The sequence below is a fragment of the Micromonospora sp. WMMD975 genome, from assembly GCF_029581215.1.
In the GTDB taxonomy this organism is placed as follows: domain Bacteria; phylum Actinomycetota; class Actinomycetes; order Mycobacteriales; family Micromonosporaceae; genus Micromonospora.
Map to the genome: position 1 here is coordinate 6,236,226 of NZ_CP120739.1, position 54,426 is coordinate 6,290,651.

56 protein-coding genes, 2 tRNA genes and 1 pseudogene (1 of these 59 cut by a window edge) are annotated in these 54,426 nt (G+C 72.7%); 33 read left to right on the plus strand and 26 right to left on the minus strand.

Annotated elements, in window-relative coordinates; all coding sequences use genetic code 11:
- The 5 genes from O7613_RS28010 to O7613_RS28030 all read left to right on the plus strand — a co-directional run.
- Positions 1-1,851, plus strand: partial view of a sodium-translocating pyrophosphatase gene (locus O7613_RS28010; protein ID WP_282290880.1) — the 3' portion only. 501 nt of this gene lie to the left of the window's left edge; the window shows 1,851 of its 2,352 coding nt (coding positions 502-2,352); its start codon lies off the left edge, out of view; its stop codon occupies positions 1,849-1,851.
- A 96-nt stretch (positions 1,852-1,947) separates the two neighbouring features.
- Entirely contained in the window at positions 1,948-2,487 is a 540-nt protein-coding gene (locus tag O7613_RS28015) for a hypothetical protein (protein ID WP_281585397.1), read from the plus strand.
- Entirely contained in the window at positions 2,478-3,086 is a 609-nt protein-coding gene (locus O7613_RS28020) for a hypothetical protein (RefSeq protein WP_282290882.1), read from the plus strand. The genes O7613_RS28015 and O7613_RS28020 overlap by 10 nt, the downstream gene beginning before the upstream one ends.
- 298 nt (positions 3,087-3,384) lie before the next feature.
- Positions 3,385-6,219 (plus strand): type I DNA topoisomerase, encoded by a 2,835-nt coding sequence (gene topA / locus O7613_RS28025; protein WP_282290883.1) that lies wholly within the window; start codon positions 3,385-3,387, stop codon positions 6,217-6,219.
- 103 nt (positions 6,220-6,322) lie between these two features.
- Positions 6,323-7,276 carry a DUF559 domain-containing protein gene (locus O7613_RS28030; RefSeq protein ID WP_282290884.1) on the plus strand — a complete coding sequence of 318 codons (954 nt, stop codon included), beginning with the start codon at positions 6,323-6,325 and terminating at the stop codon, positions 7,274-7,276.
- Positions 7,277-7,342: 66 nt separating this feature from the next.
- Here O7613_RS28030 and O7613_RS28035 read toward each other — a convergent pair whose 3' ends face one another.
- Positions 7,343-8,650, minus strand: a complete 1,308-nt coding sequence (locus O7613_RS28035) for a D-arabinono-1,4-lactone oxidase (RefSeq protein ID WP_281585393.1) — start codon at positions 8,648-8,650, stop codon at positions 7,343-7,345.
- 228 nt (positions 8,651-8,878) lie between these two features.
- On the opposite strand from O7613_RS28035, the gene O7613_RS28040 reads away from it, so the two are divergent.
- Positions 8,879-9,454 (plus strand): TetR/AcrR family transcriptional regulator, encoded by a 576-nt coding sequence (locus tag O7613_RS28040; protein WP_281590551.1) that lies wholly within the window; start codon positions 8,879-8,881, stop codon positions 9,452-9,454.
- A 53-nt stretch (positions 9,455-9,507) separates the two neighbouring features.
- Here the strand turns inward: O7613_RS28040 and O7613_RS28045 are convergent, their stop codons facing one another.
- A complete protein-coding gene (locus O7613_RS28045; protein WP_281585392.1) occupies positions 9,508-10,716 on the minus strand; it encodes an amino acid deaminase/aldolase in 1,209 nt (402 codons plus the stop codon).
- Positions 10,717-10,862: 146 nt separating this feature from the next.
- Here O7613_RS28045 and tmk point away from each other — a divergent pair, with 146 nt between their 5' ends.
- The 6 genes from tmk (at position 10,863) to ricT (ending at position 16,902) form a co-directional block, all read left to right on the plus strand.
- The gene (tmk, locus tag O7613_RS28050; protein ID WP_282290885.1) at positions 10,863-13,088 is read left to right on the plus strand and encodes a dTMP kinase; all 2,226 of its coding nucleotides are present in this window, start codon (positions 10,863-10,865) and stop codon (positions 13,086-13,088) included.
- A complete protein-coding gene (locus tag O7613_RS28055) occupies positions 13,085-14,317 on the plus strand; it encodes a DNA polymerase III subunit delta' (RefSeq protein ID WP_282290887.1) in 1,233 nt (410 codons plus the stop codon). Before tmk ends, O7613_RS28055 begins: the two co-directional genes overlap by 4 nt.
- A gap of 151 nt (positions 14,318-14,468) precedes the next feature.
- The gene (locus tag O7613_RS28060; protein WP_281585390.1) at positions 14,469-14,798 is read left to right on the plus strand and encodes a YbaB/EbfC family nucleoid-associated protein; all 330 of its coding nucleotides are present in this window, start codon (positions 14,469-14,471) and stop codon (positions 14,796-14,798) included.
- Between the two features lie 2 nt (positions 14,799-14,800).
- A complete protein-coding gene (locus O7613_RS28065) occupies positions 14,801-15,106 on the plus strand; it encodes a hypothetical protein (RefSeq protein WP_281585389.1) in 306 nt (101 codons plus the stop codon).
- A complete protein-coding gene (locus O7613_RS28070) occupies positions 15,106-15,777 on the plus strand; it encodes a hypothetical protein (RefSeq protein WP_282290889.1) in 672 nt (223 codons plus the stop codon). Before O7613_RS28065 ends, O7613_RS28070 begins: the two co-directional genes overlap by 1 nt.
- A gap of 261 nt (positions 15,778-16,038) precedes the next feature.
- The gene (gene ricT / locus O7613_RS28075) at positions 16,039-16,902 is read left to right on the plus strand and encodes a regulatory iron-sulfur-containing complex subunit RicT (RefSeq protein WP_281585387.1); all 864 of its coding nucleotides are present in this window, start codon (positions 16,039-16,041) and stop codon (positions 16,900-16,902) included.
- A 77-nt stretch (positions 16,903-16,979) separates the two neighbouring features.
- Here ricT and O7613_RS28080 read toward each other — a convergent pair whose 3' ends face one another.
- Complete coding sequence (locus O7613_RS28080; RefSeq protein ID WP_281585386.1) at positions 16,980-18,722, minus strand: metallophosphoesterase; 1,743 nt, start codon at positions 18,720-18,722, stop codon at positions 16,980-16,982.
- 132 nt (positions 18,723-18,854) lie between these two features.
- Here O7613_RS28080 and O7613_RS28085 point away from each other — a divergent pair.
- Positions 18,855-18,931, plus strand: a tRNA-Thr gene (locus tag O7613_RS28085).
- Positions 18,932-19,257: 326 nt separating this feature from the next.
- Here O7613_RS28085 and O7613_RS28090 read toward each other — a convergent pair.
- The 6 genes and pseudogenes from O7613_RS28090 to O7613_RS28115 form a co-directional block, all read right to left on the minus strand.
- Positions 19,258-19,324: transfer RNA gene (locus O7613_RS28090), tRNA-Phe, on the minus strand.
- Positions 19,325-19,364: 40 nt separating this feature from the next.
- Positions 19,365-20,393: a hypothetical protein gene (locus O7613_RS28095; RefSeq protein ID WP_282290891.1), complete on the minus strand. Its 1,029-nt coding sequence runs from the start codon at positions 20,391-20,393 to the stop codon at positions 19,365-19,367.
- A gap of 209 nt (positions 20,394-20,602) precedes the next feature.
- The gene (locus O7613_RS28100) at positions 20,603-21,073 is read right to left on the minus strand and encodes a hypothetical protein (RefSeq protein ID WP_282290893.1); all 471 of its coding nucleotides are present in this window, start codon (positions 21,071-21,073) and stop codon (positions 20,603-20,605) included.
- Positions 21,070-21,657, minus strand: a complete 588-nt coding sequence (locus O7613_RS28105; RefSeq protein ID WP_348775390.1) for a sigma-70 family RNA polymerase sigma factor — start codon at positions 21,655-21,657, stop codon at positions 21,070-21,072. Before O7613_RS28105 ends, O7613_RS28100 begins: the two co-directional genes overlap by 4 nt.
- Positions 21,658-22,250: 593 nt before the next feature.
- Positions 22,251-22,697, minus strand: a pseudogene (locus tag O7613_RS28110) (SRPBCC family protein); the annotation flags it as partial.
- Positions 22,698-22,769: 72 nt separating this feature from the next.
- Positions 22,770-23,390, minus strand: a complete 621-nt coding sequence (locus tag O7613_RS28115; protein ID WP_282290896.1) for a pyridoxamine 5'-phosphate oxidase family protein — start codon at positions 23,388-23,390, stop codon at positions 22,770-22,772.
- A gap of 151 nt (positions 23,391-23,541) precedes the next feature.
- On the opposite strand from O7613_RS28115, the gene O7613_RS28120 reads away from it, so the two are divergent.
- Genes O7613_RS28120 through O7613_RS28130 form a run of 3 tightly spaced genes read left to right on the plus strand, consistent with a single transcriptional unit; the run spans position 23,542 to position 25,736 of the window.
- Entirely contained in the window at positions 23,542-24,042 is a 501-nt protein-coding gene (locus O7613_RS28120) for a DUF2231 domain-containing protein (RefSeq protein ID WP_282294635.1), read from the plus strand.
- Positions 24,039-24,566: an Hsp20/alpha crystallin family protein gene (locus tag O7613_RS28125; protein WP_281585324.1), complete on the plus strand. Its 528-nt coding sequence runs from the start codon at positions 24,039-24,041 to the stop codon at positions 24,564-24,566. Before O7613_RS28120 ends, O7613_RS28125 begins: the two co-directional genes overlap by 4 nt.
- Positions 24,567-24,572: 6 nt before the next feature.
- Positions 24,573-25,736: a glycosyltransferase family 9 protein gene (locus O7613_RS28130; RefSeq protein ID WP_282290899.1), complete on the plus strand. Its 1,164-nt coding sequence runs from the start codon at positions 24,573-24,575 to the stop codon at positions 25,734-25,736.
- Here the strand turns inward: O7613_RS28130 and O7613_RS28135 are convergent.
- Both O7613_RS28135 and rfaE2 read right to left on the minus strand, forming a co-directional pair.
- Entirely contained in the window at positions 25,711-26,583 is an 873-nt protein-coding gene (locus tag O7613_RS28135; protein WP_282290900.1) for a glycosyltransferase family A protein, read from the minus strand. The two genes, O7613_RS28130 and O7613_RS28135, sit on opposite strands and share 26 nt — an antisense overlap.
- Entirely contained in the window at positions 26,580-28,358 is a 1,779-nt protein-coding gene (gene rfaE2, locus O7613_RS28140; RefSeq protein WP_282290902.1) for a D-glycero-beta-D-manno-heptose 1-phosphate adenylyltransferase, read from the minus strand. Before rfaE2 ends, O7613_RS28135 begins: the two co-directional genes overlap by 4 nt.
- Before the next feature lie 140 nt (positions 28,359-28,498).
- Between rfaE2 and O7613_RS28145 the strand changes: the two genes are divergently transcribed.
- The gene (locus O7613_RS28145; RefSeq protein ID WP_281585320.1) at positions 28,499-29,056 is read left to right on the plus strand and encodes a type 1 glutamine amidotransferase domain-containing protein; all 558 of its coding nucleotides are present in this window, start codon (positions 28,499-28,501) and stop codon (positions 29,054-29,056) included.
- A gap of 55 nt (positions 29,057-29,111) precedes the next feature.
- Complete coding sequence (locus O7613_RS28150) at positions 29,112-30,785, plus strand: MDR family MFS transporter (protein ID WP_282290905.1); 1,674 nt, start codon at positions 29,112-29,114, stop codon at positions 30,783-30,785.
- 7 nt (positions 30,786-30,792) lie between these two features.
- On the opposite strand, the gene O7613_RS28155 is transcribed toward O7613_RS28150, so the two are convergent.
- Positions 30,793-31,284 carry an NUDIX domain-containing protein gene (locus tag O7613_RS28155; protein WP_281585318.1) on the minus strand — a complete coding sequence of 164 codons (492 nt, stop codon included), beginning with the start codon at positions 31,282-31,284 and terminating at the stop codon, positions 30,793-30,795.
- A gap of 85 nt (positions 31,285-31,369) precedes the next feature.
- Here O7613_RS28155 and O7613_RS28160 point away from each other — a divergent pair, with 85 nt between their 5' ends.
- Positions 31,370-33,019, plus strand: coding sequence for a fatty acid--CoA ligase (locus O7613_RS28160; RefSeq protein WP_282290907.1), 1,650 nt, complete (start codon positions 31,370-31,372; stop codon positions 33,017-33,019).
- Positions 33,020-33,208: 189 nt separating this feature from the next.
- Here the strand turns inward: O7613_RS28160 and O7613_RS28165 are convergent, their stop codons facing one another.
- Positions 33,209-34,222: an NADPH:quinone reductase gene (locus O7613_RS28165; protein WP_281585316.1), complete on the minus strand. Its 1,014-nt coding sequence runs from the start codon at positions 34,220-34,222 to the stop codon at positions 33,209-33,211.
- 190 nt (positions 34,223-34,412) lie between these two features.
- On the opposite strand from O7613_RS28165, the gene O7613_RS28170 reads away from it, so the two are divergent.
- Positions 34,413-35,138, plus strand: coding sequence for a DUF981 domain-containing protein (locus tag O7613_RS28170; protein WP_281585315.1), 726 nt, complete (start codon positions 34,413-34,415; stop codon positions 35,136-35,138).
- A 10-nt stretch (positions 35,139-35,148) separates the two neighbouring features.
- Here the strand turns inward: O7613_RS28170 and O7613_RS28175 are convergent, their stop codons facing one another.
- The 4 genes from O7613_RS28175 to O7613_RS28190 form a co-directional block, all read right to left on the minus strand.
- On the minus strand, positions 35,149-35,805 hold the full coding sequence (locus O7613_RS28175; protein WP_282294636.1) for an HAD family phosphatase: 657 nt from the start codon (positions 35,803-35,805) through the stop codon (positions 35,149-35,151).
- Positions 35,806-35,837: 32 nt separating this feature from the next.
- Entirely contained in the window at positions 35,838-36,686 is an 849-nt protein-coding gene (locus O7613_RS28180; RefSeq protein ID WP_282294637.1) for a hypothetical protein, read from the minus strand.
- A 137-nt stretch (positions 36,687-36,823) separates the two neighbouring features.
- Positions 36,824-37,492 (minus strand): FKBP-type peptidyl-prolyl cis-trans isomerase, encoded by a 669-nt coding sequence (locus O7613_RS28185; protein WP_281585314.1) that lies wholly within the window; start codon positions 37,490-37,492, stop codon positions 36,824-36,826.
- A gap of 338 nt (positions 37,493-37,830) precedes the next feature.
- A complete protein-coding gene (locus O7613_RS28190; RefSeq protein ID WP_282290910.1) occupies positions 37,831-38,844 on the minus strand; it encodes a Ku protein in 1,014 nt (337 codons plus the stop codon).
- Between the two features lie 87 nt (positions 38,845-38,931).
- Between O7613_RS28190 and ligD (O7613_RS28195) the strand changes: the two genes are divergently transcribed.
- Both ligD (O7613_RS28195) and ligD (O7613_RS28200) read left to right on the plus strand, forming a co-directional pair.
- Entirely contained in the window at positions 38,932-39,870 is a 939-nt protein-coding gene (gene ligD / locus O7613_RS28195) for a non-homologous end-joining DNA ligase (protein WP_282290912.1), read from the plus strand.
- The gene (ligD, locus tag O7613_RS28200) at positions 39,860-40,774 is read left to right on the plus strand and encodes a non-homologous end-joining DNA ligase (RefSeq protein WP_282290914.1); all 915 of its coding nucleotides are present in this window, start codon (positions 39,860-39,862) and stop codon (positions 40,772-40,774) included. Before ligD (O7613_RS28195) ends, ligD (O7613_RS28200) begins: the two co-directional genes overlap by 11 nt.
- On the opposite strand, the gene O7613_RS28205 is transcribed toward ligD (O7613_RS28200), so the two are convergent.
- From O7613_RS28205 to O7613_RS28215, 3 genes are all read right to left on the minus strand, one after another.
- Positions 40,701-41,264 carry a hypothetical protein gene (locus tag O7613_RS28205; protein ID WP_282290916.1) on the minus strand — a complete coding sequence of 188 codons (564 nt, stop codon included), beginning with the start codon at positions 41,262-41,264 and terminating at the stop codon, positions 40,701-40,703. The two genes, ligD (O7613_RS28200) and O7613_RS28205, sit on opposite strands and share 74 nt — an antisense overlap.
- Positions 41,228-41,392, minus strand: a complete 165-nt coding sequence (locus O7613_RS28210) for a hypothetical protein (protein ID WP_281585308.1) — start codon at positions 41,390-41,392, stop codon at positions 41,228-41,230. The genes O7613_RS28205 and O7613_RS28210 overlap by 37 nt, the downstream gene beginning before the upstream one ends.
- Before the next feature lie 129 nt (positions 41,393-41,521).
- A complete protein-coding gene (locus tag O7613_RS28215) occupies positions 41,522-41,896 on the minus strand; it encodes a DUF4267 domain-containing protein (RefSeq protein WP_282290918.1) in 375 nt (124 codons plus the stop codon).
- 88 nt (positions 41,897-41,984) lie between these two features.
- Between O7613_RS28215 and O7613_RS28220 the strand changes: the two genes are divergently transcribed.
- Together O7613_RS28220 and O7613_RS28225 are read left to right on the plus strand one after the other, a co-directional pair.
- On the plus strand, positions 41,985-42,563 hold the full coding sequence (locus O7613_RS28220) for a TetR/AcrR family transcriptional regulator (protein WP_281585306.1): 579 nt from the start codon (positions 41,985-41,987) through the stop codon (positions 42,561-42,563).
- Positions 42,564-42,592: 29 nt separating this feature from the next.
- Complete coding sequence (locus O7613_RS28225; RefSeq protein ID WP_282290920.1) at positions 42,593-43,309, plus strand: TIGR03089 family protein; 717 nt, start codon at positions 42,593-42,595, stop codon at positions 43,307-43,309.
- 261 nt (positions 43,310-43,570) lie between these two features.
- Here the strand turns inward: O7613_RS28225 and O7613_RS28230 are convergent, their stop codons facing one another.
- Together O7613_RS28230 and O7613_RS28235 are read right to left on the minus strand one after the other, a co-directional pair.
- The gene (locus O7613_RS28230) at positions 43,571-43,840 is read right to left on the minus strand and encodes a hypothetical protein (protein WP_282290922.1); all 270 of its coding nucleotides are present in this window, start codon (positions 43,838-43,840) and stop codon (positions 43,571-43,573) included.
- On the minus strand, positions 43,837-44,112 hold the full coding sequence (locus O7613_RS28235) for a DivIVA domain-containing protein (protein ID WP_282290924.1): 276 nt from the start codon (positions 44,110-44,112) through the stop codon (positions 43,837-43,839). The genes O7613_RS28230 and O7613_RS28235 overlap by 4 nt, the downstream gene beginning before the upstream one ends.
- Positions 44,113-44,378: 266 nt before the next feature.
- Between O7613_RS28235 and O7613_RS28240 the strand changes: the two genes are divergently transcribed.
- From O7613_RS28240 to O7613_RS28260, 5 genes are all read left to right on the plus strand, one after another.
- Positions 44,379-44,588 carry a winged helix-turn-helix domain-containing protein gene (locus O7613_RS28240; protein ID WP_282290926.1) on the plus strand — a complete coding sequence of 70 codons (210 nt, stop codon included), beginning with the start codon at positions 44,379-44,381 and terminating at the stop codon, positions 44,586-44,588.
- Between the two features lie 72 nt (positions 44,589-44,660).
- Entirely contained in the window at positions 44,661-44,876 is a 216-nt protein-coding gene (locus O7613_RS28245) for a toxin HicA (protein WP_282290928.1), read from the plus strand.
- On the plus strand, positions 44,876-45,217 hold the full coding sequence (locus tag O7613_RS28250; RefSeq protein WP_282290930.1) for a type II toxin-antitoxin system HicB family antitoxin: 342 nt from the start codon (positions 44,876-44,878) through the stop codon (positions 45,215-45,217). The genes O7613_RS28245 and O7613_RS28250 overlap by 1 nt, the downstream gene beginning before the upstream one ends.
- 121 nt (positions 45,218-45,338) lie before the next feature.
- Positions 45,339-45,611: a hypothetical protein gene (locus O7613_RS28255; protein WP_282290932.1), complete on the plus strand. Its 273-nt coding sequence runs from the start codon at positions 45,339-45,341 to the stop codon at positions 45,609-45,611.
- Positions 45,608-46,279: a zinc metalloprotease gene (locus O7613_RS28260; protein WP_282290934.1), complete on the plus strand. Its 672-nt coding sequence runs from the start codon at positions 45,608-45,610 to the stop codon at positions 46,277-46,279. The genes O7613_RS28255 and O7613_RS28260 overlap by 4 nt, the downstream gene beginning before the upstream one ends.
- A gap of 58 nt (positions 46,280-46,337) precedes the next feature.
- Here O7613_RS28260 and O7613_RS28265 read toward each other — a convergent pair whose 3' ends face one another.
- Positions 46,338-46,631, minus strand: coding sequence for a hypothetical protein (locus O7613_RS28265; RefSeq protein WP_281585300.1), 294 nt, complete (start codon positions 46,629-46,631; stop codon positions 46,338-46,340).
- Between the two features lie 78 nt (positions 46,632-46,709).
- Positions 46,710-48,389 (minus strand): DNA repair helicase XPB, encoded by a 1,680-nt coding sequence (locus O7613_RS28270; RefSeq protein ID WP_282290935.1) that lies wholly within the window; start codon positions 48,387-48,389, stop codon positions 46,710-46,712.
- 172 nt (positions 48,390-48,561) lie between these two features.
- Here O7613_RS28270 and O7613_RS28275 point away from each other — a divergent pair, with 172 nt between their 5' ends.
- A complete protein-coding gene (locus tag O7613_RS28275) occupies positions 48,562-49,437 on the plus strand; it encodes a L,D-transpeptidase family protein (RefSeq protein ID WP_282290936.1) in 876 nt (291 codons plus the stop codon).
- Between the two features lie 136 nt (positions 49,438-49,573).
- On the plus strand, positions 49,574-49,807 hold the full coding sequence (locus tag O7613_RS28280; protein ID WP_281585297.1) for a hypothetical protein: 234 nt from the start codon (positions 49,574-49,576) through the stop codon (positions 49,805-49,807).
- A 3-nt stretch (positions 49,808-49,810) separates the two neighbouring features.
- Here the strand turns inward: O7613_RS28280 and O7613_RS28285 are convergent, their stop codons facing one another.
- Entirely contained in the window at positions 49,811-52,273 is a 2,463-nt protein-coding gene (locus O7613_RS28285; RefSeq protein WP_282290938.1) for a helicase-associated domain-containing protein, read from the minus strand.
- A 37-nt stretch (positions 52,274-52,310) separates the two neighbouring features.
- Here O7613_RS28285 and O7613_RS28290 point away from each other — a divergent pair, with 37 nt between their 5' ends.
- Positions 52,311-52,934, plus strand: a complete 624-nt coding sequence (locus tag O7613_RS28290) for an HAD hydrolase-like protein (protein ID WP_281585295.1) — start codon at positions 52,311-52,313, stop codon at positions 52,932-52,934.
- Between the two features lie 28 nt (positions 52,935-52,962).
- Positions 52,963-53,349, plus strand: a complete 387-nt coding sequence (locus O7613_RS28295; RefSeq protein ID WP_073826071.1) for a cold shock domain-containing protein — start codon at positions 52,963-52,965, stop codon at positions 53,347-53,349.
- Here O7613_RS28295 and O7613_RS28300 read toward each other — a convergent pair.
- On the minus strand, positions 53,310-54,140 hold the full coding sequence (locus O7613_RS28300; protein ID WP_282290940.1) for a 1,4-dihydroxy-6-naphthoate synthase: 831 nt from the start codon (positions 54,138-54,140) through the stop codon (positions 53,310-53,312). The two genes, O7613_RS28295 and O7613_RS28300, sit on opposite strands and share 40 nt — an antisense overlap.
- Positions 54,141-54,426: the final 286 nt, after the last annotated feature.

Below are 54,426 nucleotides of genomic sequence, written 5' to 3' on the forward strand. Positions count from 1 at the left end.
CTGTTCGGCGCGGCGCTCGTCGTCATTTTGTTCCGGGGTGACGCGCCGACCGTGCTGGAGGGCTTCGGCTTCGGCGCCGCGCTGCTCGCCATGTTCATGCGGGTCGGCGGCGGCATCTTCACCAAGGCCGCCGACGTCGGCGCCGACCTGGTCGGCAAGGTCGAGCAGGGCATCCCGGAGGACGACCCGCGCAACGCCGCCACCATCGCCGACAACGTGGGCGACAACGTCGGCGACTGCGCCGGCATGGCCGCCGACCTCTTCGAGTCGTACGCGGTCACGCTCGTCGCGGCGCTGATCCTGGGCCGGGCCGCGTTCGGCGAGGACGGCCTGGTCTTCCCGCTGATCATCTCCACCATCGGCGTGCTCGTCGCGATCGTCGGTGTCTTCATCACCCGGCTGCGCACCAGCGACCGCAACGGCCTCACCGCGATCAACCGGGCCTTCTACCTCTCCGCGGTGATCGCCGCGGTGCTCGTGGCGGTCGCGGCGTTCGCGTACCTGCCGGCGACGTTCAGCGAGCTGGAGGGCGGGCTGACCGACGTCGACCGCAACCCGCGGCTGGTGGCCATCGGCGCGGTCGTGATCGGCATCGTGCTGGCCGCCGCGATCCAGGCGCTCACCGGCTACTTCACCGAGACCAACAGGCGCCCGGTGCAGGACATCGGCAAGAGCTCGCAGACCGGCGCCGCCACCGTCATCCTCGCCGGCATCAGCATCGGCCTGGAGTCGGCGGTCTACTCGGCGCTGCTGATCGGCGCCGGCGTCTTCGGCGCGTTCCTGCTCGGCGGCAGCTCGATCACGCTGTCGCTGTTCGCGGTCGCGCTCGCCGGCACCGGCCTGCTCACCACCGTCGGCGTCATCGTCGCGATGGACACGTTCGGCCCGATCTCCGACAACGCGCAGGGCGTGGCCGAGATGTCCGGCGACATCGACGAGCACGGCGCGCGGACGCTCACCGAGCTGGACGCGGTCGGCAACACCACCAAGGCGATCACCAAGGGCATCGCGATCGCCACCGCGGTGCTGGCCGCCACCGCGCTGTTCGGCTCGTACACCGACACGCTGCGGACCTCGTACTCCGACGCGGGTGTGGGCGACGTCGGCACCGAGATCCTCAACTCGCTGAACGTGGCCAACCCGCGCAACCTGGTCGGCCTGATCATCGGCGCGGCGGTGGTCTTCCTCTTCTCCGGCCTGGCCATCAACGCGGTCTCCCGCTCGGCCGGCGCCGTGGTGATGGAGGTACGCCGGCAGTTCCGCGAGCTGCCAGGCATCATGGACCGCACCCAGCGGCCCGAGTACGGCAAGGTCGTGGACATCTGCACCCGGGACGCGCAGCGCGAGCTGATGACCCCCGGCCTGCTGGCCATCCTGGCCCCGATCGCGGTCGGCTTCGGCCTCGGCCCGGGCGCGCTGGCCGCGTACCTGGCCGGTGCGATCGGCGCGGGCACGCTGATGGCGGTCTTCCTGGCCAACTCCGGCGGCGCCTGGGACAACGGCAAGAAGCTGGTGGAGGACGGCGCGTACGGCGGCAAGGGCTCCGACGCGCACTCCGCCACCGTCATCGGCGACACCGTCGGTGACCCGTTCAAGGACACCGCCGGCCCGGCGATCAACCCGCTGATCAAGGTGATGAACCTGGTCTCGCTGCTGATCGCGCCGGCCGTGGTGGCCTGGAGCGTGGGCGACGACAAGAACACCCCGCTGCGCATCACGATCGCCGTGGTGGCCGCGCTCGTCATCGCCGCCGCGGTGGTGTTCAGCAAGCGCAAGGGCGTGGCCATGTCCGACTCGGACGACACCGGCGCGGGCACCCCGGACCAGCACCCGGAGACGGTGAGCGCCTGATCGACGTGACGGTTCCCGGCCGGCCCGCAGGTCGGCCGGGAACCGCACGAAACCTGACCGGTGGCGGTTCCACCCGGAGGTCGTACGCTGCAACGCATGCGTACGTGCCGGGCGGCAACCGCCGGAAAGCTCACGGTGGTCCTGGCCACGCTGGTCCTCGTCGTCGCCGGGTGCGGCGGCCCCAGCCCGCGGGCCTGGGCCGCCTCGGTCTGCCAGGCGCTCACGCCGTGGCGCGCGGAGATCTCCAAGCTGACCAGCAGCACCCAGCAGCAGATGACCGCGCAGACCACCCCGGCGCAGGCCAAGGAGAACCTGGTGCGGCTCTTCTCCGGCGCCGAGCAGGCGAGCGAGACGGCCCGGCGCAAGGTCGAGGAGGCGGGCGTGCCCGAGGTGGAGCGCGGCAGCGACGTGTCCGCCGGGTTCCAGGGTTCGCTCGGCAAGATGCGCGACGCCTACGGGCGGGCCCGGACCACCATCGACGGGCTGGACACCGCCCAGGCCGGCCCCTTCTACGACGGCGTGCGCGCCGCCGTGGACACGCTGAACAAGGAGTACGACGCGAGCGCGCTGGACACCAGCAAGCTCAACTCACCCGAACTCAAAGAGGCCTTCGACGAGGTCCCGGAGTGTCGCTGACCCCTCCCACACCGAACCCGGCCCGCCAGCCCTCGCTGTTCTCCACCGAGGCGGCCGATCCCTCGCTGGCGGACCTCGCCGGCCTGCTCGCCGGGCCGGGGGAGGTGGTGCGGATGGGCGGCACGGCCCGGCTCTCCGTGGTGGTGGACGCCGCCTGGCGGGTGCACGTGCTGGTGGCCGAGATGGCCGCCCGGGGCGTGCCGGCGAGCTGGGAGCCGACCGCGGACGGCCGGCACCGGGTGCGCACCGCGTACGCGACCACGCTGGCCCCGCTGGCCCGGGCCTGGCTGCGCGGCACGGCGAAGCGGCCACCGGCCCGGTTCCACCTCGACGGGCGGCGGCTGCGGCTCTGGGTCGCCGCCGCCGGTGCCGCCGAGCCGGCCGGGTTCCGGCTCCGGCTCGGCCCGGCCGACGAGCAGTGCTGGCCGGCGGTGCGCGCCGCGCTGGCCGCGGTGGGGCTGCCGGCCGCGTTCGTCGAGCCCGAGGACGGCGGGCCCGCGTACCGGATCGGTGGCCGGCGGATGACCCGGCTCGCCGAGTTGGTCGGGGAGCGGCCCCCGGCCGCGCCGGCCGCGATTTGGCCGGGCCCGCACGGTTGACCACCGACTGTCCGATCGCGGACCGGCCGGGCGGCGATTTGCGCAGGAAAACGACGGGCGTCACCTCCGCCGGGGGTCCGTGATCGTCACAGTGACACGCCTGGCGCCCTACCCACGGTGTACGGTGGCGCCGTCCGGCAGGGTTCGGCCGACTGTCGCCCGGAAGGCGGCCCGTCTGCCGCCCACGAAACCCGGAACGCGGGCGGCGCGTTACGTTGGACGTCCGGGCCATCGGCGGTCCGGACGGTGCAGCACGGCCCGAAGCGGGCATGGCGTAGGAGTGAGGTCGGGGAGAGACGTGCCGAGCAACGCTGGAACCACCCGTCTGGTCATCGTCGAGTCACCGGCGAAGGCCAAGACGATCTCGGGCTACCTCGGCCCGGGGTACGTCGTGGAGGCCAGCTTCGGCCACGTCCGGGACCTGCCCCGTAACGCCGCCGACGTGCCGGCGAAGTACAAGGGCGAGCCGTGGGCGCGGCTCGGCGTCGACGTCGACAACGGCTTCCACGCCCTCTACGTGGTCTCCGCCGACCGCCGCCAGCAGATCAACAAGCTGGTGAAGCTGGCCAAGGAGGTCGATGAGATCTTCCTGGCCACGGACGAGGACCGCGAGGGCGAGGCGATCGCCTGGCACCTGGTGGAGACGCTCAAGCCCAAGGTGCCGGTCAAGCGGATGGTCTTCCACGAGATCACCAAGCCGGCCATCCAGGCCGCGGTCGCCAACCCGCGGGAGATCGACCGTGACCTGGTCGACGCCCAGGAGGCCCGGCGCATCCTGGACCGGCTCTACGGCTACGAGGTCTCCCCGGTGCTGTGGAAGAAGGTCATGCCGAAGCTCTCGGCGGGCCGGGTGCAGTCCGTGGCGACCCGGATCGTGGTCGAGCGGGAACGCCAGCGGATGGCGTTCCGCACCGCCGAATACTGGGACATCCTGGCCACCCTGGCGGTGGCGAAGCCGGGCGAGGGCCCGCGCACGTTCAACGCCACGCTCGTCGCGCTGAACGGCGACCGGATCGCCACCGGCAAGGACTTCGAGCCGACCACGGGTCGGGTCAGGGCCGGCGCGGGTGTGGTGCACCTCGACGAGGGCGGGGCCCGGGGGCTGGCGGCCCGCCTGGCGGACCGGCCGTTCACCGTCACCCGGGTCGAGGAGAAGCCCTACCGCCGCCGCCCGTACGCGCCGTTCATCACCTCCACGCTCCAGCAGGAGGCGGCCCGCAAGCTGCGGTTCTCGTCCCAGCAGACGATGCGCACCGCGCAGCGGCTCTACGAGAACGGCTACATCACCTACATGCGTACCGACTCGGTGAACCTGTCGGAGACCGCCATCGCCGCGGCTCGCCGGCAGATCGTCGAGCTGTACGGCGAGCGCAGCGTGCCGCCGGAGCCGCGCCGCTACACCGGCAAGGTGAAGAACGCGCAGGAGGCGCACGAGGCGATCCGTCCGGCCGGCGACAACTTCCGCACCCCCGGCGACGTGGCCCGGGAGCTGTCCGGCGACGAGTTCAAGCTCTACGAGCTGATCTGGCGGCGCACCATCGCCTCGCAGATGACCGACGCGGTCGGCTCCAGCGTGTCCGTGCGCATCCGCGCGGTCTCGTCGGCGCAGGAGGAGGCCGACTTCGGCGCCACCGGCAAGACCATCACCGACCCGGGCTTCCTGCGCGCGTACGTCGAGTCGAGCGACGACGAGAATGCCGAGGCGGAGGACGCCGAGCGGCGGCTGCCCACGCTGGTCAAGGACCAGCCGCTGACCGCCGACGAGCTGGCCGCGCAGGGCCACCACACCCAGCCGCCGTCGCGCTACACCGAGGCGTCGCTGGTCAAGGCGCTTGAGGAGCTGGGCATCGGCCGCCCGTCCACGTACGCCTCGATCATGCAGACCATCCAGGACCGCGGGTACGTCAACAAGCGCGGCCAGGCGATGATCCCCACGTTCCTCGCGTTCGCCGTGATCGGGCTGATGGAACGGCACTACCCGCGCCTGATCGACTACGACTTCACCGCGAGCATGGAGAACGAGCTGGACGAGATCGCCGGCGGTGACCACGCCGCGGTCGACTTCCTCACCTCCTTCTACTTCGGCAGCGCCAACGGTGCCGGCGACCAGGCCATCGCGCACGCCGGCGGGCTGAAGAAGCTGGTCACCGAGAACCTCAGCGAGATCGACGCGCGCAGCGTCAACTCGATCCCGCTGCACACCGACGACGAGGGGCGCGAGGTCGTCGTCCGGGTCGGCCGGTACGGGCCCTACCTGCAACGGGCGTTGCCCGGCTCGGCGTCGGGCTCGGGCTCGGCGTCGGCGTCCGGCTCGGCCTCCGGGGAGGGCGAGGGTGAGGAGGGCGGCTCGCAGGGCGACCGGGCGCCGATCCCGGAGGGCCTGGCCCCCGACGAGCTGACCCCGGAGAAGGTGCACGAGCTGTTCCTCGGTGGCGGGGGCGAGCGCAAGCTCGGCGACGACCCGTCGACCGGCGAGCCGATCCTGCTCAAGTCCGGCCGCTTCGGCCCGTACGTGGCGAGCGGCGAGCGGAAGTCGTCGTTGCTGCGCTCGCAGTCGCCGGACAGCCTCACCCTGGAACAGGCGCTGCGGCTGCTCAGCCTGCCCCGGCTGGTGGGCGTGGCCCCGGACGGCGTCGAGGTCTTCGCCAACAACGGCCGCTACGGCCCGTACGTCAAGCGCGGTGACGAGTTCCGCTCGCTGGACTCGGAAGACAAGATGTTCACCGTCACGCTCGACGAGGCGCTGGCGCTGCTGGCCGCCCCGAAGACCCGCCAGCGCCGGGCCGCCGCCCCGCCGCTGCGGGAGATGGGCGCCGACCCGCTCACCGAGAAGCCGCTGGTGATCAAGGATGGGCGCTTCGGACCGTACGTGACGGACGGGGAGTTCAACGCGTCGCTGCGGCGCGGGCAGACGCCGGAGGAGCTGACGCTGGCGGAGGCGTCCGAGATGCTCGCCGAGAAGCGCGCGAAGGGCCCCGCCCCCAAGAAGAAGGCCACCAAGAAGGCCGCCCCCGCCAAGAAGACCACCGCCGCGAAGAAGACCACGGCGGCCAAGGCCACGAAGGCGACGGCGAAGAAGGCCCCCGCCAAGAAGGCGCCTCCGAAGAAGGCGACCTCAACCCCGAAGGAGTGAATCTTGGAAGTTACCGGCCCTCAGAGGGGCCGGTAACTTCCAAGATCTCGCGGTTGTCCACAGGGGCGGCGCAGCCGGCACCCGAGCGGGCAGGGTTGGACGGGTGGGGGATTCGTGGGCGGGCATGCGTCGGAGGCTTCCGGCGGATGACGCGGACGAGTTGACCTGGCTGCTGTTCCGGCAGGACGACGTGCTGAGCCTCGGTCAGGCGCTGGCGCACCTCACCCGCAAGGCGATCCGCCACCGGGTTGCCACCGGTCGTTGGCGCCAAGCCCACCGTGCCGTTCTCGTCGCACACAACGGTCCGGTCGGTTCCGCTCAGCTCCGCTGGATCGCGGTGCTGGCCGCCGGGCCGACCGCGTTGCTCGGCGGGATCACCGCCGCCCAGGCGGGTGGTCTACGCGGGTTCCCGGATCGCGTCGTCCACCTGCTCCTGCCGGCCACCTGCCGGCGCGCCCCGCTGCCGGCCGGGGTGCGAGCACACCGGACGACTCACCTGCTCGACGAGGACGTGGTGTACGTCGGCCAGCCGCCCCGCACTGCGGCTGCGCGGTCGGTGGTCGACGCGGCCCAGTGGGCGCCTTCGGACGGCCAGGCCCGGGCCATCGTAGCGGCGGCGTTCCAGCAGCGGCTGGTGGGCGGTGACGACCTGCATGAGGTGCTCGACCGGATGCCGCGGGTCCGCCGGCGTCGGCTGATTCTGTCCACCGCCACCGATGCGACCGGCGGTGCGCACTCTCTGGGCGAGCTTGACCTGCTCCGTCTGGTGCGCAGTGCCGGTCTGCCCGAACCGACCCGCCAGTTGGTCCGGCGGGACGCCGCGGGCCGGCGACGCTACCTCGACGCCTACTTCGAGGAGTGGCGGGTGCACGTCGAGGTGGACGGCGGGCAGCATCTCGACCCGGCGCACGCGTGGGCGGATATGCGCCGGCAGAACGAGCTCTGGGTCGAGGGCGACCGCATCCTCCGGTTCCCCTCCTGGGCCCTTCGCACGGAACCGGAGGCGGTCATCGCCCAGATCCGTGCCGCTCTTCGGGCCGCCGGCTGGCGAGGATGACGACCAGGGCCGAGATCTTGGAAGCAAACGGCCCCCGGAGGGGCCCTCATCTTCCAAGATCTCGGGTCAGGTTCCCAGCACCTGCTGCAGATACGGGTTTTTGAAGAGGTTTTCGGGGTCCAAGCGGGTGCGGACGGTCTGGAAATCGGCGAACTTCGGGTAGGCGGTGGCCAGCGAGTCCGCGTCGCGCCAGTGCAGCTTGCCCCAGTGCGGCCGGCCGCCCAGCTCGGTCGCCACCTGCTCGAACGCGCGGAAGTACGGCTCGTACGGCATCCCGACGTACTGGTGGACCGCGATGTAGGCGGAGTCCCGCCCGTAGGAGTGGGACAGCCAGATGTCGTCGGCGGCGGTGAACCGCACCTCGACCGGGAAGAGCACCTTGAACGGCAGCCGGTCGACGATCCGGCGCAGCTCCGCAAGCGCGGTGGGCAGCGCGTCGCGCGGCAGCCCGTACTCCATTTCCACGAAGCGGACCCGGCGCGGGGTGCAGAACACCAGGTCGGAGCGGCCGGTGTAGATGCGTTCGGTGAGCGCCCGGGCGGAGACGGCGCTGATTCTGGGGGCGAGGGCGGGCACGGCGCGACCCAGCCGGCAGGCCCCGGCGAAGACGGTGTTGGACAGGAAGTCGTCGTCCAGCCAGCCGCGCCAGCGGGGCAGCGGACGGTCGTCGGCGGGCACCCGGTCGTTGGCCTTGACCTGCACCCGGTCGGTGTAGGGAAACCAGTAGAACTCGGCGTGGTCGTGCCGCTCGTAGAGGCCGGGCAGGTCGTCGAGCACCTCGGCGAGCGCGGCCGGCCGCTCGTGCGCGCGAAGCATGAAGGCGTCGACGCAGCGCAGGGTGACCTCGACGACCACGCCGACCGCGCCGAGACCGACCCGGGCGGCGGCGAACACGTCGGGGTGCTCGTCGGCGGAGCAGCGCAGCACCTCGCCGGTGCCGGTGACGAGCGTCAGCCCGGCCACGAAGGTGGAGAGGCAGCCGAGTTTCGCGCCGGTGCCGTGGGTGCCGGTGGAGAGCGCGCCGGCGATGGTCTGCGCGTCGATGTCGCCGAGGTTGGGCATCGCCAGCCCGTACCCGACGAGCAGCGCGTTGAGCGTGTTCAGGGTCATCCCGGCCGGTACGGTGACCAGGCGACGTGCCACGTCGACGGTGACGTCGGTGGCCAGGTCGGCGAGGTCGAGCCGGTGCCCGTCGGCGACGGCGGTGGCGGTGAAGGAGTGGCCGCTGCCGACCGCCCGGATCGTCCGGCCGGCGGCGCCCGCCTGCCGGACCGCGTCGGCGACCTCGGAGACGGTACGCGGGCGCACGGTGGCAAGCGCCGTGCTGTGCTGGTTGCCGGCCCAGTTGGACCAGGCGGCGGGGGGACCGGCCATGGTGAAACTCCTCGACATGAATATGAACTGAATTCATATCAGGAACGTTGTGCCTGGTAAATACCGTAATCGAGCCCGGCTCGTTGTACCGGTAGTCACAGACTCGTGACGTGCAGATATGTTTCATCCGTCGAAGGGGGGTGGCGCCGAGTGTCCACACCAGCCGCCACGACCGGGCCGCTGCGTCGGGTACCGGTGCAGGGTCGAAGTGTGGCGCGGGTCCAGCGGATGCTGGACGCCTGCGCCGAGCTCGTCGACGAGGTGGGGTACGAGGGCTTGACCACGACCCTGCTCGCCGAGCGCGCCGAGGTGGCGATCGGGTCGGTCTACCAGTTCTTTCCGGACAAGCGGGCGATCGTGCAGGCGCTGACCCTGCGCACCATGGAGTCCTACCTCCAGCGACTCGACGAACGGTTCGCCTCGGACGATCTGACCCACTGGTGGGACGGGGTCGACGCGGCGATCGACGAGTACATCTCGATGCACCGCACCGTCCCCGGTTTCCGTACCCTGCACTTCGGCGACGTGGTCGACCTGCACCTGCTTGACGACGCGCGGGACAACAACGGCGTCATCGCGGAGCAGCTCGCCCGCGTACTCACCGAGCGTTTCGGCCTGGCCGGCGTGCCTGACCTGCGGTTCCACCTGGAGGTCGCGGTGGAGGCCGCGGACGCCCTGATCAAGCTGGCGTTCCGCCGCCGTGCCGACGGCGACGAGCGGGTGCTTGTCGAGGCGAAGGCGCTCATCCGGGAATACCTGCACCGGCAGGTCGACGCCCCGACCGAGGCCGTCCAGCAGGGCTGAGCGGCACACGAGCGGCGGGTTCGGAGCGTGCGCCCGGGCCCGCCGTCGTCACGTCAGAGGAACGCCTGGCCCTCGCCCCGGTAGGTGGGCACGGTCCCGACCACGGTGTCGCCCTCGACCAGGTGCACCTCGTTGACGTGCTCGCACACCTCGCCCGCCTTGGCGTGACGGAACCACACCCGGTCACCGACCCGCAGCCCGTCCGCGGCCTCGCCGGCGAGCGGGGTCTGCACCTCGCCCGCCCCCTCCGCGCCGAGGAGCTTCAGCCCGGCCGGCAGCCACGGCCGGGGCAGCCGGCTCTCCGCCGCCGGGCCGGAGGCGATCCAGCCGCCGCCGAGCACGGTGGCCAGCCCGGCCGCCGGCCGGCGGACCACCGCGCAGGCGTAGAACGCCGCCGGGGTCGGCCGCCAGGCACGGTACGCGTCGAACAGCGTGGGCCCGAAGAGCCCGGAGCCGGCGGTGACCTCGGTGACCGCCGGGTCGGCGCTGGTGGCGGCCACGCTGCCGGTGCCGCCGCCGTTGACGAACTCCAGGTCGGCGTGCTCGCGGACGGCGGCGACCGCGGCGGACCGGCGGGCCAGCAGTTCCCGGTACGACCGGCGCTGGGCGACCCGGATCGCGGAGCCGACCAGCGCCTGCCCGGGCGGTGCGTCGCCGAGGCCGGCGATCTGTGCCTCGTACGACATCAGGCCGACCAGCCGGAAGCCCGGCCGGCCGGCGACGGTGGCGGCGAGCGCGCCGGCCGCCCGGGCGCTGTGCACGGGCGAGCGGCGCACCCCGACGTGCACCCGACCCCGCAGCGGTCGCCACGAGGCGTCCAGGTCGAGGCAGACCCGCAGCGCGGGCCGCCCCCCGGGCGGGCACACCCGGTCGATCAGGTCGAGCTGCCCGGCGTCGTCGATCATCAGGGTGACCGCGTCGGCGAGCGCCGGGTCGGCGGCCAGCTCGGTGAGCGCCCCCCGGTGCGCGGTCGGGTACGCGACCAGCACGTCGTCGGCGACGCCGCCCCGGGCCAGCCAGAGCGCCTCGGGCAGGGTGAAGGCCATCACGCCGTGCCAGCCGGGCCGCTTGAGCGCGCGGGTGAGCAGCTCGCGGACCCGCACGGACTTGCTCGCCACCCGCAGCGGCTTGCCGCCGGCCCGCCCGGCCAGGGCGTCGGCGTTGGCGTCGAACGCGGAGAGGTCGACCACCGCGTACGGCGGGTCGAGGTGGGCGGTCGCCCGGTCGAGACGATCGCGAAGTTCGGCACGGTCGATGGCCACGTCTGCACGCTAACTGTCGGAACGGCAATGCGAAATACCCTCGCGTCTGTCCGGCTGCGGGCGGTGGTCCCGGCGGCCTAGGCTCGACGATCAGGCGATGTCACCGGAGGAGACCCCCTCCGCGCGGCTAGAGTGTTCCACCGGGGATGCCCAGACCTGGGCCGGCACGTGGAGGTACGGCCATCGAAAGCCAGAAGAACGGCGAGTCGTCCGGCGTGTCGTCGCCCGGCACACAGGCCGACCGGTCGGGCCTCGCCGCCATCCGCTCGGTGCTGCGCATCCGGCCGTTCCGCAGGCTGTGGATCGTGCTCAGCGCGGCCTCCTTCGGCGACTGGCTCGGCCTGCTCGCCACCGCGCTCTTCGCCGCCTCCCAGGTGTCCGGCAGCACCGCCCAGGGCGCGGCCTTCGGTGGCGTGACCGCGATCCGGCTGCTGCCGGCGCTGGTGCTCGGCCCGGTGGCGGGCGTCTTCGCCGACCGGTTCGACCGCCGGTGGACGATGGTCATCTGCGACCTGCTGCGCTTCGTGCTCTTCGCCTCCATCCCGCTCTACGCGCTGACCGGCGCGGCGGGCGGCCTGGTGGTCGGCTGGGCCCTGATCGCCACCTTCCTGATCGAGTCGATCACCCTGATGTGGATCCCGGCCAAGGAGGCGGCGGTCCCCAACCTGATCCCGCGCACCCGGCTGGAGACGGCCAACCAGCTCACCCTGATCACCACGTACGGCCTGACCCCGGTGGCCGCCGCCATCGCCCTGGCCGTGCTGGACCGGGGCGTACGCGGCGCGATCGGCGGCGACCTGCCGAGCTGGGCCGAGCCGGCCCAGCTCGCGCTCTGGTTCAACGCCTTCTCCCGGCTGGCCACCGCGCTCGTGGTGGCCTTCGGGATCAAGGAGATCAGCGAGGCCCAGCGCGGTGAGGGGGAACGCACCGAGCAGAGCATGTTCCGCCAGTTCGCCGACGGCTGGAAGTTCATCGGGCAGACGCCGCTCGTGCGCGGCCTGGTGCTGGGCATCTTCGGCGCGTTCGCCGGCGGCGGCATCGTGGTCGGCACGGCCAAGTTCTTCGCCAACTCGCTCGGCGCCGGTGACGCCGCGTTCTCGCTGCTCTTCGGTGCGATCTTCGTCGGCCTGGCGCTCGGCATCGGGCTCGGCCCGATCCTCGTGCGGGACCTGTCCCGGCGTCGCTGGTTCGGCATGAGCATCGTGCTCGCAAGCGCCTCCGTGCTGGTGCTGGCGTTCGCCATCCACCTGTCCATGGCCATCCTCGGCGCGATTCTGGTCGGCGCCGGCGCCGGCATGGCGTTCCTGGCCGGCACCACGCTGCTCGGCGGCGAGGTGGCCGACGAGGTGCGCGGCCGGGTCTTCGCGGTGGTGCAGATCGGCACCCGACTGGTGCTGATCCTGGCCATCGCGCTGAGCAGCCTCCTGGTCGGCGTCGGCGGCTCCCGCCAGCTCACCATCGCCGACCTGGGCATCTCCATCTCCTCGACCCGACTGCTGCTGCTCGCCGCCGGCGCGGCCGGCATCTTCGCCGGGATCAGCGCGTTCGGCCAGATGGACGACAAGAAGGGCGTGCCGGTCCTGGCCGACCTCTGGGGCTCGATCCGGGGTCGCCCGCTGATGCCGGCCGAGCCGTTCGTCTCCGCCGGCCTGTTCGTGGTCTTCGAGGGCGGCGAGGGCGCCGGCAAGTCCACCCAGCTCGCCGCGCTGGCCGAGCGGCTGCGCGGCGGAGGGCGGGACGTGGTGGTCACCCGTGAGCCGGGCGCCACCGGGGTCGGCGCGCGGATCCGCTCGCTGGTGCTCGACACCGCGACCGACGACGCGCCGTCGCCGCGCGCCGAGGCGCTGCTCTACGCCGCCGACCGGGCCCACCATGTGGCGACCGTGGTGCGCCCGGCGCTCACCCGCGGCGCGGTGGTGATCAGCGACAGGTACGTCGACTCGTCCCTGGCCTACCAGGGCGCCGGCCGGACGCTGCCGGTCGACGAGGTCTCCTGGCTCTCCTCCTGGGCCACCGGCGGGCTCAAGCCCGACCTGGTGGTCCTGCTCGACGTCGAGCCGCACACCGGGTTGAGGCGGGTGGAGGCCCGCAGCGAGGGCGCCGACCGGCTGGAGGCCGAGTCGCTGGCGTTCCACGAGCGGGTCCGGTACGCCTTCCTCGACCTGGCCTCCGGCGACCCGAAGCGCTACCTGGTGCTCGACGCTTCCCGCCCGGTGAAGGAGATCGCCGACGCGGTCGCCCGCCGGGTGGACGAGTTCCTCGTCAACCCGGCCGGGATCGTGCACCCACGCCCGGCGCAGGGCCCGGACACCTCGGTCCAGCCCGAGTTATCCGAATCGGAGCTGGTGACGATGGAGCAACGCCGACGATGACGGACGTCTTCGGCGATCTGGTCGGGCAGGACGAGGCGGTGGTCACGCTGCGGCGGGCCGCCTCCGCCGCCGCGCTGCTGCGGGCCGGCGAGGCCGCGCCGGCCGGCGACGCGGGCGGGGCCGGGCCGACCGACGTCGATCCCGGTGCCGGGATGACACATGCGTGGATCTTCACCGGCCCGCCCGGTTCCGGCCGGTCGGTGGCCGCCCGCGCCTTCGCCGCCGCGCTCCAGTGCGTGCACGGCGCCGGGTGCGGGCACTGCCCCGGCTGCCACACCACGCTCGCCGGCACCCACGCCGATGTGCGGCTCGTGGTGCCGGACGGGCTCTCCATCGGCGTCGGGGAGATGCGCGCGCTGGTGCTGCGGGCGGCGAGCACGCCCTCCGGCGGCCGTTGGCAGGTCGTCATCATCGAGGACGCCGACCGGCTCACCGAGGCCGCCGGCAACGCGCTGCTCAAGGCCGTCGAGGAGCCGCCACCGCGTACCATCTTCCTGCTCTGCGCCCCGTCCACCCACCCGGACGACGTGTCGGTGACCATCCGGTCGCGGTGCCGGGTCGTACCGCTGCGCCAGCCGCCGGCCGGCGCGGTGGCCGAGGTGCTGGTCCGCCGGGACGGCATCGACCCGGACGTGGCGCAGTGGGCCGCCGCGGCGGCGCAGGGGCACGTCGGCCGGGGCCGGCGGCTGGCCCGCGACCCGGAGGCCCGGCAGCGGCGGGACGCCGTGCTGGCCGTACCGCGCCGGCTCACCGGCGTGGGCGCGGCGTTCGACGCCGCCTCGGCGCTGATCGAGGCGGCCGAGGCGGAGGCCGCCGCCTCGGTCGCGGAGGCCGACGAGGCGGAACGGTCGGCGTTGCAGACCGCGCTCGGCGCGGGCGGCACCGGCCGGGGCGCGGCCGGCGCCATGCGGGGCGCCGCCGGCCAGCTCAAGGAGCTGGAGAAGCGGCAGAAGTCGCGGGCCACCCGGGCCCAGCGGGACGCGCTCGACCGGGCGCTCGTCGACCTGGCCGGCTTCTACCGGGACGCGCTCACCATGGCGTTGCGGGCACCTGTCGCGCCGGTGCACACCGACACCGCGACGCTGGCCGGGGCCGGCGCGCAGAAGTGGGACGCGGAGGGCTCGTTGCGCCGCCTGGAGGCCGTGCTCGAGTGCCGGGCGGCGATCGGGGCGAACGTCAAACCGCGGATCGCGGTCGAGGCGATGATGCTCTCCCTCTGGCGGGGTTGAGGCGCTCGTCCCGCGCTGTCCACAGGGCATCGACACGCGCGATTGACGTGCGGTACGGTCCGGTGATGCCGTGGTGACGAGGGCGGCACGCTCAGTGAGGATGGCGTCGGGGTGGGGCCGGCGGCGCCGACCAGCCGGGAGGAGTGCGCCGATGGCGCGGGGGGAGATCGACGAGGCCTGGATCGAGGAGGCGGTGCGGCGCTATCGCCGCATCGAGGCCCTGCAGGCCGAGTTCGACCAGGCGATCGCCACGGTGGAGGTCACCGTCCGCTCACCCGACGGGCTGGTCGAGGTGGTGGTCACGGCCGGCGGGCGGATCACCGACGTGCGCTTCCTCGGTCCACTGCACCAGCGCAGCCCGCGCGACGTGGCCGGCTCGGTGCAGGCCGCGGTGACCGCCGCCGCCGACGCCGCGCAGTGGGCCCGGGAGAAGCTGCACAACGAGACCTTCGCGGCATACCGGCCGCTGGCGGGAGCCTGACAATGGAATCGCTGCGCACCCTGGCCGCCCGCCTCGACGAGGCCGGCGCGACCCTCGCCACGCTGGCCCGCACCGTGACCGCCGCCGACCCGCCGCATCCCGCGTTCGGCGCCCACGCCGCCGGCCGGCCCGGCGAGGTGGGGCGCGCCCTGCACCGGCAGTGGACCACCGCCACCAACGACCGGGCGCGCGAGGCGCAGGCCGCCGCCAACCGGCTGGCCGCCGCCGCGGCGGCGTTGCGCAGCGCCGCCGACCGCTACGCGGCAGCCGACGACGCGGTCGCGGGCCGGCTGGCCCGGGAGGCCTGATGGACGCGTTGGACCGCCTCGCCGAGCCGGGTCTCGACCTGCTCACCCGGGTCGACACGCTGCTCGCCGCCGGCGCGCCCGAGGGGCACCGCCTCTGGCCGCTGCTGCGCCGGATGCAGGTCCTCCCCGGCGTGGCGGTGCGCGAATTCCTCGAACTGCACCCCGCGCCGCTGACCGGCGCCGGCCACGCCGTGCGCCGGCTCGTCCGGGGGTACGACGACACCTGCGCCGTCCTCGCCGACCCGGTCGCCTGGTCCGGGTCGGCCGCCGGGGCCTACGACGAGGCGCGTGGCGCCCTGCTCCGCCACCTCGACGAGGGGCCGGAGAGCCTGGTCGGGCGGCTGGAGTCGACCGCCGGCTACGCGGACGCGCTCGCCGCCTGGGTGGAGAGCAGCCGGGCCGCGCTGGCGCGGGCACTCGCCGAGGTGCTCGGCTCGACCGAGGCGGTCACCGTGCACGCCGCCGTCCGGCCGGGAGTCGAGGCCGGCCCGGCCGGCGCGTCGGCGGCGGCGGCGGAGATCGCCACCCGGGTGCTGGGCGTGCTCGGGGTGGCCTACGACGGGGCCGAGACGTTGCTGCGTCAGTGGGGGCCGAGCCTGGCCGAGACGACCTGGCGGGACCGCGCCGGCACCGCGCCGCGCTACGGCGGCACCACCCGGATCGGCTCCTGACGACTCACGGCGTCGCACGTCGATCCGGCCGTGGCCGGGCATCGGCGTGCGACGCCGTGGTCTTCCCCTGCACCCCCCGCAGGTATGCCTTCACTCAACGCGAACGGCTGGCGTTTGTCCCGGGACCGGCCCAGGTTTCAACCGTCCGGGCGACGCATGGGGGCCGCTTGGTCGGTTCGACCGGGATGGATCGCTGCGCGGTGTGACCGGACGGCGACCGGCGAGCCGTCCGGTCGAGCGGAGCCGCGTAGGGTAGGGCGCATGGGCATGCTCTGCGCGGTCAGCTTCAACCGGTACGGGCGTCTCTACTACCTCGACCCGGGTGAGCTGCGCCCGCAGGTCGGCGACCGGGTGCTGGTGCCCACCGACGACGGTCCCGAGGTGGCCGAGTGCGTCTGGGCCGCGCAGTGGGTCGACGAGGAGACCGCGGGTTTCCCGAAGTTGGCCGGGCCGGCCGACGACGACGACCTGCGCCGGGACGAGGCGCTACGCCGGCGCAAGGCCGACGCGAAGGTGGCCGCCAAGCGGCTCATCCGCGAGCACGGCCTGCCGATGAAGGTGGTCGCCGTCGACCACGTCCTCGGCACGCCGGAGACCGGCAGCGACCGCACCACCATCTATTTCACCGCGCCGCACCGGGTGGACTTCCGTTCCCTGGTCCGTGACCTGGGCGCGACGCTGCACTGCCGGGTCGAGCTGCGGCAGCTCTCCGCCCGCGACTCGGCGCGGGTGCAGGGCGGCATCGGCTCCTGCGGGCGTGACCTGTGCTGCGCCACGTTCCTCACCGACTTCGAGCCGGTGACGATCCGGATGGCGAAGGACCAGGACCTGCCGCTCAACCCGCTGCGCATCTCCGGCGCGTGCGGACGCCTGATGTGCTGCCTGAAATACGAGCATCCGCTGTACCAGAAATTCCAGGAGTCCGCCCCGGCGGTCGGCACCCGCGTCGACACCCCCCAGGGCGAGGGCAAGGTGGTCGGTCACAGCGTCCCGCGCGACGCGGTGACGGTCCGCCTGGACGCCGACGGCTCCCGCTGCCAGTGCAGCCGCGCCTCGGTCTGCGCCCCCCGCCAGTCCCACGACCAGCACTACAACCCCACCCGCCCTCCCGCCTCCCCGCGGTGATCATGAAGTTGACGGCGAAGTTGATCTCTTCCGGTGTCGTCAACTTCATGATCACCGCGATGGTGCGGGCGGGTGGGTCAGCGGAGGGTTATGGGGGGTTCGGCCAGGCGGGGGGTCAAGGGGGTCTTCGGGGTCAGCCAGGGGGCTGTTGGGGAATCGTCCGGGTTTAGGCTCCAGGCGTGGGAGACCCTGTCCAGGGCGATGGGATAGATCGTCAGCGTGCCGTCGGGGTCAAAGCGGAACCGGAGGAACGCCTTCGAGTCCTCGATGCCCTGGCCGGCGAAAAGCTCGTTCAGGTTCACCCCGAACGCGCCCGCCACCAGCAGATAGAGCGCCACGAGCTGACTGCCGACCAGCCCACTCGCCGGGCCGTAGAGCACCACCGCCGCGACCGCCGGCAACGGCCACGGCCAGTCGTAGAACGGCAGGTGCAGCCACAGCCAGGTCCCGCCGGCGGCAAGCGCCACATGGGCCGCCCCGTGCGCCACCCCGAGGATCCAGTGCCGGGCGTGCCGCTTGCCGTCCGCGCTCGGCGGCTTGGCGAAGAACACCGCGCCCAGCAGCGTCACCACGAGCATCGCCACCAACGGGACGCTGAACAGCCGCTGCGCGGTCGAGTCGGCCCGCTGCGCCGCCACCCCGGCCATGGCCAGCATCAGCAGCGTGTGCAGGGTGCCGAGCAGCGTGGCGAAACCCGGATTGCGGTACGGCAGCCGGCCGAAGATGCCCCAGCCGTACCGGCGGGAACGGGCCTTGTCCGGATAACGGGCGGTCAGCTCGTACTCGCGGGTGCGGCTGGCCCGCCGGGTCAACGTGTCCCGCGGCGGCACCTCCAGCCGCTCCGGCAACCGGTGGGTGGGGTAGAGGTAGGCGCCGCCGCCACCGCAGGTGATGAGCTGCCGTTCCGGGCCGGCGTACCGGGCGTAGTGGTGCAGGTCGCCGGAGACCAGCACCCGGACCTGCGCCCCGGTGGGCGCGACGATGGTACGGATGAAGTAGTCGATCGAGTCGTACGCGTTGGGGTGGTCGGCGGCCTTGACCCACGTCGGCGCCGGCACCGCCAGGATCACCTTGGATTGCGGGGTGAGCTTGCGGGCGACCTCGTCGAAGTAGGTGAGCTGCGGATCGTCCAGGTAGGACCCGGACTGGTCGTCGAGGCCCAGCAGCCACCAGCCGGCCGGCAGCTCGACCGCGAAGTACGAGCGGGACTGGCCGGTGCCCCAGCCGGCGAAGTGCCGGTCCCGGGACCTGACGAACAGTCGCAGGAACGCGGTCAACCCGTCGTACCAGTCGTGGTTCCCGGGCACCGCGAAGAGCGTCGGCCGCTCCGGCGGGGCGACCGGCAGCGCCGCCTGGTACGGCCCCTTGCAGCGGTCCTCGTACGCCTCGTAGCCGGCCGACGGATACACCTGGTCGCCGCCCATCACCAGCGTCTGCGCCCGGGGCAGGCGGTGGCCGTCCACGGTCAGCTCCGGCTGGGCGAGCAGGTACGCCACCGAGTACGTGGCGTCGAAGCCGTCGCCCAGGTCGGCCACGTAGTCCAGCCAGAGCCCGCCGTCCGGCCCGACCTGCCGGAACGTGTCGTCGCCGAAGGCGTTCTGTAACTCGCGCTTGTCCAGGTACGCCCCGAACAGCATGGCCAGCAGCGTCCGCAGGCCGGTGGTGATCAGCAGCAGCGGCGCGAGCCAGGGCACCGGCCGGCGCGGGGTGAAGCCCAGCTCCAGCGGGTCGATGCGGTGGGGTCGACGGCTGGCCCGCTCACCCGGGCGCGCCTCGGGGTCCGGCTGCTGCTGCGGCGGCGGTACGTGATCGTCGTTCACCCGCCGCAGGGTAGTCCGCGCCGGCCGGGAAGTCTCTCCCGCGCGGGGCTGCCCGTGCCCCGCTGTCCGGTTCCGGACCCGGGGGATCCGGTTCGGCTGTCGGCCGGGGGTGCCGTACACTTGAGCACCGTTGCCGCCTTAGCTCAGTCGGCTAGAGCGACGCACTCGTAATGCGTAGGTCGACGGTTCGATTCCGTCAGGCGGCTCCACTCGGGGACAGGCCCCGTGACCAGGACCAACGTCCGGCCACGGGGCCTTCTTCATGTCCAGCGGAGATCACCCGTCACGGTCCAGGGTTGCGTCCTTCGGTTGCAGTAGCGCAGGCCATCTCGTCAGACCCGGTGCTGAGGTTCGCTCCCGACGAAGCCGGGCAGTGGACCATCCGCGGACGCGACGGTAGCCGCGTCCGGCGGCAACAGCGGCCAAGAAGGGGCAGCCACGGGCAACGCCGCTACGTACCCGATGAGGGCACAAAGCAAGATCCCCACCGACGTTTCCGCTGGTGGGGACCTCTGTAGCACGGCGAAAGGCTATGTGGCCAGGGGCGGGGTCGAACCGCCGACCTTCCGATTTTCAGTCGGCGGGGCTCGATCGGCTGGCCGGACTGGGGCGGGCTGCCGGGTGGCGGCGCGCCCTAGGAGGTCAGGCAAGCCGGTGGGCGTGGGTGGCGGTGACCGTCGCGGTGCCACTGTTGGACAGGCAGGAGATTAGGTACGCGCGGTAGGTGCCATTCGGCAGGACCGTCCACAGGTCCGGGGTGCCGTCGGTGTTGATGTCGGCGGCCCAGAGGGTGCTGATCGCGACGCCGGTGTTCCAGTTCGCGGCGACCTGGTACTGGGTGTGGGTCAGCGTGCCGGTGCCGTCGCCGTTGTCGGCCATGGTGACCCCGGTCCACAGGTACAGGTCACCGGTCGTGGCGTTACGCAGGAAGAGCGCGACCCCGGAGGCGGTCTCTGTGGTGGCGATGCTCCAGTTCTGCCAGTCGCCCCCGCCGGTCGGGGTGGAGTTGGTCAGCGTGGTGGTGCCGTAGTAGGCGCCGGGCACGCCCCAGCTTGCGTGGTAGCCGAGGCGGTAGCCGTTGGTGGCGTCGCCGGAGATGCCGAGCAGGTCCGGGATGCCGTTGTCGATGCCGTCGGCCTGGAACGCGTTCGCTAGCCCCAGCGGGATGTTGCCGTTGGCGTCCGACAGGCTGTCGGAGAGGATCGAGGACTGGTTGCCGCTGAGGTTCGGGTTGAGCATGGTCCCGTCCCCGGCACCGACGATGATGCCGCCGTTTCCGGCGGAGACACCGGTCGGGTTGTAGTATACGAAGTCCTGGCGGTCGTAGCCGGTGAAGCGCCCGGTGATGACCTGGGCGCCGTCGAAGTCGGTCGGCGAATTGTTGCCGGTGACTCCGTTGCCGCGCAGGCCGATGTTAATGGCCGGAGTCTGTACCTGGCCGGTGCCGACGCCGGTTCTGCGGGACTTGAGGCCGAGCGCGGACCAGACGCCGGAGTTGAGGCCAGTGCCCGGGCCGCCCATGGTGACCAGGTCGGGGACGCCGTCACCGTTGAGGTCCTTGTCGACCGGGCCGGCGGTGACGATGGGCGTGGGCTTCGCCGCGGCCTGGGCTGGCAGGGCCGGGGCAAGCGCGGTCAGCGCGAGCGCCACGGGCGCGGTCCAGGCGAGCATTCGACGGCAACTGAAGGAATTCGTCAAGTGTTCCCCCGTGCTGTGAGTAGTTTGCCGCTCGGACGGTACTGGACGGAGGCAACTGCCACGACCCCGTGTCGTCCGGGCTTCGGGGATCCATGTAGGGAGTTGGCTGTACAGCCACCGGTACAGTCAAGCCGACCGACTGGCCCGGGCATAGGCAGACGCGGGACGACGGAGCGAGCAGGTCAACCGTTCCGGCGTTCGAGTTCGTGCCGGCGGGTGAGCAGCGCCCTGCGGTAGGCCCGGGCTCGGACGAGCAGCATGCTTGCCACGACGGTCAGGCTCACGCCGAGACCGCCGACGGTGAGGACGCCTGCGGGGCCGGCGCGCACGACGGCGATCGTCACCATGCCGACCGTCAACAGGGCGCTGAAGGTGACCGCGAGCCAGGCGGCGATCACCCGGTCGGCAGCGAACAGCGGGCGGCGGGCCAACGCCCAGCCCGCGAACCCGGCCCACGCCATCCCGATCCCGATCATCGCGACGAACGCGATCCTGGTCCGTAGCGGCAACTCGCCGGGTTCGGTGGCCAGCAGCAGGCCGATGGTCACGGCTGCCGCCAGGCCACCGAGTCCAGCCACGAGGAGGCCGACGCGCCGCGGCAGCGACAGCCCGCGCATGAGGTCGTCCGGGCCGTACGACGGTCCCTCGGTCATCCTGAATATCCCTTCTCGATCATGTGGTCGCGCAGCATCCGGCGCGCACGGAACAACCGGGACTTCACCGTCCCCACCGGGATTGCCAGCACCTGCGCACACTCCTCCAATGCCAGGTCGTAGAGATAGAACAAGATCAGCACCTCTCGTTCGCAGACCGGCAACCCGGCCAGGCTCTCAGTGACCTGCGCCTGGTCCAACACCGCGGCGACGTCGTCGTCCCCCGCCGGCTCGCCGTCCAGCGGATCGGCCTGGCGGTACTTGTCCCGCAGGTGATCCAGCACCGACCGCCGAGCGATCGTGAACAGCCATGGCGCGAACCGTTCCGGCTCCTTGAGGGCCGGCAGTGCCTTCAGCGCACCGGCCCACACCTCCTGGCTCACATCGTCGGCCAAGCCGGCCCGGTCGAGCATGCGCCGCACGTAGCGCCACACCGGCTCGTGCCAGTACCCGACCAGCTCGGCCAGCGACCGTCGGTCTCCCAACTGGGCCCGAACAACCAGTAGCGCGTCGCGTCTGACCCGATTCACATCGTCTCCCGCCCGTATCGCCTGCCATACCCTTACAGTCGCCCGGCAGGCCACCGAGGTTCATGGCGTCGGCATGACCACAGGCTCTCCGGGAAGGCGACGTTCACATCGGCGCACGTCGACCTAACATCGACGCAGAGGAAGCGCCTGCGGGTGGTGGTGGGCCTGGCCGTGGCGGGCGTGCTCGCCGTGCCGGTCGCCGTTCTCGGCGTCCATGTCACCCATCCTCGGGACGAGGACGGATACCTGGCCCACCTCAGGCAGTACGGCAACCGGCAGAGCGACGGGCCGCTGCGGCGACGCGCTGCCGGACCGGGGGTCGGTGACCGGGGGCGCCTGGCACCACCTCTGCCCGACGGACCGGGAGCTACGACAGCCCCGCTGGCATCCCTTCGCCCCCAAGTCGGATTGACCACGCGCACGGTGGACCGGAGCGGAAGGGAGCCCGGTGGACGCGGCCACGTCGGCCGGTCCACCGGGCTCACTCCGGCAGGGCGGTGGAAGGTCTATCGGGGTGGAAGGATGCCCGCCGGCCGGGCCGGGGCGTACTCCGGTTCGGTCTCCGGTGGCGGCGGCTCCTCGTCGGAGTCCGCGCGGTGCCGGGCCACCGGATCCTGCGGAGACGGGTCGGGGAGGCCGCCGGGGGCGATGGTCCCGCGCCAGCCGCCCGACTCCACCTGCCGGCCCTCGATGTAGTCCTTGAACCGCTCCAGGTCGGACTCGGCCTGCCGGTCCACCAGGTGCAGCCGGTCGCCGGCCTGCTCGACCAGGCCCTCCGGCTCGTACTCCAGCAGGAGCTGGACCTGGGTGCGGCCGGCGTCGAGCGGCGCGAACCGGACCATGCCCGCGTTGGGCGTGCCGCCGGTCGCCGCCCACGCCACCGACCGGTCCGGCACCTGCTCGACGATGGTGGCGTCCCACTCGCGTTGCACGCCGGCGATCTCGGCCACCCAGTGCATCCGCTTGTCGTCGAGCTGGCGCACCTCCCGCACGCCACCCATGAACCGGGGGAAGTCCTCGAACTGGGTCCACTGGTTGTACGCGGTGGTGACCGGCACGTCGACGTCGATGGACCTCTCGACCTTCCTGGTCATGACCACTCCTTGTCGTCCCGTCGTCTGCACCGGAATCGGTACCCCGGCGGCCCCGGCCTAATCGACCGTCGGTCAGACGTAGAGCTTCTTCGCGTAGTCCGGGCCGTAGTGCCGTTCCAGGTCGGCCAGGCTCTCCGCCGGCGCCTCCACCTCCTTGATGAGCCGGGGGCGGGACGGCAGCACGTCCGGCTGCCAGGTCTCCGGCGCCCACAGCTCGGAGCGGAGGAACGCCTTCGCGCAGTGGTAGAAGATCTGCTCGACGGCCACCTCGACGGCGAGCACCGGCCGGTGGCCCTTGACCTCCATGTCGGCGAACCAGGGCGCGTCGCGGAGCAGCCGCGCCCGGCCGTTGATCCGCAGCGTGTCGGTGCGCCCGGGGATCAGGAAGAGCAGGCCCACGTGCGGGTTCTCCAGGATGTTGCGGTAGCCGTCGGCGCGCCGGTTGCCGGGGCGTTCCGGGATGGCCACGGTGGTGTCGTCGAGCACCAGCGCGAAGCCGGGCGGGTCACCCTTCGGGGAGACGTCGCAACTGCCGTCCGCCCCGGCGGTGGCGACCAGGCAGAACGGCGAGGCGGCAAGCCATTCCCGGTCTCGTTGGTGCAGCGTGCGGCGCTCCTTCGCGACCGCCCGCGGCATCGGTGCGCCGAGCAGCTCGCGTAGTTCCTCCGCGTTGGTGATCTCCTGCGTCGTCACGTCTTCCTCCCCCGTCCGTTGACCTCGACGACGGTTCCGGCCCGGAGCGGGTCGGGATCCGCCATCGTGAGTGTAGGAGCCTGTCGGCCGTCGGGTTTGTCCCGGACGGCGGCGGTTACGGACCGAAACGCAGCAACGGATGGAGACCGAGATGGAGAGCCGGCTGAAGGTACTCGGCCATCCCGTGCACCCGATGCTCGTGATGTTCCCGCTGGGCCTGCTGGTCACCGCGGTGATCTTCGACCTGGTCGACACCGTGGGCGGGCCGGACTTCCTCGGCGAGGTCGCGTACTGGAACATCACGGTGGGCCTGATCGGCGGCCTGCTGGCCGCCGCGGCCGGGGCCTTCGACCTGCTCGCCCTGCCGGCCGGCACCCGCGCCAAGCGGGTCGGGCTCACCCACGCCGGCGCCAACGTGGCGGTGATCCTGCTCTTCGCCGCGGTCTGGGTGGTCCGGCTCAACGCCGACTCGCGCGCGGCCGGGGGCGCCCTGATCGCCATCGAGGTGGTCGCCGTGGCGATCCTCGGGATCAGCGCCTGGCTCGGCGGTGAGCTGGTGGACCGGCTGGGCGTCGGCGTCGACCCGGAGCACGACCTCGACGCCCTCAGCTCGTTGCGACCCGGCCCGCAGCGGATCGGCGACGCACGATGACGGACCCGAAGGGCTGGCGGGGTCGCCAGCAGGGCTGGGACCCGATGGGCGAGTTGCAGTCGCTGCGCGCCGAGCTGAGCCGGCTGGTCAGCGGTCGGGCCGGCACCCCCGACGTGGAGATGGCCGAGGTGGCCGACGGCTGGGAGGTGGTGGTCCGGCTGCCCGGCGTGGCGCCGGAGGAGGTGGCCGTCGAGCTGGACGACCGGGAGCTGTGCGTACGGGCCCGGTCGGAGGCCGAGGTCAACGCCGACCAGGGCATCCCGGGCGGGTTCACCACCCGCGGCTTCGAATACCGGGTGGACCTGCCGGCCCGCGTCGACCCGGAGCGGATCGACGCGGTCATGGACCACGGCCTGCTGCGGGTGCGACTGCCCCGGGCGGCCCGGCCCGCGACGCGCACCATCACCGTCGGCCGCACCGGCCCGCGCGCCACCGTTGACCGTACGCCGACCTGGGCCGACCCGGCCGCGGACCGGGAGCTGCACCACCCGGACACCGCGCTCGACGAGACCGACCGGCCGTAGGTCCGGGTGACCACCCCGTCCGACGGCTCCAGCTCGGCGCGCTGCGGCCGGGAGCCGTCGTCGGCGCTCGGCCCGACCGGCCAGCGCATACCGGACGTCGAACGGATCGCCGTGCTGCGGGCCAACGCGCTCGGCGACTTCATCTTCCTGCTCCCCGCGCTTGACGCGCTGCGGATGGCGTACCCGTCGGCGGAGATCGTGCTGCTCGGCGCGCCGTGGCACGCGGCGTTCTGGCGCGACCGGCCCGGCCCGGTGGACCGGGTGCTGGTGGTGCCGCCGACGCCGGGCATCCGCGAGCCCGGGCCGGACGAGTCGCCGGTCGAGCCGGCGGACTTCCTGGCCGCCGCCCGCGCCGAACGGTTCGACCTGGCGTTGCAGGTGCACGGCGGTGGCGCCAACTCCAACCCGTTCGTGGCGCGGCTCGGCGCCCGGGTCACCGCCGGCCTGCGAGCCGAGGACGCGCCGCCGCTCGACCGCTGGCTGCGCTACGTCTACTACCAGCACGAGGTGGTCCGCTACCTGGAGGTGGTGGCCCTGGTCGGGGCGCCGGCCATCACGATCACCCCGGTGCTGGCGGTGACCGACGCCGACCGGGCCGAGGCGTCCGTGGTGCTCGGCGCGCCGACCCGACCCCGGGTGGCGCTACACCCGGGGGCCACCGACACCCGGCGGCGCTGGCCGCCGGAGAGCTTCGCCGAGGTCGCCCGGGCGCTGGCCGGGGACGGGTACGAGGTGCTTGTCACCGGCACCCCGGCCGAGCGGGAGACGGTCGACGCGGTGGTCGCGGCGGCCGGCGTGCCGGTGCGTCCGCAGGTCGGCACGCTGGGGCTCGGCGCGCTCGCCGCCGCCTACGCGGACTGCGCGCTGGTGGTCTCCAACGACACCGGCCCGCTGCACCTGGCCGCCGCCGTGGGCGCACCGACCGTCGGGATCTTCTGGATCGGCAACCTGATCAACGGGGCGTCGCCGCTGCGTGGCCGGCACCGCCCGATCGCCGCCTGGACCGTCCGCTGCCCGGTCTGCGGCGTCGACTGCACGCCCGGGATCTATCCGCACCGCCCCGGCGACGGGAACTGCCCGCACCGGGTGTCGTTCGTCGCCGACGTGCCGGCCGTCGAGGTGATCGAGGCAGCCCGGGATCTGCTCACACCTCCGCCACCGGCTCGTTGAGCACGACCTCCCACGCCTCCACGTCCCGCTCGGTGACAGTGGTCGGCGACTCCAGGTGGTAGGCGCCGCTCGGCAGCACGCCGGCGCCGCCGTGGCGTTCCAGCACGGCGAGCTGGGCGGCCACGTCCTCGCCCTGGTGCCGCTCGGGCAGCCGGTCCCAGAAGTCGAAGCCGCCGGAGTCGACCAGCTTCGCCCGGTCGTAGAGCACGCAGCCGCCGATCCAGGAGATCTTGTACGCCCGCCAGGCGCCCGCCGGCAGGCCGAGCTTCGCGGTGACGTGCAGCAGGTTCGCCGCCGGGTGGATCGACGCCCGCTGCCACTCCGGCGTGCCCGGGCGGATCCGTTCGGGCTCCGGCGGACCCGGCCACTCCTCGTAGTGCCGGTGGGTGTCCGGGCGCACGTCGTCGACGTAGGACAGCCCGTGCACCGCGTTGCCGACGAACCCGCAGCCCAGCTCCGCCAGCGCGGTGACCAGCCGGGACAGGCTGCCCGGTTCCAGCCACACGTCGTCGTCGAGGCAGAGCACCGCGTCGGCCGCCGACCGGGCCAGCAGGTAGGACCGGTGCTCGGCCAGCCCGCGCCGGGGCAGCCGCCGGGTCAGCAACACCGGGTGCCCCCGGTGCCGCAGGGCGCGGATCATGGTGGCCGCCGCCGGGTGGGCGTACGCGGGATCGCCGTCGGACTGGTCGCTGACCACCACCCCGAAACCGGGTACGCCCTCCTGGGCGGCCAGCCCGGCGAGGGTGACCGCCAGCTCGGCGGGCCGGTTGCGGGTGGGGATCAGCACGTCGACGCGCCGGGGTCGGCGGAACTGCTCGGGCGTGCCCGGGTCGAGCGGTCGGGTCACGCCGGCCTGCTCTCGACCGCCTGGGCCCGGATCCGGTCGATGATCGCCGAGGTGGAGCGGTCCGGCACGTATCCGAGCGTGCGCACCTGCCCGCCGAGGCGGCGCACCAGCGGCGCCTCGGGCACCATCTCCGGCGGGTAGTCGCCGCCCTTGACGTAGACGTCGGGGCGGACCGCCTCGATCAGCCGGACCGGCGAGTCCTCCTCGAAGACCACCACGTGGTCGACGCAGGCGAGCGCCGCCAGCAGGGCGGTGCGGTCCTCGACCGGGTTGACCGGCCGGTCCGGGCCCTTGAGCCGGCGGACGCTGCCGTCCGAGTTGACCGCCACGACGAGCAGGTCGCCGAGCGCGCGGGCCTGGGTCAGGTAGCGGACGTGCCCCGGGTGCAGCACGTCGAAGCAGCCGTTGGTGAACACCACCGACCGGCCCGCCGCGCGGTGTTCGGCGACGATCGCGGCCAACTCCCCGGCGTCGACGAGCGCCGGGTGCCCGGCGTCCTCGCCGGCGGTGCCGAGCGCGGCGAGCAGGTCCTCCCGCCGGCACACGCAGGTGCCGGTGTCGGCGACCGTGATGGTGGCGGCGAGTTGGGCGAGTTGCGCGGCGGTCGGCAGGCCCGCCTCGGCGGCCAGCGCCAGCGTCATGGCCGCCAGGTACGCGTCCCCGGCGCCGACGGCGTGGCTGGCCGGGACCGGGGTGCTGTGGCTGCGCCGGGGTGAGCCGTCGGCGCCGCCGACCACCGCGCCCTCGGTGTCCAGGGTCACCGCCACCACGTCCGCGCCGGTGTGCGCGCGCAGCTCGGACAGGCGCGACTCGGCCAGCACGGCCCGGTCCACGCCCGCACCGGCCGTCGCGTTCACGGTCACCCCGGTGCCGGTGACACTGAGCCCGTTGCCGGTCAACGCCACCCGCCCCTCGCCGGGCGTCGGCTCGCCGGTCGGCCCGGACGGGGCGTCCGCCTCCCGTTCGCCGGCTCCGCCGGGCGCGGCGCCGACCACCAGCTCGGACGGGCCGTCGTCGTCCGCCGCGTGGTCCAGGTGCAGGTCACCGCCGGTGGGGACGGTGTTCCGTCCGGCGTGGGCGAAACCGGCCGCGGCGCGGGCCAGCAGCCGGGTGGCCTCGGCGAAACTGGGGGTGACCACGGTCGGGTTGAGCCCGCGCCAGTCGGCCAGGTCGTGCGCGTCGAGCGCCACCGTGCCGTACCGGTCGCGGTTGGCGACCAGCCAGGCGCGGACCGTCGAGGGCAGCCCGCCCAGGCCGTAGTCGCAGACCACGAGCGTGAGTGGCCGTCCGGCGGCCACCGCGCGCAGCTCCTCGGTGGCGCAGTGCAGCGCGGTCAGCAGGCGGGCCACCGCGTCCTCGTCGAGCGTGTCCTCCGGGCCGCCGGAGTCCTCCCGGAGCAGGATCTGGTTGCCGGCGAGCATCCGCCGCTTGACCGGGGTGGGCCGGCCGGGCTGGCTCACCGTACGGTCCCAGACCGTCGCCCGGTCCAGGCAGTCGTGCAGCTCGTCCCCGGCGACATCGGCGCCGACCGGGGCGACGAGCACGGCCCGGCCGCCGAGCGCGGCCACGTTCACCGCGGTGTTCGCGGCCCCGCCAGCGGCGGAGATCCGGCGGCGCAGGGTGAGGACCGGCGCGGGCGCCTCCCGGCAGAGCCGCTCCGACTCGGCGAACCGCCACTCGTCGAGCATGGCGTCGCCGACGACCAGCACAGGACGTTCCTGCCAGCTCGCCACGACGGTGGCCAGCCGGCGCTCTTCCGCCGCTGCTCCTGCCATGCCCCTCCGGGTCCCCGTGGGGCGACCGGCCAAACCTGGCCGCCCGGCGGTCCGGGTGCGACGCCGGCCACCCGATGCGCCCGGTTTCGGGGCATCGGCCGGGGGAACCGTGCAGACACACCCCGGAGAGGAGAAGCAGCATGGCAGCGACACTTCAGGGCAAGCGCATCGCCTTCCTGGCCGCCGACGGCGTCGAGGAGGTCGAGTACACCAAGCCGCGCGAGGCGGTGGAGAACGCCGGGGCCCAGGTGGAGCTGGTCTCCATCGAGTCCGGCTCGATCCAGGCGTTCAACCACCTGGACCACGGCAAGCAGTACCAGGTCGACGTGACCACGAAGGAAGCGGACGCCGGGGCGTACGACGGTCTGGTGCTGCCCGGCGGGGTGGCGAACCCGGACTTCCTGCGGACCGACCCGGAGGCGGTCCGGTTCGTGAAGTCGTTCTTCGACGCCGGCAAGCCGGTCGGGGTGATCTGCCACGGCCCGTGGACGCTCGTCGAGGCCGACGTGGTGCGGGGCCGCACGATCACCTCCTGGCCGAGCCTGCGCACCGACCTCACCAACGCCGGCGCCAACTGGGTGGACCAGGAGGTCGTCACCGACAACGGGCTGGTCAGCAGCCGCAAGCCGGACGACCTGCCGGCGTTCTGCGCCAAGATCGTCGAAGAGTTCGCCGAGGGCCGGCACACCGCCGGCTAGGAAACTCGCCCGCCCACCGGGGGCATGATCCGCCCCCGGTGGGATAGGAAGCGGGATGACCGCCCAGGCCGCTCGTCCCTCGTTGCCCGCCCGCCAGATCCGCCTGCTGATGTTCGGGCTGATGACCGGCATGCTGCTGGCGGCGCTCGACCAGACCATCGTCGGCACCGCGCTGCCCACCATCGTCGGTGAGCTGGGCGGGATCGACCACTACTCGTGGGTCGTCACGGCGTACCTGCTGGCGTCGACCGCCTCGACGCCGCTCTACGGCAAGATGGCCGACCTGTACGGTCGCCGCCCGGTGTTCCTGTTCTCCATCGGCGCGTTCCTGGTCGGCTCGCTGCTGGCCGGGTTGTCCCGGGACATGACCCAGTTGATCGTCACCCGGGGTGTGCAGGGCCTCGGCGCGGGCGGCCTGATGACGCTGGCGTTCGTCATCATCTCGGACGTGGTGCCACCCCGGGAGCGGGGCCGCTACCAGGGCCTGTTCGGTGCCGTGTTCGGCCTGTCGTCGGTGGCCGGCCCGCTCGTCGGTGGCTACTTCGCGGAGACCAACTGGCGGTGGATCTTCTATCTCAACGTGCCGCTGGCGATCCTCGCCATCGTGGTCTGCTGGCATGTCATGCGGCTGGTGCCGTTCCAGCGCCGCGAGCACACGGTCGACTGGATCGGCGCGGCGTTGCTCGTCGCCGGCGTGAGCTGCCTGCTGCTGGCGTTGAGCTGGGGCGGCAACTCGTACGCCTGGGGTTCCGGGTTGATCGTCGGGTTGTTCGTGGCCGGCGCGGTGCTGGGCGCGGCGTTCCTGGTCCAGGAGGCCCGGACCCGGGAGCCGATCCTGCCGCTGCGGCTGTTCCGCAGCCGGACGTTCGCGCTCGCGAACTCCGCCGGTTTCGTGCTCGGCCTGGTGATGTTCGGGTCGATCATCTTCATTCCGCTCTACCTCCAGATCGTCAAGGGCGCCTCGCCGACCCGCAGCGGTCTGCTGATGCTGCCGATGATGGCCGGCATCATCGTCACGTCGATCCTCACCGGCCGGGCGATGAGCCGGATCGGCAGGTACAAGTGGTTCCCGGTGGCCGGTTCCGCCGTGCTGGTGGCCGGCATGCTGCTGTTCCGGCAACTTCAGGTGACCACGTCGCTCTGGGTGGCGTTCGGCTACATGGTGGTGATCGGCGTCGGGCTGGGCCTGTGCATGCAGTCCCTCATCCTGGCCGTGCAGAACGCGGTGGACGTCCGCGACCTGGGCGCGGGCACCTCCTCGGCCACGTTCTTCCGGTCGCTCGGCGGGTCGTTCGGGGTGGCGATCCTGGGCGCGGTGCTGTCGACGCGGCTCGCCGCCGCGCTCGGCGACCGGCTGCCCGGCGCGGTCGCCCAGCTCCCGCCGCAGCAGCGGGCGGCGGTGGCGGCCGGCGGCGCCGGGAACATCTCGGTCAACGACCCGGCGACCATCCTCGCCCTGCCCGCCCCGGTACGCGCCGCGATCCAGGCGTCGTTCGTCGACGCGCTGCACGTGGTCTTCCTGACCACCGGGCTGGTCGCCGTGCTGGCGGTGCTGGTCACCCTGGCCATGCCGAACCACCAGCTACGCGGTGCCGGACCGCGGGGCGTCACCGGCGGCGCCGACCCGCTGGGCGGTCAGGCCGCCGCCCCGGGCGGCAAGCCGCTCCCCAAGGAGTCGAAGGACGAGGCCGCCGCCGAGATGGAGGCGAAGTCGCAGACGATGCTCTGAGGCTCGCCTACTTCAGGATCAGGCGGTTGGTCTGCTCGAAGACGTCCAGGTCGGCGAGTGTCTCGGGCACGCTGGACGAGAGCGGGGTGGGAAACTCCGCCCGGTGGAAGAAGCCGGCGTCGGTGGTCTCGTCGGTGAACCGGGACAGCGTGCCGTCCCACTCGTCGACCCGGAACGCGGCGGTGAACACCTGGTAGGTGTGCCCGTACATGTTGGTGTGGGTGCGGTCCGGCCCGGTGTAGAGCGCGAACGCGCTCACCCGCAGCGCGCGCAGGCCGGTCTCCTCGCGCACCTCCCGGACCGCGCAGTCGGCGATCGACTCGCCGAGTTCCATCGCGCCGGCCGGCAACGCCCACTGGCCGTTGTCGGAGCGCCGGATCAGCAGCACCCGGGCGGCGTTGTCGCGCACCACGGCGCGGGCGCCGACGAACATCAGGGTCCGGTCACCGGCCAGGGCGCGGAGCTGTCCGACGTACGAGTCCGCCCACGAGATGCTCACCCGGACAATCTACGCATCAATTCCGGCCGGCTCGGTCTTTCCGGGGGGTTCCGCTGGTGTGAACGGCGACACTACGTTGTCACCCATGCGTAGCACGATGATGGACGCCCCCCTCCAGGTCTCCCGGATCCTCGAACACGGCGCCACCGTGCACGGCACGGCGGAGGTGGTGACGTGGACCGGTGCCGAACCGCGCCGGATGACGTACGCGGAGGTGGGCCGCGCCGCCGCCCGGCTGGCCCACGCGCTGCGCGACGAGTGCGGGGTGACCGGCGACGAGCGGGTCGCCACCTTCATGTGGAACAACAACGAGCACCTGGTGGCCTACTTCGCCGTGCCGAGCATGGGCGCGGTGCTGCACACGCTCAACCTCCGGCTCTTCCCCGACCAGGTCGCCTACATCGCCAACCACGCCGAGGACCGGGTGGTGCTCGTCGACAGCACGCTCATCCCGCTGCTGGCCCGGGTGATCGGCGAGATGGGCTCGGTGCGGCACGTGGTGGTGGTCGGCGGCGGCGACCCGGCCCCGCTGGTGGCGGCGGCCGGCGACCGGATCACCGTGCACCACTGGGACGCGCTGCTGGCCGACCGGCCGGACCACTTCGACTGGCCGGAGGTGGACGAACGGGACGCGGCGGCGCTCTGCTACACGTCCGGGACCACCGGCCACCCCAAGGGCGTGGCCTACTCGCACCGCTCGATCTATCTGCACTCGCTCCAGGTCTGCATGCCGGAGGGCTTCGGCCTCGGTCCGAAGGACCGGGAGTTGGCCATCGTGCCGATGTTCCACGCCATGTCGTGGGGCCTGCCCTACGCGGCGTTCCTCTCCGGCGCCTCGCTGATCATGCCGGACCGGTTCCTCCAGGCCGAGCCGATCGCCGCGATGATCGCCGCCGAGCGACCCACCCTGGCCGGCGCGGTGCCGACCATCTGGACCGAACTGCTGGCCTACCTGGACGGCCACGACGTGGACATCTCCTCGCTGACCGAGGTGATCGTGGGCGGTTCGGCCTGCCCGCCGGCGCTGATGCACGCCTTCCACGACCGGCACGGGATCGAGGTCATCCACGCCTGGGGGATGACCGAGATGTCGCCGCTCGGCTCGGTGTCGCGAGCACCGGCCGGCGCCACCGGCGACGACGCCTGGCGCTACCGCTACACCCAGGGCCGGGTTCCGGCGGGCGTGGCCGCGCGGATCGTCGGCCCGCTCGGTGAGCCGCTGCCCGCCGACGGGACGTCCGTGGGCGAGCTGGAGGTCCGTGGGCCGTGGGTGACCGCCCGGTACGTCGGGGACGAGGTCCCGGACCCGGAGAAGTTCCGGGACGGCTGGCTGCGGACCGGGGACGTGGGCACGCTCTCGCCGGACGGGTACATCACGCTCACCGACCGTGCCAAGGACGTGATCAAGTCGGGCGGGGAGTGGATCTCCTCGGTCGAGCTGGAGAACGCGCTGATGGCGCACCCGGCGGTGCTGGAGGCGTGCGTGGTGGGCGTACCGGACGAACGGTGGGACGAGCGCCCGCTGGCCACGGTGGTGGTCCGGGAGGGCGTCTCGGTGACCGCGGAGGAGCTGCGGGACTTCCTGGCCGGCTCGGTGGCCCGTTGGCAGTTGCCGGAACGCTGGGCGTTCATCGACGCGGTGCCGAAGACGAGCGTCGGCAAGTTCGACAAGAAGGTGGTGCGCTCGCGGTACGCCGACGGCGGGCTTGAGGTGCGGGAACTGACCGCGCCGTAACACTTTCCGGCGTACCGTCGCCAACACGGGTAGGAACATGTTTTCCGAACGGACATTCCTCCCAGAGGGCGGCCCCGGCGTTCGCACCGCGCCGGGGCCGCCCGTCCGTTACGGGGTGGCCCCGCTCCGTCCATTCTTGCGAAACTTGTTCGCCTCTGTCCCGATGTCGGGGAAATCTGATCCGCGTTCCTACTCGTCCGCGGTGGTGACCAGCACCTTGCCCACCGCGCCGTCGCGTACCGCCTGCTGCGCCGCCGCGGTCTCCGCCAACGGGTGCCGGTGCAGCGGCAGGCCGGCCTCCTCGCCGACCCGGATCGCGCCCTGCTCCACCGCCGCCGCGATGTCGGTCACCGCCTGCGCCTTCGCCACCTTCGGCGCGGTGTAGACGAGCACGAACTGCCAGCGCGCGTTCGGACCCATGAGCGGCCGGATCGGCAGCGTCACCTCGTCGCCGCCGTCGTCGGCGTAGACGCAGACCGCGCCGCCGGGGCGCAGGATCCGTACGTCGGCGGCGGCGTTGCGGGCGGCGGACACCTCGACGATCGTGTGCACCCCGTCGGGCGCGACCTTGCGGACCTCCTCGACCACGTCCTGCTCGCGATAGTTGATCACGAAATCGGCCCCGGCCGCGGCGGCGAGCTGCGCCTTCTCCGGAGTGCTGACCGTGGTGATCACGCAGGCGTCGGCCCAGCGAGCGAGCTGGATCGCCGCGTTGCCGACCGCGCCCGCCCCGCCCTGCACCAGCACCACGTGGTCGCTCAACGCGCCGGCGTGCAACTTGTCCGGCACGAACTCGCCGGCGGTCAGGCAGCGGTGCGCGGTCATGAACGGGATGCCCAGCGCCGCGCCCAGGTCGAACGGGGCCGAGCCCAGCGACACCGCGTGCCGGACCGGGACCACCGTGTATTCGGCGGCCGTCCCCCAGGGACGCTGCCAGGCCGCCTCCCAGACCCAGACCCGCTCGCCGATCATGATCTGGTCGACGCCCTCGCCGACCGCCTCGACCACCCCGGCGCCGTCCTGGTGCGGGATCTGCCAGCCGGCCGGCAGCGGCCACGCCTGGCGGGCCTTCCAGTCGGTCGGGTTCACCCCGGACACGGCCATCCGCACCAGCACCTCGCCGGGACCCGGCTCCGGCACCGGTCGCTCCACCAACTGGAGCACCGAGGCGTCACCGCTGCGCTCGTACACGATCGCCTTCATCGCCGTCCCTCCGCCGTCGTCGCGTGCGCTACCCCCACCCTAAGGAGGGTCCCCGCTCGACGCTCCGGTAGCGGACGGGCCGCTTCGATTCGCGCAGCTCAGCCTGCCCGCGAGATGGCCGCCGGCGCGGTTTGAGCCGGCTGGGGCGGGGGACCCGCACCAGGCACGAACTCGCGAAAGGGTGACGACCGTGTTCGTTCTGGCGCAGGACGGCTTGAAGATCAATTGGGTGGAGATGCCCACCTACAACACGATCATGTCGGTCGCCGCCGGGGTCGGGCTGCTGCTGGTGGTGGCGCTGGGCCGTCAGTTGGTCGACGGCCGGGAGATCGCGCCGGAAGGCTGGTCGATGGCCTTCGCGGTGCTCGGCGCGCTGCTCACCGCCACGGGCCTGCACATGACCCTGACGTGGCCGCTGGCCAGCGGCGGGTTCGCCTTCGACAACATCATCTTCGGGGAGCCGGCGCTCGCCTTCGGCGTGCTGCTGCTCGGCTCGGCGCTCGTGCTGTGGCGACGCGCGCCACTCTTCACGACCACCGCCGACGGCGCCGTGGACCGACGACTCGAACTCATCCGGAAACTGGCCGCGCCGATCTCGCTGTTCGTCTTCGCGCTCGGACTCTGCTGCTTCGCCATCGCCGCGGCGGGCTGGGCGTTCACCCTCTTCGCCGCCCCGCCCGAGGAGCCGATCAGCGGGCAGTTCGCCGACTACCCGTGGATCGAGGCGACCTTCATCTCAGGGCTGTACGTCCTGGTCGGCATCGGCGCGGTGCTCTTTCCGTTCGCGCTGCGCCAGATGCGCCGGCCGCTGCTCGTCGTGACCGGCGTCGCCTGGACCCTGGCCGGCCTGGCGTTCATGCTGTTCGGCGCGTTGAACTACTTCACCCACATCGGCCTGATCGTGCACACCCAGTAGGCCACCCGCCTCAGCCCAACAACCCCTCGACCACCTCGGGGGTGAGCGCGCCGATCGAGGGAAGCGACACCGCGGTGAGAGCCGCGGCGTCCGGATCCAGCGGGTACGACACGTGCGGCACCGCCACCACCCGGCACCCGGCAGCCGCCGCCGAACGCACCCCGTTCGACGAGTCCTCCACCGCCACGCACCGCGCCGGGTCGACACCCAGCCGCGCCGCCACCGCCAACCACACGTCCGGCGCCGGCTTGCCCTGGGCGGTCTCCTCGGTCGACAGCGTCGCGCCGAACGCCCCGGCCAGGCCCGTCGCATCCAGCGCCGCCGCGATCAGCCGGGTCGGCGAGGAACTGGCCAGCCCCAGCGGCCACCGCGCGGCCATGCGGCGCACCACCGCGTCGGCCCCGTCGATCAGTGGTACGCGCTGCGCGTACCGCCGGGTCATCTCGGCCACCACCTCGGCGGCGACCTGCTCGGCCGACCTGTCGACGCCCAGCTCGCCGCTCAGGTAGTCGGCCCACTCGCCGGTGCTCATGCCCATCAACCGGCGCTGTGTGTCGGGCTGCCAGGCGCCTCCGTGCGCGGCCACGTACGCCCGGCGGACCTCCTCCCAGACCGGTTCCGAGTCCACGATCACGCCGTCCAGGTCGAAGAGCACCGCGTCCACCATGCCGCCCATCCTGCCCCAGCCGGCGGCCCGGCTCACCCCGGCAGCGTGGCCCCGGCGGACCGCTGCGCCGGCAGGCCGATCGGGGCCAGCGGCGGGATGATCGTGCGACAGCGGGTCGCGATCGGTTCGAGCAGCTCCCGCAACCGCCCGGTACGCTCCGCGCCCAGCTCCCGCCACGGCCCCGAGGCGGCCCGGTCGGTGGCCTCCTCCACGGCCCGGAACGTGGCGGTGGCATGCGCGGTCGCACCCCGGTCGGCGGTCAGCCAACCCTTGTCGACAAGCCGCTCCTCGGCGGCGGACCACTCCTCGTCGGTCCAGCCCCGGGCCGGCTGGTGGAACTCGCGCGACTGGTCGACCCGGCACCGCCAGGCCACCACCTCGACCGGGTCCAGGCCGGTGCCGACAAGCGCCGCGACATGCCCGTCGCCCCGGTGCTCGCGTAGCGTGGCGGCGGCCTGCCAGAGCCGGGCCAACGGGTATTCGCCGCGCGGCAGGGCGGCGTTGACCGCGCCGAGCACCCGCCCGGCGGTGTCCACCCGGTCGGCCGCCTCCTCCAGCAGACCGGCGGCCTCGGCCAGGTGCGCCTCGGGCAGCTCGTAGGTGAACTCGGCGAGCGCCTGCACCGCCCCGGTGAGCCGGGCCCGCAGCGCCTCCTCCGGCGAAGCCAGCTGCCACACCGACGGCAGCGCCCGGGCCACCATCGGCGGCGCGAAGCTGAAGAACGCGGCCGTCACCGTCGGCGCGTCGACCGGCCCGAGCGGCGCGGCCCGGCCGGCGAAGTAGCCACGCCAGTAGCCGCGCAGCCCGACCGCCTCGAACGCGGCCCGGGCCCGAGGATGGAAGTAGGTCACCGCGTGGACCGGCTCGAAGAGCGTCCACATCTGCCGAGCCGTTCCGTTGTCGTCCAGCGCCGCCACGTGCACCTCCGCGTGGGTGAACAGGTCACCGTGGGCGGTGGACCGCCCACGGTGACACGAACCTACTGCCGCTTGGTGACCGGGCGGAAGCCTGGAGTGATCTACTGCGCAGCCAGCACGTCGACGACGAAGCGCAGCGGCCCGGCCGGACGGCCGCCCTCGGCATTGTCGCCGTACGCCAGATCGGCCGGGAGGTCCAGCTGCACCCGGCTGCCCACCGGCACACCGACCAGGCCCTGGTCCCAGCCCTTGATGACCTGACCGACGCCGATCGGGAAGGTGGCCGGCTGGCCGTTGTCCCAGGACGCGTCGAACTGCTTGCCGTCCTTGTAGAAGACACCCACGTAGTTCGTGGTGATCGTCTGCCCGGCCTTCACCGGCGCGCCCTTGCCCTTGACCAGCGTGGTGACCTTCAGCTTGGTCAGCTCGCCCGAGCCGGCCTTGACGGTCGGCTTGGTCTTCAGCGCCGGGTCGATGTCGGCGGGCAGTTCCGGGGCGGGCGGCGCGGTGGGCTCGACCTGGTCGGTGGGAGCGCTCGGGCTCGCCGAGGAAGCGGTGGCCGGCTTGTCGTCGTCCCCGCTGTTCAACCAGACCAGGCCGCCGACCAGGGCCACCACGGCGAGCACACCGGCGGCGGCGCCAAGCATCGACTGCCGTCGCCGTCGCGCCTCGGCGGCCTTCTTCTCGGCCAGTTGGGCAGCCAGCCGCCGCCCTGCCTTGGTGGCCGGGGCGGCCTGCTCCTCCGACCGGTTCTCCACACGCTCGCTCACGTCGACTCCCTGCAGTGGGTGGGTGCGCGCACACGGTACCCGCCCACACCCCCACACCGAGTAAAGGCGGGGGCCCTTCTTAACGCATTTGGTATAGGCGGGGCCCCTTCTTAACAGCTCAACCCTCCTCGGGCCCGGCCATGAAACCGGTGACGAACCTCGCGATCCGGCCTGTCCGCGCCTACCCGCCCTCGGCGAAGGAGACCTCCTCGATCCGGTCGTAGCCCCAGCCCTCGACGGCGGCGAGGGCGCCACGCCGGCCGGGAAACTCGGCCGTGGGTGATAAGAGGGGGCCCCGCCTATACCGGAAGCGTTAAGCGGGGGCCCCTCCTTACACCTCAGGCGGTTTTTTTCTTCGCGGGGGCCTTCTTCGCCGACGGGGCCTTCTTTGCCGGCTCGGCCTTCTTCGCCGCGGTCTTCCTGGCCGGGGTCTTCTTCTCGGCGGTCTTCTTTGCCGGCGTCCTCTTCGCCGGCTCGGTCTTCTTGGCCGGGGTCTTCTTGGCGGCGGTCTTCTTCGCCGAGCGGGCCGACGAGATCGGGGTCGGCTCGGCGCCGCCGCCGGACGGCGCCTCGCCCCGGGCCGCCCGGGCCCGCTCGACCGACGCCTTCAGCGCGGCCATCAGGTCCACCGCGGCGGCCGGGGCGGCCTCTTCCTCCTCCGGCTGCACCACCTCGCGGCCCTCGACCTTCGCGTCGATGACCTCCTGCAACGCGGCCCGGTAGTCGTCGGTGAAGGCGTCCGGCTCGAACTCGCCGGCCATCGAGTCGATCAACGAGCTGGCCATCGCCAGCTCCGGCGGGCGTACCTTCAGGTCCTCGTCGAGGAAGCCGAAGTCGGGCTGGCGGATCTCGTCCGGCCAGAGCATGGTGTTGAGCAGCAGCACGCCCTCACGGACCCGTAGCGTGGCCAACTGCTCGCGCTGGCGCAGCGCCACCTTGACGATCGCGACCCGCTCCGAGTCGGTGAGCGCGTCGCGCAGCAGCACGTACGGCTTGGTGGCGGTGCCCTCCGGTTCGAGGAAGTAGGCCTTGTTGTAGAGGATCGGGTCGACCTGCTCGGCCGGCACGAACTCCAGCACGTCGATCGCGTGCGAGGTGCTCAGCGGCAGGTCGGCGAAGTCGGAGTCGGTCAGGATGACCATCTCGCCGCCGCCGATGTCGTATCCCTTGGCGATGTCGTCGTAGGTGACCTCCTCGCCGCAGACCGAGCAGGTGCGCTTGTACCGGATGCGACCGCCGTCCTCGCGGTGCACCTGATGGAACCGGATGTCCTTCTCCTCGGTGGCCGAGTAGACCTTCACCCCGATCGACACCAGGCCGAACGACACCGCTCCCTTCCAGATCGCCCGCATCCCCGTGCTCCTCTCCCCGGCTGAAGACCAGAATCGCAAACGATCGAACGAGGCGCACGCCCTTCGGCGTGCAACTACAGTCAGGAGGTGCCCGGCGCGCCGTTGAAGCCGATGCTCGCGATGACCGGGCAGCTCCCGGCCGGTGCCGCCTGGGCGTACGAGTTCAAGTGGGACGGGGTCCGCGCGCTCGCCGACATCTCCCACGGCGACCGGCACTTCTACGCCCGGTCCGGGGTCGAGATCACCACCGCGTACCCGGAACTGCTCAACCTCGCCGAGCAGGTCGACGACGCGCTGCTCGACGGCGAGGTGGTGCTCTTCACCGACGGGCAGCCGTCGTTCACCGCGCTTGCCGAGCGGATGCACGTGCGTAATGCGGCGAAGGCGGCTCGGCTCGCGGCGACCGTACCCGTCACGTACATGATCTTCGACCTGTTGCGGCTCGACGGCGTGGATCTGACCGCCCGGCCGTGGCGGGAGCGGCGGGCGGCGCTGGAGTCGCTCGGGTTGGGCGCCGCCCGGTGGGCGGTGCCGCCGGTCTTCACCGACGGCCCGGCCACCTACGCGGCGGCGGGCGAGCACGGGCTGGAGGGGGTGATGGCCAAGCGGGCCGACTCCGTCTACCGGCCCGGGGTGCGCTCGCCGGACTGGGTGAAGGTCAAGTTGGAGGTCACCGGCGACTTCGTGGTCGGCGGTTGGCGGCCCGGCGCGCGCCGGATCGGCGGGCTGCTCGTCGGCGTACCGGGGCCGGACGGGCGGCTGGTCTACCGGGGGCGGGTCGGCGGCGGGATCGGCGCGGCGATCGAGCGGGAGCTGCTACGCGAGTTGGAACCGCTGCGTGCCACCGGCTCGCCGTTCGCCGCCGGAGTGCCGCGCGAGGATGCGCGGGGCGCGATCTGGGTATCACCCCGGGTCGTGGTGGAGGTCAAGTACGGCCAGCGCACCCCGGACGGCCGGCTGCGCTTTCCGCGGGTCCTGCGCCTGCGCCCGGACAAGCCGCCCGAGGAGGTCGACGATGCCGACTGACCGGTTCAGGGTCGACGTCGAGGGGCGCGCGCTGGAGCTTTCGAACCTGGACAAGGTGCTCTTCCCGAAGGCGGGTTTCACCAAGGGCGAGGTGGTCGACTACTACACCCGGATCGCCCCGGTGCTGCTGCCACACCTGTGCGACCGCGCGCTCACCCGGATCCGCTTTCCCAACGGCGTCGAGGGCGGCTCGTTCTTCGAGAAGAACGCACCCGCCGCGACCCCCGGTTGGGTACGCACGGAGAACCTGCCCGCCCCCGGGTCGAGCAAGGGGCGGGAGACCATCGACTACGTGGTCTGCGACGAGTTGCCCACCCTGGTCTGGTTGGCGAACCTGGCCGCGTTGGAGCTGCACACGCCGCAGTGGAAGATCGGCGCGCACCCGGACGTGATGGTGGTCGACCTGGACCCGGGGGCCCCGGCCGCGTTGAAGCAGTGCTGCCAGGTGGCGTTGCTGATGCGTGACCGGCTGGCCGCTGACGGCATCGACGCCTACCCGAAGACGTCCGGGAAGAAGGGAATGCAACTCTGCTGCCCGATCGCCGGCACGCAGGACGCGGAGGTCGTCTCCGGTTACGCCCGGGGCGTCGCCCGGGAGTTGGAGCAGGCGCACCCGAAGCTGGTCGTGTCGAAGATGGCGAAGAACCTGCGCCCCGGCAAGATCTTCATCGACTGGAGTCAGAACAACGCGGCGAAGACGACTGTGGCGCCGTACTCGCTGCGCGCCCAGCCGGTGCCGGCCGTGTCCACGCCGTTGACCTGGGACGAGGTGGAGGCCGGCGCGGCCGGGAAGCGGCCGTCGACCCGCCCCTACACCGCCGCCGAGGTGCTCACGCGGGTGGCGAAGCAGGGTGACCTGCTGGCTCCGCTGCTCGACGGCGGTCCCGAGCTGCCCGCCCGCTGATCCGCCACCACGCGCCGCCCACCAGGAGCAGCACGATCACGCTGATCGCCACGTCACCCGTCAGGTCCGCGGCCGGGCTCGACGGGGAGTAGGTCGGCACGTCGTACGCGGAGACGGCCGCGGCGAGCACGCTCGCCGAGCCGGCGGCGAGCACGTGCAGTTGTCCCCAGCCGGGCCGCCGGGACCAGCGCGTGAGCAGGACGGCGGTGACTGCGGCGAGGGCGAGCGCGACCCCGATCCCCGGCCAGCCCGACAGGGTGCTTGCCCCGGCGTACGCGACCGCGACCAGCAGCCCCGCCCACACCGGCCGGGGCGCGGTCGCGGCGCCGGTGTCGACGTGGCCACGGCGGCGCAGCAGGGCGGCGGCGATCAGGGCCAGCGCCACCCCGGCGGCGAACACGAGCTGGACCGGCGAGGCCTGAAAACCCTTGCGGCCTCCGTCGTCGGCGAAGATCAGCAGGCTGCCGCCGAGCCAGAGCAGCGCGGCCACGGCCAGCCCCGGGCGGCCCAGCCAGGGCCGCGACCGGCGACCCGCACCGAGGTACGACTCGACCAGGGCGCGAGCAGCAGCAGCGCGATCGCCGGGAGGAGCCGGCGGCGCAGGGGTTCGGTCGTCATGCCCGCACCGTGCCGTAGCCGCCCGGCTCGCCGATACGGCCATCGGCCGCCCGGGTCCGCGACCAAAGTCGACGTTCGCGGACCCGGGGGCGCTCTCTTCGGTGGCCGACGCCGCTGGGCGGCCGGCGTCTAGAGGGCGAACAGCAGGGCGGTGTCGAGGAGCATGACCACGGCGGTGGCGAAGTGGATGCCGAAGGCGGTGGCGCGGGTGCCGCCGTGCCGGAGCACGATGACGGTGTCGGCGAGCGGGGCCAGCGTGACGACGAGCATGAACCAGGCGACCGCTTCGGCGTTGGTGAAGGCGATCAGGGCGAGGCCGACCAGGCCGTAGGTGAGGTCGCGCACGCCCTTGATCGTGAGGTAGGCGGGGTCGCCTCCGCCCTCCGTCGCCGGGACGCCGTAGCCGGCGGCGGAGGCCCGGGGCGCCACGAGGAAACGCGCGCCGATGAAGACGATGAACAGGTTGAGGACGATGGCGAGCCCGTAGGCGAGGGAGCTGAGCATGACCGACTCCAAAAGCTAGCGCTGCTAGATGTGAAGGCGACGCTAGCAGAGCATCGGCAGTCTGGCTAGCGGTGCTAGAGTCTCGGTCATGTCGATTCAGGCGCGCCGGGAGCGGGAGCGGGCGGAACGCGAGCGGGCGATCGTCGCCACGGCCCGCGAGCTGGCCGAGTCGGAGGGCTGGGACGCGGTCACCACCCGCCGGCTCGCCGCCGAGATCGAATACAGCCAGCCCGTCCTCTACAGCCACTTCAAGGGCAAGGACGCCATCATGGCGGCGGTCGCCGTGGAAGGCTTCGGGGACCTCGCCGACGACCTCACCGCCGTCCGGACCGCCGCGACCGACCCGCGCCGCGCGGTGGCCGACGTCGCCCGGGCGTACGTCGCGTTCGCCGAGCGCCGGCCCGCCCTCTACGACGCGATGTTCACCCTCGCCGTCGAGTTGCCCTTCGCCACCCAGGACGTCCCGGTCGACCTGGCCCGGGGCTTCGCCCAACTGGCCGAGACCCTGCGCCCGTTCGCCGGGGACAACGACCTGGGGACATTCACCGAGACGTTCTGGAGTGGATTGCACGGCCTGATCACGCTGATGCGCAACGGGCGGCTCCGGCGGGCCGACCACGAGCGACGCCTGGCTCTCCTGGTGGACCGATTCGCCCGGCTAGGGTGAGGCGACCCCGCCAGGGAGGAGCACGTCCGATGACAGCGCCCGCGCCCACCCCCGTCACCACCGACGAGCCGTTGCTCAGCTACCTCGACGACGCCACCGGCGAGCGCGCCGAGCTGACCGCGTCGGAGCTGGGCGCCTGGACGGCCCGCAGCGCCGGGTTGCTGCGCGACGGCTGCGGGCTACGCCCCGGCGACCGGGTGGCGGTGCTGCTGCCGCCGCACTGGCGCGCCGCGGCGGTGCTGCTCGGGGCCTGGTCGGTCGGGCTCACGGTCTCCTTCCGGCCCCGGGCGCTGGCCGGGCTGCCGGTGCTGGAGCCGGGCGCGGACCGGCCCTACGACGCGGTGTTCGTGACCCCGGAACGCCTCGACGACTGGCTGGAGGACGTACCCGAGGGGACGCACCGCTACCTGGTCGGCAGCGGCCCCGGCGCGCTCGACGCGGTGCCGGCGGGCTGGCTGGACTGGTCGGCCGAGGTGTCGCGGCACCCCGCCGACCCGCCGGACTACACCGCCGTCGACCCGGCCGACCCGGCCACCCCGGACGGCACCAGCTTCGGCACGTGGCGGCGACTGGCCGCGGAGATCGCCGGGCAACTCGACCTGCGCGCCGGTGACCGCCTGCTCGTCGACCCGGCCGAGCACGAGCAGCCGTTGAAGTGGCTGCTCGCGCCGCTATCCGCCGGCGCCCGGATCCTCATCCACGCCAACCCCGCGCATCCGTCGCCGCCGCACACGCACCGCCTCTGACGACGGGCATCTCGGGCCGCACCTCGACGCTTGCGCTCCCCAGGTCGACGTCGAGGAGCAGAGCGATGGCTTCGCGGGCCATCCCCTCGACCTGGTCGAGACGTCGTGCCTGGGAGAACACGCCGGTGACCTCGGGGACGGTGATCGCCCACCAGCCGCCCGAGCGCACGCAAGTGGCGGTGTACCTCATCTGCGCCTCCCTCACCTCGGCCCGAGGTTGGTATGCGGTCGGGTGCCTAGAAACTTGATGGCGCGGATGGATCAGCGTCGTCGGAGCCAGGGCGCGCGTCGGGCGCACGCCGAGACGTGGTCCACCGGCAGCGCACACCGCCCACCGCCGTCCGGCAGCGGCCGATCGCAGAAGACCCAATGGCGTACGCACTGCGCGTCCTCCGCCGACACGGTCACCCCGCCCGGCTCGACCCGGGCGCTGAGCTGGGCCAGCACCCGGGCGGCGGTACGCGCGAAGATGCGCGCCCGATGCAGGTCCGGCGCGGCCACCGGCAGGTGGATCACCCAACGCTCGGTCATCGGTAGCGGTGCAGCGCCGACTGGGCGCCCTGCCAGGCGCGGAGCGCGTTCTTGACGCGTACGTTCTCCTCCCGCAACGCGACCACGGTGGCCTGCGCGACGGCCAGTTCGTCGGCGACGCGGTGCAGGAAGGCGCGGGTCTCGACCGGGTCGAGCCCGCGCCGGCGCACGGTGAAGCAGCGTTCCCGCACCTGCGCGGGACGGAGCGGAGAGCGGTACGGCGGTGGGGGTTCGTCGGGCCGGCGGGTCGGCCGGCGGAACAGGTTGCGCACGAGGTGACCGCCCTTCGAGAGGGTCGCGGATGCGTGGGGTCCCGACGGCGATGCGAGACCGGTACGAGAGGCGCCAACCGACCGCAACAGCACCGCATCACTGAGAGCGACGGTATTGCTACCGAGTCACCTATGTCAAGCACGTCTCCGAGTTATCTACCCACCTATGTCACCCGTGCTACATGCGTTGCCTCTGTCGAGCGTCTTGATCGATACTGGCCGGGCCAACCGACTGCAAGGGGCCCGACGTGCCTATCCCGCCCACCATGGATGAGCTGCTCGCTGACCTGTCAAAGAAGATCAAGGACGGCACCTATCCGCCGGGTTCTCAGCTTCCCTCCGGACGAAAGCTCGCGGACGACTATGACGTGTCGCAGTCCACGATCAGCCGGGCCGTCGCGCGGCTGCGGGAGCGGGGCGTGCTGGTGGGCCGCCCGGGCCGAGGCGTATTCGTCGCCGAGTCCAGTCGAAGCTGATCTGAAGGCATCAAAGTGGTACTGCATGCGGTACCATGGTGCGTGCCCTCCATAGCAAGGCTCATCGAAGCGATGCGGAAGAGCCCACAGAACATCGCGTACAACGATCTCTACCGGGTCTGCGAGCATCACTTCGGGAAGCCGCGACAGGCCGGCACCTCGCATGCCGTGTTCAAGATGCCGTGGGCCGGCGATCCACGGGTCAACATCCAGGACGACAATGGCAAGGCCAAGGCCTACCAGGTACGGCAGGTGCTCAAGGCGATCGACAAGAAGGAGGCCATGTGATGTCCGAGTCCCGTCCTGAGATCTCGCACTACACCTACCGCGTCACGTGGTCGGCCGAGGATCATGAGTTCGTCGCCACCTGCGCCGAGTTTCCGTCCCTCTCGTGGTTGGCTGCCAGTCAGTTCGAGGCCCTGCAAGGGCTCCAGGAGTTGCTACGTGAGGTGATCGCCGACATGGCGGAGCAGGGCGAACAGATCCCGGAGCCGCTGTCGGATCGCACCTACTCCGGCAAGTTCAATCTCCGGGTCGGCGAGAGCCTGCACCGTGAGCTGGCCATCCACGCCGCCGAGGAAGGCATGAGCCTCAACCAGTACGTGCTCAGGAAGCTGAGCGCCGCCTGACCACGCCCGAGGGTGTCGCGGACGCCGCTGGCGTGGTCTTATGTCGGGACGACGACGTCATCGACCCGCAGCTTTGACAACCCCGCGTCGTGTTCCTTTCAGCCTCTCGAAAGGTGCAACGATGCACAGGAAACCGACAATCCACCTGGCCGTGCTCGCCGCTGCCGCCGCCACGTTCCTCACCGCCGGAGGCGCGCCCGCCACGGCGTCCGCCGCCCCAACGGCGACCTGCCAGTCCGGCGCGGAGACGCCAAGCGCCGCCCGGGTCAGTGCGGGCGCCACCGCCCAGGAGCCGGCGCTCTACTCGAAGAACGAGGCAAACGCGTACGGCGTGATCAAGACGTCCCGCGCCTGGCCGACGGCAGCGTCACCGTGCCGACGGTCTTCCACATGATCTCCGACCACACGCTCGGCGCGGCCGAGAAGGCCCGGTGGAACACGCTGATCGCGGCGCAGATGACCGTGCTCAACGACTCGTACGCGGGCCGGACCGCCGCCGACGCCTCCGACACGCCCTTCCGCTTCTCGCTCGTCGACACCACGTGGACCGTGAACAGCGCCTGGTACACGGTGGAGCCGGGCAAGAACGAGCGGGACATGAAGAAGGCGCTCTACACCGGCGACTCCCGCACGCTCAACGTCTACGCGGCGAACATCGGCGGCGGGCTGCTCGGCTGGGCGTACTTCCCGAAGGGCTACAACAACGGCCGTGACTACATCGACGGTGTGGTGATGCTCGACGAGTCGATGCCCGGCGGCACGGCCGGCAAGTACGCGCTCGGCGACACGCTCACCCACGAGGTGGGGCACTGGCTGATGCTGGAACACACCTTCGCGCACGGCTGCTCCGCGTCCGGCGACTTCGTCGCCGACACGCCGCGTGAGGCGGCGCCGCAGTTCAACTGCCCGATCGGCGCGGATACCTGCACCGCGCCGGGGCTGGACCCGATCCACAACTTCATGGACTACACGCAGGACTCCTGCATGAACATGTTCACCCCCGGCCAGGCCGACCGGATGAGCGACGCCTGGGTGGCGTTCCGCGCCGGCGGCCAGGGCTGACCGACGACGGAGGGGACGGCCGCATCAGACCGTGGCCGTCCCCTCCGCCTGCGGAGACTCAGCAGGTGGTGTTGCCCAGCGGCACCCAGCCGTCGATCGACGGGTACTCGGCGCCGTGGCCGTACACCCAGGCGTCGTTGTCCTCGGCCCAGCCCCCGTGGGCGCGGAACCCGCGCCCGGCGGTCAGGGTGCGCAGCACGCCGCCGTGCGGTTGGTCCCGCAGCCAGGTGTTCTGCGTGAGGTTGCAGACGAAGCCGGGCGCGTCGCTCGCCGAGGCCGGCGTGGGCGCCACGGCCGCGCCGGCAAGGCCGACGGTGGCGAGCGTCAGTGCGGACAGGATGCGGCGTTTCACTCGGGCCCCTTCCGGTGTTCCAGTGACGGTGCCCGATTCTGCCACTGTGGACGGACGCCGGGAACACCGGAAGCCGGGCTACTCGACCGTCGGCAGCGGCGGGCCGAGGACGTCGTCGGCGTCCACGATGGTGTACGCGTACCCCTGCTCGGCGAGGAAGCGCTGCCGGTGCGCGGCGTACTCGGTGTCGATGGTGTCCCGGGAGACCACGGTGTAGAAGTGCGCCTGCCGGCCGTCGGCCTTCGGGCGGAGCACCCGGCCCAGCCGCTGCGCCTCCTCCTGCCGCGACCCGAACGTGCCGGACACCTGGATCGCCACCGCCGCCTCCGGCAGGTCGATGGAGAAGTTGCCCACCTTTGAGATCACCAGGGTTCGCAACGAGCCGGCCCGGAACGCGTCGAACAACCGCTCGCGTTCCTTGTTCGTGGTGGAACCCTGCACGATCGGCGCGTCCAGATATTCGCCGAGCTGGTGCAACTGGTCCAGGAAGCCGCCGATGACGAGCACCTGCTCGGACGGGTGCCGCTCCACCAGGGCCCGCACCACGGGCAGCTTCGTGCGGGCGCTCGCGGCCATCCGGTAGCGCTCCTCCGCCTCCGCCGTCGCGTACGCCAGCCGCTCCGCGTCGGTGAGCGTCACCCGTACCTCGGTGCACTCCGCCGGGGCGATCCAGCCCTGCTGCTCGATGTCCTTCCACGGCGCGTCGTACCGCTTCGGGCCGATCAGGCTGAACACGTCGCCCTCCCGGCCGTCCTCGCGTACCAACGTCGCGGTGAGGCCGAGCCGGCGGCGGGCCTGGAGGTCCGCGGTGAAGCGGAAGATCGGCGCGGGCAGCAGGTGCACCTCGTCGTAGACGACCAGGCCCCAGTCGCGGGCGCCGAACAGGTCCAGGTGGGTGAACGCGCCGCCGCGTCGCGAGGTGAGCACCTGGTACGTGGCGATGGTGACCGGGCGGATCTCCTTGCGCTCGCCCGAGTATTCGCCGATCTCCTCCTCGGTCAGCGACGTGCGGGCGATCAGCTCCCGCTTCCACTGCCGGCCGGCCACCGTGTTCGTCACCAGGATCAGCGTGGTCGCCTTCGCCTCGGCCATCGCCGCCGCGCCGACGAGCGTCTTGCCGGCGCCGCAGGGCAGCACCACCACGCCGGAGCCGCCGGCCCAGAACGCCTCCACCGCCTCGCGCTGGTACGAGCGCAGCGTCCACGCCCTGCCCCCGTCCTTGCCGGACTCGGCCAGCTCGATCGGGTGCGCCTCGCCGTCGACGTAGCCGGCCAGGTCCTCCGCCGGCCAGCCCAGCTTCAGCAGCGCCTGCTTGAGGCGGCCCCGCTCGGACGGGTGCACCGCGATGGTGTCGTCGTCGAGCTTCGTGCCGAGCATGCCGGCGAGCTTCTTGCTCTTCGCCACCTCGATCAGCACCACCCGGTCCAGGGCGCGTAGCACCAGCCCGTGCGCCGGGTCGTTGGCGAGCTGGAGCCGGCCGTACCGGTCCATCGTCTCGGCCACGTCGACGAGCAGCCCGTGCGGCACCGGATAACGCGAATACTTGATCAGGGTGTCGACCACGCCCTCCGCGTCGTGGCCGGCGGCCCGCGCGTTCCACAGGCCCAGCGGCGTCAGCCGATAGGTGTGCACGTGCTCGGGCGAGCGTTCCAGCTCCGCGAAGGGCGCGATGGCCATCCGGCAGGACTGCGCGTCCGGGTGGTCGATCTCCAGCAGCAGCGTCTTGTCCGACTGCACGATCAGTGGTCCACCGCTCACGCCGCGTCTCCTCGCATCGCCCGGGATCCGTGCCCGCACCGCGGCTGACCTGCCGAAGGCGGACCATCAAGTGTTGCACGCCCGGCGAGGTCGGAAAAAATTCTCGCTGGACAGGCAACGTCATACTCACCCCACACGTCTAGAAAGCGGGACAACTGTCCAGGGAGGGCCCATGCAGCGTGTCCGGTTTCTCGCCCGGGTCGTCGGCCTGGCAGTGGTCGTGCTGGTCGGCGTCGGCGCGTGTGCGCTCGATCCGCAGGCGGAGGGCGCCGGGGGCACCACCCCCGCGCCGGTCGGGCTGACGGAGGGAGCATCGGGGGCGAGCGCGCCGCCCACGCCCGAGCGGTCGGCGACGTCCCCGTCGGCGCAGCCGAGCCGGACGGCCACGCCGAAACCCACCCGGTCACCGACCGCGACCAGGAAGCCGAAGCCGAAGGCCACCCCGAGCCGGCCCGCCGGGTGCCCGCAGGGGGAGCACCAGAAGGCCGTGGAGAGCTACCTGAGTCGGCTGGGCGGTTTCGGGACGCTGAGCGTGGACGGCACGCAGTCCGCCGCCGACTGCGCCGCGATCAAGAAATTCCAGAGCCGGTACGGCATCAGCCCCGCCTCCGGGCGCGCCGGCCCCACCACGTACGACGTGGCGAAGCGGCTGGCGGGCACCGACGTGTCGCGCTGCCGGGCCGGTTCCCGGCTCACCTTCTGCGTCGACCTGACCCGGCAGACCGTGTGGGCGATGCGCGGCGGCAAGGTGGTGCTGGGCCCGACCGTCACCCGCACCGGCATGTCCGGGTACGCCACGCCGGCCGGCACCTACTCGGTGGCCGGGCGGAACCTGCGCGAGTGGTCCAACCCGTACGAGGTGTGGCTGCCCTACTGGCAGCGGTTCAACGGCGGGATCGGCTTCCACGAGACCACCACCTACCTGCACAACGGCGCGATCGGCTCGCACGGCTGCGTCAACCTGCTGCACCGCGACGCGGTACGCCTCTGGGAGCTGGGCTCGATCGGCACCCGCGTGGTGGTGATCGGTCACCGTCCCGGCACCTGAGCCGCCCCGAAACCGCAGCCGGCCCCGCCCTACCCGTGACCGGACCACCCGGATCAGGGTTTTAACCCCTGTCCGCGCGGTCCGGTCGGTGTCACTGTGGAAGCCGGGTCCACCACGGGGCGGGGAGGGACTGGCCATGACCGTCGATCAGGACGTGCTTCCCGAGGACGAGCGGACGCAGCAGGAGGTCTCCACAGCGGCGATGGTCGGTTACGCGGTCGCCGCCGTGGGCGTGTTCGGGTGGTTCCTGTTCGGGCTGCTCGTGCAGCGGCAGGGCTTCGTCGACTCGGTCGGCGAGTCGGCCGGTGCGGCGTTCGCGCTGCTGCTGGCCGTCTCGGTGATCGGCACGCTGCGGCGCAACGGCGAATAGGGGTCACTCCTCCAGCACGGCGGCGGTGATCCGGTGCAGCGCGAACGTGTGCAGCATCTCGGTGCGGTCGTCCTCGGCGCGCAGATAGCCGGCGCCGATCGACACCGGCCGGACCAGCCGGGACGCGGTCGCCCCGTGCGCGTCGACGTAACCCACCCAGACCAGCGCCTTGTCCCGTACCGCCTGCTGGAGCACGGCAAGCGCGTCGCCGTGCCCGTGCGCCGGCGTCGGGCCGGTGGTCGCCGCGCCACGGACCACCGCCGGCGCCCGCCGCGCCACCCGGGCCGCCATGTCGCCCCGGCGGATCTGCTCCACCACGCCGAGCAGGCGGGGCATCGGCAGCTTCGGCGTGGCCAGCGGGTCCACCGCGCGGCCGGTGACCGGGCTGCGGCCCGGCGCCCGCCGGGTCTTCGGCCGGGCCAGCACCGTCGCGCCGCTGGCGTCCTCGGGCACCGGCGCGTACCCGGCGTCGCGCAGGGCCAGCAGCATCCGGTTGACCTGGTACGGGGTGACAAGCACCGTCGGGGCCAGCCGGCGGAACGCCAGCGACTCCAGTCGACGGTCCGCCTGCACCTCGGTGAGCAGTGCCTCGTCGTCGCTGCGCACGTACCCACCGGCGGAGCCGACCCGCAGCCCGCCGTGCTTGCGGGCCACGTCGTCGACCAGGTAGGTCAGCCCCTGCGGGACCGGGGTACGGGACCGGCGGCGGAACAGCGCGTGCAGGTCGTCGGCGGTGTAGCCGGCGTCCAGGGCCCGCCGGATGCTCGCCGTGGTGACCCGGTGCACGCTGGCCCCGCCCGCCGACTCGTGCTCGGCCACCACGTCCAGTTCGGCGGCGAGCGCCGGGTCGGGCGGGCCGGGCACCACCACGCTCAGGTCGGCCTGCACGAGCACGTGGTCGACCGGGGCGGGCAGCAGCCCGTCGAGCGCGCGTACCGCCGTCGACGGGTCACCCGACTCGGCGTCGGAGCGCAACCCCAGCGGGTCGTCGCCCCGCTCGTCGGCGTCGGTCAGCTCGGCCAGCAGCAGCCGCCCGTACGTGGTGAGCGCGCCCAGCCCGGTCACCCCGAGCCGGGCCGCCTCGGCCAGCACCTCGCGGTGGGCGGTCTCCCGCCCCCGGGCCCGGCGGGGCGCCCGCCAGTCGAGCAGCTCCAGCACCTCGTCCGGGGTCGGCGCAGTGGCCAGCGGCAGGTCGGCCAGCACGGCGAGCACGGCGCGTCGGGCGGCCGGCGCGCCGGCGCGTTCCGCCTCCGGGGAGAGCACCGAGATCGGGCGGTCCCGGTCGTCCCGCTGGCCGACCAGGCCCACCTGGCGGGTCATCGCCAGCCAGGCCCGGGTGAGTTGCTCCCAGCGCTGGGCGAGCGACGCCGCGCGCCACACCTCGTAGCCCCCGGTGGGCAGGATCTGCTGGTCACCGCCGTACCGGGTGGTGGCCGACCCGGTCAGTTCCAGCTCGCCGGTCAGCCCCGCCGCATACGCCACCTCGAAGATCAGCGCGGTGGTCGGCTCGTCCAGCCCGAGGCCGCGGGCGAGCCGGCGCAGGTCGCGTACCCCGACGCCGCCGGAGCGCAGCACCGGGGCCGGTTCGGCGACAAGCGCCTCCAGCAGCGCCTCGGTGTGCCGGACCACCTCCATGGTCTGCCCGGCGCCGGCCGAGTCCACGGCCTTGACCTCCCGGGGCGGGCCGGAGACCTCGGGCGGCCCGGTGCGCAGCGGGCCGAGCGGACCGGCGTCGCGGCGCAGCACCAGGCCCACCTCGCGGGGCAGCTCGACGGTGCCGTTGGGGCCGCCGGACATCCGCACCAGCAGCCGGTGCTCGACCAGCCAGCGGATCGGTGAGCCGGTGGGCGCGCCGCCGTTGACCAGGTCGGGCGGGAGCACGTCCTGGTCGCCGGTGGCGGGGGCCTCCAGCGCGCCCGGAGCCACGGTGCCGACCGGTGGGCCGGCGGCGAGCCGGTCCAGGACCGCCCGGGCCGAGGGCGGCGCGGCGAGCAGCGTCCGCCGCAGCTTCGCCGGGTCCGCGCACAGGGCCGCCGCGCGCGGGTCCAGCTCCGCCGCCGGCCGGCCCAGCCCCGCCGGGTACGGGGAGACCTCGTCGACGCCGCCCACCACGTGCAGGTCGTGTTCGGGGCCGTAGAGCAGGAACCGCGCCCGGAGCCGGTCCACCGCGGCGCGGATGGCGGTCGGGGCGGGCGGGTGTGGCCCGGCGGTGGCCATGGCCAGGATCTCGTCGGTGGAGGTGTTGCCCTCGGGGCCCTGGGTGAGCCGGGCGGCGTCGAGGATCTGGAGGCTGAACTGGTCCAGCCCGTCGAGCGCCCGGGCCACGGAGACCCGGGACTGGGCGCGCAGGGCGAGAGCGGACACATCGGCCGGCACCGGCACGACGAGGTCCGGCCGCAGCTGGAGCAGGGCGGCCAGGGACTCGTCGGGGAGGGCCCGCAGGTGGTCGGCGAGTGAGGTGGTCATCGTCGTACCACGCTAGCCCGCTGGGTAGGTTCTCGGCATGCCTCCGCTGATGGTCGGCTTCGACCTTGACATGACCCTGGTGGACTCCCGCCCCGGCATCGCCGCCGCCTACCGGGCGTTGACCGAGCGCACGGGCGTGCCGGTGGACGCGGATCTGGCCGTGTCCCGGCTGGGCCCGCCGCTGCGTACCGAGCTGGCACACTGGTTCCCGCCGGAGCGGATCGAGGAGGCGGTGACGCTCTACCGGGAGCTCTATCCCGCGTACGCGATCACTCCGACGACGCCGATGCCGGGCGCGGAGGCCGCGCTCCGGGCGGTGCACGCGCGCGGCGGACGGGTGATGGTGGTGACCTCCAAGATCGGGCGGCTGGCGAAGCTGCACCTGGACCACCTCGGGCTGCCGGTCGACGAGTTGGTCGGGGACCTGTTCGCCGAGCAGAAGGCGACCGCGCTGCGGGAGCACGGCGCGACGCTCTACGTGGGTGACCACGTGGCCGACATGGCCGCGGCGCGGGCGGCCGGAATCCCGGGCGTGGGAGTGGCGACCGGCCCCTGCCCGGTGGACGAGTTGAGTGCGGCCGGCGCATACCTGGTGCTGGATGATCTTGTCGAATTCCCGCAGGCGGTCGACCGGATCATCGGGCTAGCCTTGGAGGGGTAGACGGTTCGAGTGGAGCGGGGTTCGACAGGTGCCGACGGGTCGAGTGAAGTGGTACGACGCGGCCAAGGGATACGGGTTCGTCACCAGTGACGAGGGTGGCGACGTGTTCCTGCCGAAGGGCGCGCTACCGGCGGGTGTCGCCGACCTGAAAGGTGGCCAGCGGGTCGATTTCAGCGTGGTGGACAGCCGTCGTGGCGCCCAGGCCATGGGGGTGAAGCTGCTGGAGGCGCCGCCGTCCGTGGCGGAGTTGCGCCGCCGGCCGGCGGAGGAGCTGCACGGCCTCGTCGAAGACATGATCAAGGTGTTGGAGGCGAAGGTCCAGCCGGACCTGCGCCGGGGTCGCTTCCCCGACCGCAAGGCCGCGCAGAAGATCGCTCAGTTGGTCCACGCGGTGGCGCGCGAGCTGGAGGTCTGAGGGACGAGCCCGGCGTCGGCGGCCCGGCCCAGCAGCGCCTCCACGGCGGCGAAGCCGGCCTCACCCAGGTCGGCGGTGAACTCGTTGACGTAGAGGCCGATGTGCCGGTCCACCACGTCGGGCTCCATCTCCTGCGCGTGTGCGAGCACGTACCCGCGGCTGGCCTCCGGGTCGGCCCAGGCCTGCCGGACCGACTCGCGGACCCACGCGGCGGCCTCGACCGGGTCGACCGCACCGCGGCGGGCCAGGATCGCGCCGAGCGGGATCGGCAGCCCAGTGTCGCTCTCCCACCACTCGCCCAGATCGACCAGGGCGGTCAGCCCGTGCCGCGGGTAGGTGAAGCGGGCCTCGTGGATCACCAGACCGGCGTCGTACCGGCCGGCAGCCACGCCCGGCATGATCTCGTGGAACGGCACCACCTCGATCCGCCTCGGCGTCTGCCCGGTAGCCCAGAGCCGGAACAGCAGGTACGCCGTGGTCCGCTCGCCGGGCACCGCCACGGTCGCGCCGGACAGGTCGGCCCGGTCGCCCCGGGTCAGCACCAGCGGGCCGCAGCCCCGGCCCAGCGCGCCCCCGCAGGGCAGCAGGTGGTAATCGCCGAGCAGCCAGGGCAGCGCCGCGTAACTGACCTTCACCAGATCGAACGCGCCACGCTCGGCGGCCGTGTTGGTGACGTCCACGTCCGCGTAGGTCACCTCGACCGGAGGTGCGCCGGGCACCCGCCCGTGCACCAGGGCGTCGAAGACGAACGTGTCATTGGGGCAGGGGGAGATCGCCAGGGAGAGCGCCACGCTCCCACCGTAGCTCCGTCCCTCTCCAGCGCCCGCCGCCCCGGCTCCGCGATGTGACCTGCGAGGCCGTGGGCTTACCGCGAATTGCCGGGTCAGCTCGGTCAGCTCGAAGTGGCGGGTTCAGCTCGAAGTGCCGGGTCCAGGGGTGTGCCGGGTCCAGGGAGTGTGCCGGGTCCAGGCCGTGCCGCTTTGACGGAGGCCGAGGAATTGTTCCCCGCGGTGAAGGTGCAGGGTGGACCAGACCCAGCTCAAGCAGCAGCTGGCGCGCGGCGAGGTGCGGTTTGGC

What these genes read in the sequence shown, in the direction of transcription:
- O7613_RS28070 (WP_282290889.1), top strand. Translation starts at nt 15,106, where the DNA reads ATGGACGCGTTGGACCGCCTCGCCGAGCCGGGTCTCGACCTGCTCACC.
- O7613_RS28190 (WP_282290910.1), bottom strand. Translation starts at nt 38,844, where the DNA reads ATGCGGGCGATCTGGAAGGGAGCGGTGTCGTTCGGCCTGGTGTCGATC.
- O7613_RS28145 (WP_281585320.1), top strand. Translation starts at nt 28,499, where the DNA reads ATGGCAGCGACACTTCAGGGCAAGCGCATCGCCTTCCTGGCCGCCGAC.
- O7613_RS28040 (WP_281590551.1), top strand. Translation starts at nt 8,879, where the DNA reads ATGCTGGACGCCTGCGCCGAGCTCGTCGACGAGGTGGGGTACGAGGGC.
- rfaE2 (WP_282290902.1), bottom strand. Translation starts at nt 28,358, where the DNA reads ATGGCAGGAGCAGCGGCGGAAGAGCGCCGGCTGGCCACCGTCGTGGCG.
- O7613_RS28290 (WP_281585295.1), top strand. Translation starts at nt 52,311, where the DNA reads ATGCCTCCGCTGATGGTCGGCTTCGACCTTGACATGACCCTGGTGGAC.
- O7613_RS28060 (WP_281585390.1), top strand. Translation starts at nt 14,469, where the DNA reads ATGGCGCGGGGGGAGATCGACGAGGCCTGGATCGAGGAGGCGGTGCGG.
- O7613_RS28250 (WP_282290930.1), top strand. Translation starts at nt 44,876, where the DNA reads ATGTCCGAGTCCCGTCCTGAGATCTCGCACTACACCTACCGCGTCACG.
- O7613_RS28160 (WP_282290907.1), top strand. Translation starts at nt 31,370, where the DNA reads ATGCGTAGCACGATGATGGACGCCCCCCTCCAGGTCTCCCGGATCCTC.
- O7613_RS28245 (WP_282290928.1), top strand. Translation starts at nt 44,661, where the DNA reads ATGCGGAAGAGCCCACAGAACATCGCGTACAACGATCTCTACCGGGTC.
- O7613_RS28100 (WP_282290893.1), bottom strand. Translation starts at nt 21,073, where the DNA reads ATGACCGAGGGACCGTCGTACGGCCCGGACGACCTCATGCGCGGGCTG.
- O7613_RS28255 (WP_282290932.1), top strand. Translation starts at nt 45,339, where the DNA reads ATGCACAGGAAACCGACAATCCACCTGGCCGTGCTCGCCGCTGCCGCC.
- O7613_RS28165 (WP_281585316.1), bottom strand. Translation starts at nt 34,222, where the DNA reads ATGAAGGCGATCGTGTACGAGCGCAGCGGTGACGCCTCGGTGCTCCAG.
- ricT (WP_281585387.1), top strand. Translation starts at nt 16,039, where the DNA reads ATGGGCATGCTCTGCGCGGTCAGCTTCAACCGGTACGGGCGTCTCTAC.
- O7613_RS28120 (WP_282294635.1), top strand. Translation starts at nt 23,542, where the DNA reads ATGGAGAGCCGGCTGAAGGTACTCGGCCATCCCGTGCACCCGATGCTC.
- ligD (WP_282290914.1), top strand. Translation starts at nt 39,860, where the DNA reads ATGCCGACTGACCGGTTCAGGGTCGACGTCGAGGGGCGCGCGCTGGAG.
- O7613_RS28150 (WP_282290905.1), top strand. Translation starts at nt 29,112, where the DNA reads ATGACCGCCCAGGCCGCTCGTCCCTCGTTGCCCGCCCGCCAGATCCGC.
- O7613_RS28225 (WP_282290920.1), top strand. Translation starts at nt 42,593, where the DNA reads ATGACAGCGCCCGCGCCCACCCCCGTCACCACCGACGAGCCGTTGCTC.
- O7613_RS28065 (WP_281585389.1), top strand. Translation starts at nt 14,801, where the DNA reads ATGGAATCGCTGCGCACCCTGGCCGCCCGCCTCGACGAGGCCGGCGCG.
- O7613_RS28125 (WP_281585324.1), top strand. Translation starts at nt 24,039, where the DNA reads ATGACGGACCCGAAGGGCTGGCGGGGTCGCCAGCAGGGCTGGGACCCG.
- O7613_RS28055 (WP_282290887.1), top strand. Translation starts at nt 13,085, where the DNA reads ATGACGGACGTCTTCGGCGATCTGGTCGGGCAGGACGAGGCGGTGGTC.
- O7613_RS28180 (WP_282294637.1), bottom strand. Translation starts at nt 36,686, where the DNA reads ATGTGGACGCTCTTCGAGCCGGTCCACGCGGTGACCTACTTCCATCCT.
- O7613_RS28015 (WP_281585397.1), top strand. Translation starts at nt 1,948, where the DNA reads ATGCGTACGTGCCGGGCGGCAACCGCCGGAAAGCTCACGGTGGTCCTG.
- O7613_RS28280 (WP_281585297.1), top strand. Translation starts at nt 49,574, where the DNA reads ATGACCGTCGATCAGGACGTGCTTCCCGAGGACGAGCGGACGCAGCAG.
- O7613_RS28210 (WP_281585308.1), bottom strand. Translation starts at nt 41,392, where the DNA reads ATGACGACCGAACCCCTGCGCCGCCGGCTCCTCCCGGCGATCGCGCTG.
- O7613_RS28035 (WP_281585393.1), bottom strand. Translation starts at nt 8,650, where the DNA reads ATGGCCGGTCCCCCCGCCGCCTGGTCCAACTGGGCCGGCAACCAGCAC.
- O7613_RS28220 (WP_281585306.1), top strand. Translation starts at nt 41,985, where the DNA reads ATGTCGATTCAGGCGCGCCGGGAGCGGGAGCGGGCGGAACGCGAGCGG.
- O7613_RS28215 (WP_282290918.1), bottom strand. Translation starts at nt 41,896, where the DNA reads ATGCTCAGCTCCCTCGCCTACGGGCTCGCCATCGTCCTCAACCTGTTC.
- O7613_RS28285 (WP_282290938.1), bottom strand. Translation starts at nt 52,273, where the DNA reads ATGACCACCTCACTCGCCGACCACCTGCGGGCCCTCCCCGACGAGTCC.
- O7613_RS28240 (WP_282290926.1), top strand. Translation starts at nt 44,379, where the DNA reads ATGGATGAGCTGCTCGCTGACCTGTCAAAGAAGATCAAGGACGGCACC.
- O7613_RS28230 (WP_282290922.1), bottom strand. Translation starts at nt 43,840, where the DNA reads ATGACCGAGCGTTGGGTGATCCACCTGCCGGTGGCCGCGCCGGACCTG.
- tmk (WP_282290885.1), top strand. Translation starts at nt 10,863, where the DNA reads ATGCCCAGACCTGGGCCGGCACGTGGAGGTACGGCCATCGAAAGCCAG.
- O7613_RS28275 (WP_282290936.1), top strand. Translation starts at nt 48,562, where the DNA reads ATGCAGCGTGTCCGGTTTCTCGCCCGGGTCGTCGGCCTGGCAGTGGTC.
- O7613_RS28175 (WP_282294636.1), bottom strand. Translation starts at nt 35,805, where the DNA reads ATGGTGGACGCGGTGCTCTTCGACCTGGACGGCGTGATCGTGGACTCG.
- O7613_RS28260 (WP_282290934.1), top strand. Translation starts at nt 45,608, where the DNA reads ATGATCTCCGACCACACGCTCGGCGCGGCCGAGAAGGCCCGGTGGAAC.
- O7613_RS28095 (WP_282290891.1), bottom strand. Translation starts at nt 20,393, where the DNA reads ATGCTCGCCTGGACCGCGCCCGTGGCGCTCGCGCTGACCGCGCTTGCC.